The organism is Thalassospira australica (assembly GCF_000763295.1).
Classification (GTDB): domain Bacteria; phylum Pseudomonadota; class Alphaproteobacteria; order Rhodospirillales; family Thalassospiraceae; genus Thalassospira; species Thalassospira australica.
This window is the reverse complement of the sequence record NZ_JRJE01000032.1, coordinates 173015-230008: the sequence shown is the minus strand read 5'-3', so window position 1 is coordinate 230008 and position 56994 is coordinate 173015. Positions and strand designations below refer to the sequence as shown.

Sequence of the window (56994 nt, the reverse complement as noted above, 5' to 3'; positions counted from 1 at the left end):
CAAGGCAAGCGTGCGACGCATTTTGTCCCCCAAAATCTATCCGGTCATGGTCCGGCACATGGTTCTACCGGTCATATACAAGGAAATCAGTCGCAGTGAACCTGTTTTCTGATCTGCTCTGATCTAGTTGTCCCCGGTACGAACATCCATCTTTTCTATATTCGCTTTTGCCGCATCAGCAACAGGGGTTCCGTTTGAAAGTTCTATGACATTTAACCAGTCGCGGCGTGCCAGATCATCATCCCCGGCAATTCGATGCAGCTTTCCGCGTTCAAACAGGGCCTGCACATTCTGCGGTTCCCGATCAAGAACATACTCGATATCAGTCATTGCCAATTCGTAACTTTCAAGCAGCCGCCAGGCAGAGGCCCGGTAAATCAGGGCTTCTGGATGACCGGGGGCAAGATCAAGTGCCGCATTCAGGTCATCAATCGCTTCCCAATATTCCCCGGCAAGTCCAAGCGCCATTGCCCGATCAATCCAAAGCTGCGGGTTGTTGGGCACAAGTTCCAGTGCGCGGCTTTGATCGCGCCAGGCGAATTCGAGGTTATTGGCCATCAACCACGCCTGGCCTGCCTGGGCCAGCATACCGGCAACCACACCGGGGCCTGCTGCGCTGTCCTTGGCCAAGGCATCAAGGCGGGTGGCGGCTTCTTCGTATTTGCCAAGCGATATCAGGGCGACGGCAACACAATGGCGGGCCGGTTCCCCACCACCAAGGTCACGCCACGCAATCGCACTTTCAAACCCGTCTTCGGGTTTAAGCTGGGCCAGCTTGATGCAGTCGCGATATTGCTGGCTTTCCTCGCTGGTCATGCCGCCGTTGCTTTCGGTCTGGGCGATGGCGTTCGATGTACCCGCACTCCAGATGCCAACAAACCCCGCAACGCACAGCATGGTGGTGGTGCGCTTAAGGCACGGGGGGACTGGAAGTCGTGACATGAAAAGCTCCGTCGTTTTGGCAAAACCGTTGGCAAGCAGCATAGAAGATGATGAACATGATCGCACCATGCCAGAATGCGCTTGTCCGAATACAAAACGCATGAAAACGGCAAGATAATGATTGTCCTTGCCTGTCGGCGCCATGTGCCGGGCAAAAGTTTTTGTCTGCACCGGGCAAGATCGCTTACTGTGCCCACGAAAAAGTAACGCAGTCAAATGCAGGTGTCTTGATGACCAACAAGCTGTTTTGTTTCGGGATGGGGTTTTCCGCCCGCCTTGTCGCCCGCCAATTGCGCGCGGAAGGTTGGAAAATTGCTGGAACCACGCGAAGCGCTGACAAGGCCAAACAGCTCACAGCCGACGGCATAGAACCGTTCATCTTTGGTGATGATCAACCGATTGCCGATATCAAGGCCGCCTTTGATGGTGTGACCCATGTGATTGCATCCGCTCCGCCCGGTGGGCAGGGGGACCCGGTGATCCATCATCATGGTGGTGATCTGGCCGCACTTCCGGCGGGAACGTGGGTTGGTTATCTGTCGACCACGGGTGTCTATGGGGATCGCAACGGTGGGGAAGTGACCGAAGACGATGACCTTCTGCCAAGTGGCAAGCGTGGTCGGCGTCGTGTGGCGGCTGAAAAGGCATGGTTTGAACTGGGCCGCCGGCATGATCTTTGTGTGCAAAGTTTTCGATTGGCGGGCATTTATGGTCCGGGGCGCAATGCGCTTGAAACCGTCCGTTCCGGACGGGCACGCCGGATCGTCAAGCCCGGACAGGTGTTTTCGCGCATCCATGTCGAAGACATCGCCCAGACGGTTCTGGCCTCGATCAAACAGCCCAATTGCGGGGCCGCCTACAATGTCTGTGATGATGATGCCGCCCCGCCGCAGGACGTGATTGCCCACGCCTGTGGTCTGCTTGGCATTGATCCGCCGCCCGAACAGGATTTTGCGACTTCTGTGCTCAGCCCGATGGCGGCAAGCTTTTATGAAGATAATAAACGGGTTTCAAATGCGCGGATAAAACAGGAACTGGGTGTAAAGCTGCGTTATCCGGATTATCGGGCCGGTTTGATGGCGCTTTATGATGAAATATTGGCCAAAGTGGAGGCCAAGGACGAAAATGTTTCATAAAACCGCGTTGTTGACGCGGGTTTCGCGTCGTATATAAGCCAAGAGCCTGCGGAGACTCATATCGTCTTCTGTTTGGACACTATATGATTGTCCGCAGGATACTATTTGGATCGGGTCGGTTCCTGCAACGGACCCTGAAGGCACCAAACGCCGATAACTGTCGCGGAGTTTATCCGCGTTCCCGTGACCGGCAAGGAGAGAGCAAGCATGGATCGTCGTATCGTTACCGTCTTTGGCGGCACCGGATTTGTTGGACGTCACATCGTCAAGCGTCTGCTTGAACGTGATTTTATCGTCCGCGTCCCGACCCGAAGCTTTGAACGGGTCAAAAAGCTCAAGCCGATGGGTTATCTCGGTCAGGTGGTTCCGGTTCATTGCGATGTGCGCGACGAAGACAGCATCAAGGATGCGCTTGAGGGGTCTGAAGCAGTCATTAACCTTCTGGGTATTCTTTATGAACGCGGCAGCAAAAATTTCCTGAACATCCACGTCAAGGCGGCCAAACGCATTGCCGAGGAAGCCAAGGCATGTGGTGTCAAAACGCTTTTGCATATGTCGGCCCTTGGTGTGGATAAAAACACGTCTGCCAATTATGCGACCTCAAAACTTGCTGGTGAAAAAGCCGTGCGCGAGGTGTTCCCGGATGCGGTGATCTTCCGTCCGTCGGTGATCTTTGGGCAGAATGACAACTTCCTGAACAAATTTGCCACCATGGCGCGTTTCTCGCCGGTTCTGCCGGTTGTGGGTGCACCGGGCCTGCCGAAAGTTGATCTCGGCGAAGGCAAGGTTGATCTGCACGGCGAAGGCGGCCCGAAATTCCAGCCGGTTTATGTTGGCGATGTCGCCGATGCGTTTGTCACGGCCCTGACCGAAGGCAAATCTGCGGGCAAGACCTATGAGCTTGGTGGGCCGGAAACCTATTCCTTCATGGCGCTGCTTCAGGACATGCTGCGCATCACCCGCCAGCGCGCCATTTTAATGCCCGTCCCGCTTTGGCTGGCATCGATCAAGGCATTCTTCCTGCAGTTCCTGCCGGTACCGCCGCTGACGCCCGATCAGGTGCGTTTGCTGAAAACCGATAACGTTGTGTCCGAAGGGGCCGACGGTTTTGCCGAGCTTGGCATTACGCCCAACAGCCTTGAGGCAATTGCCCCATCCTATTTGAAACGTTTCTGCCCGCCGCGCAAATCCGGCGAGTTCCGCCGGTTTGTCTAGGACAAGCCAGGGCCCAAATACACAAAACCCCGCCGAACCATCGGCGGGGTTTTGTCTTTTGGCAGATATCAAGTTTTCGGGGTTACCGATCCCCCAGACCCAGTGCGCGTCCGCGTGCATTTTCAAGATGCTGGCGCAGGCATGTGGCAGCCTGTTCCGGGTCACGTTTTTCAAAGGCAGCAATGATCGCAAGATGATCGTTCATCACATTCTGCAACAGGCTTTCTGACAGCCGAAAGCGTTCCTGGCGTATCAGGCGGATCTTGACGGAATTGACCTTATAGATCTTTGAAATGATTTCATTATCAAGTGAATCTATGATCGTGTCATGCAGCGACCAGTCCACAGTCTGGGCATGTTCAAGCAGTTCCGGTGTGATGCCATTTTCGCTGGCCGAGTGCAGGACGTCTTCATGTGCCTTGCGAAGCTTGGTCAGCGTCTGATCACTGGCCTGTATGGTGAACAACCGCGCGGCTTCGAGTTCCAGAAAAAAACGAAGCTGAAAGGCATTGCGCACAAGTTCAAGATCAATATGGGCGACCTGCATTCCACGCTGCGGTACAGTGGTTATCAGGCCGTCAGCTTCAAGGCGCGGGATCAATTCGCGAATGGCACCAAGCGGCATATCGGTAATTTCGACAAGTTCACGCTGCGAGATAAACTGGCCGGGCCGGATATCACGGGCCAAAAGATGTTCGGTGAAGCTGTTATAGGCTTCGCTTCGCCGACTTTGTCTTAGTGGGTGCCGCTTGTTTTCGCTCATCAATCATTCCTGGCTGCGAACAGGGTATCGTAAGAATTTGTGATCCACTCATACTGTTCCTGCGTCAGTTCGACAAGCGGCGCGCGCACGCGCGACCATTGCGCACAGCCGGTTCTGTGCGCAACAAGCGCCTTTACCGCGGGCGTTACAGGGAGTTCGATAAGAGCGTTTACAAGTGGCGCCAACCGCGAATCCGGTGTTTTGCCATCCAGAAGCGGGACCAAAAGGTCCGGGGCAAAATTTGCCACGCCGCTGATCGCGCCGGATGCGCCCAATGCGATTGCCGCCCCCAAAAGCCGTTCATCCCCGATCAGGATGTGCCTGTCGGAAAACCGGTCGAGCAAGGTTTTCGCATTTTCCCAGTCGCCCGACGAATCCTTGACCCCGGCAATCATGTCAGGGTGGCTTTCAATCAGGGCGGCGATCATGTCCGGGCCGACCGGGGCGGCTGAGACCTGCGGAATATGGTACAGAATGACCTGAAGTCGGGTGTCACTGATCGCATCAAGAAACTGCCGGAACCAGATGATCTGCCCGGCATCGCTGGACCCTTTGAAATAATAGGGTGGTGTTACCAGAACATATCTTGCCCCAAGCGAGCTGGCTGTTTTTGCAGCCTGAATTGCATCTGAAAGTGCGGATTCGATAATGCCGACAATGATCTGGGTCGGGGCAATACCGGATGCCAGCAAAGCCTTGTGTGCCGCGATTTTTTCATCACCAGACAGATGTGGCCCCTCGCCGGTTGTTCCGCCAAGGGTGAAAGATACACACCCCTGGGAAAGCAATGATTTGGCATGTTTGCACAGCAGGTCGATATCGATCGCGCCGTCAGGGGTAAAGGGCGTTGTAATCGCAGCGGAGATGCCGAATTTGTCTGATCTGGTGGCGGGCATGACACATTCCTGTTTCGCGCCAGATAACCTGACGCAGTGTTTATTGGTGTTGAAACAGTTGTCTATCACTAACATGTTAGTTATACAATAGGTGTCGTGTCAGTGCAGATGTTGTTGATTCTCATCTGTGGAAAGACCTAAAAACAATAACGACACACTAGAAAAACAAATACTTAATGTCCTTTAGGGAGGATAAAATGACCAAAACACCCATGGCACGCAGTCTGGTAAGGCTTGCATCGGCAGCAATCTGCACCTTTGCAATTGGTGCAACATCGGCCTTTGCCGCAGACGCGGTAAAGCTGCGCATTTCAACACCAGCCGTTGAATCCGACTGGCACGCCAAAATGCTGACCGTCTTCAAAGAAGAACTTGCAAAGACGGCACCGGGCGAATTCGATATTGAAATTCACCTGAATGCCAGCCTGTTCAAACAGGGAACAGAACCCGCTGCAATGCAGCGTGGCAATCTTGATATGGCGATGATTTCGGCACAGGACATTGCCAAACAGATACCGGAATGGTCGGTATTTACCGCTGGTTACCTGATCCGTGATCCGGAACATCAGAAAAAAGTTTTCAACAGCGACATCGGCAAGAAATTCTATCAGATGGTCGCCGATGACATGAATATCGAAATCCTTGATGTCGGTTATCTTGGTACCCGCGAGCTTAACCTTGCCAATGACAAGAAAATCACCACCCCGGATGACCTGAACGGCGTGAAGCTGCGCATGCCGGGGTCCGATGCGTGGTTGTTCCTTGGCAATGCGCTGGGTGCCGATGCAACACCACTGGCATTTGGTGAAGTCTACACCGGGCTTCAGACCGGAACGATTGACGGTCAGGACAACCCGCTGCCGACGGTTAAGGCTGTCAAATTCTATGAAGTCACCAAGCAGATCGTTCTGACCGACCATCTGGTCGATGCGATTTTCCTGTCGATGGCAAAAAGCACCTATGACGATCTGAGTGCAGATCAGCAAAAAAAGGTCAAGGACGCTGCGGCGGTTGCGACCGCCTACAACAACAAAATGCGCATTGAAGATGAAGAGTCGCTGATTGATTTCTTCAAGAAAGAAGGCCTTTCGATTTACACCCCTGACGTTGCTGCATTCCGCACCAAAGTTCAGAATGCCTATCTGGAAAGCGAATTTGCCAAGGATTGGCCAGAAGGCATCGTCGAGCAAATCAACGCGGTGAAGTGATAACTCGTGCGTGATTTGACCAGACCCTTCAAAAAAGGTGCCGAAAGCATCGCGGTGGCATTGTTCATCGCGATGTTTGGCACATTTCTTTTACAGATTTTTGCGCGCTATGTTCTCAATAGCCCGCTTGGCTGGACGGTTGAGCTGTGCATCATCCTGTATATCTGGCTGGTGTTCTGGACGTCCGCTTTCTTGCTGCGTGAACATGACCATGTGTCGTTCAATATGCTGTTTCTGGCAGCCCCGCCACGCGGGCGACGGGTCATGGCAATTATTGGTCTTGCATGTATTGCGGGCGCCTTCATCGCCGGGTTCCCGGTGATTGTGGATTACGTCATGTTCATGCGGATCGAAAAGGCACCTGTCACGCGCATTACCCTTGATTATGTCTATGCCATTTTTCCGGTCTTTATTGTCGCGCTGATTATCCGCAGTGTCGTTTCCCTGTGGCGTTTGATGCGGGCTAAAACCTGTGATCGGGAAATCGCGGCAATTTCTGGTGAACTGTCACATTCGGACCAACCCAGTTCTGATCGGTTAATGACACAGGAGCCCAAGGCATGAGCATGGCTTTTTTGATCAGTCTTGGAGGATTTTTGCTGCTTGGTGCGATTGGAATGCCAATTGCAATCGCGGCCTTTGCGGCCTCGATCGGCTATATGTTCATTTCCGGACAGGATGTTGGTCTGGTTGCCGAACAGGCATTGAATGGCCTGTTTAACAGTTATGTTTTGCTGGCCGTGCCTTTGTTTATCCTTGCGGCCAATTTCATGAACGCCGGGACGATCAGTGACCGGTTGTTGACATTCTGTATTGCGATTGTCGGTCGTTTTCGCGGCGGGCTTGCCCATGTCAATGTGCTTGCCAGTGTGATCTTTTCAGGGATGTCGGGATCGGCAATTGCCGATGCGGCCGGAATCGGGCGCGTCATTATTGATCTGATGACGCGCAATAACCGTTATCCGGGTGGATATGCCGCTGCCCTGACTGCGGCATCAAGCGTTATCGGCCCGATTATTCCGCCTTCGATTCCGATGATCCTTTATGCGCTGATATCGGGATCATCAATCGGCTATCTGTTCCTTGCCGGTATCGTGCCGGGGCTGTTCTTGGCCGTGGTTTTGATGGTCGTCAATGTCGTGGTCGCCCACAAGCGTAATTTCAAACGTGATGACGTCGTGCCGTTACGTGAAATTCCGGCTGTGACCATGCGTGCATTCCCGGCATTGATGCTTCCGGTGATCCTGCTTTACGGGATTTATGGTGGCATCACCACCCCGACAGAGGCTGCGGCGATTGCAGCGGTCTATGCCCTTATTCTTGCGGCATTGTTTTATCGGTCGGTGAGCTGGAAAGATTTCTATCATCTGGTGCTTGATGGGGCCAGGTCGACCTCGGTCGTTGGTCTGATCATCGCATCGGCACTTGTGCTGAACTATTTGGTTGCAAGTGAAAACCTGCCTGCCCTTGTTGCGGATGAACTGGCGGCGATCAATATGTCGCCCTTGATCTTCATGCTGGTGATCAATGTGATCATTCTGCTGCTGGGCTGTTTGTTTGACGCGACGACACTTCTGTTGATCGTGGTGCCGCTTTTCCTGCCAACAGCAGAACATCTTGGCATTGATCTGGTCTATTTCGGGGTCGTTATCACGATCAATATCATGATCGGTCTGATCACACCGCCCTATGGCATTTTGCTGTTTGTTCTGAACGGTGTTACCGGCATTCCCTTGCGCGATATCATTCGTGAAATCTGGGTGTTTGTGGGGGTATTGATCGGGGCGCTGATTGTGCTGGTTCTGGTCCCCGAAATGGTTTTGTGGTTGCCACGTTTGTTTGGATATACCGGTTAGATCACCGTTGGCACGGTAACATCAGCGACAATAAAAAAGACCTCCGCCGGGCGCACAACCGGCGGAGGTCTTTGTCTTTCTTGCAAACAGCTTTAGCTTGCCCGCACGCGGGTAACAAAACCGTTTGCCTCATCCTGAAGGCGCTGGGACTTGTTCAAAAGGTCCTCGGCTACGGTGCGGGCCGAACCTGACATTTCGCGCACGGCCTCGGCTGCACGTGATACATCGGCCATATTGTCCGAAACATGGCGTACGCCGTTGGCGGCCTCTTCCGATCCGCTGGCAATTTCACCTGTTGCCGCCCCCTGTTGGCTCATCGCGGCAGCAATCGAACTTGAAATGCTGTCAATTTCGGCAATGGTCCGGGCGATGGTTGAGATCATTTCAACCGCCTGATTGCTGACAGTGCGCATTTCGGCGATCTGCTGGCTGATATCCTCAGTCGCGCGCTGGGTCTGGGAGGCAAGGTTTTTCACCTCGTTGGCGACAACGGCAAAGCCCTTGCCGGCGTCACCGGCACGCGCACTTTCAATCGTGGCATTCAGCGCCAAAAGATTGGTCTGATCGGCGATTGTCGTAATCAGTTCGATCACTTCACCGATCCTGTCTGCAGATTCAGACATCTGACGGACGGTTTCATCGGATTTGTGTGCTTCTGCCACGGCGGTTTTTGAAATTTCCTCGGCCTTGGCGACCTGGCGTTCAATTTCGCGGATGGAGGCGGACAATTCCTCGGTCGCAGAAGAAACCGAACTGACGTTATGCGACGCATTCTGGGATGCTTCATTCACTTCGGCCGCACGGGTAACGTTTTCGCCTGCGTTGCGTTCCATGTTGTCTGCGGTATCGCGCATTTCATTGACCGCAGTCAGAAGTTCCGCCACCAACGAATTGACCGAACTTTCAAAACCATCTGCCATGTCATGCAAGGCAGCACGGCGTTGTTCTTCGGCGCGGTCCTCGGTTTCCTTGTTTTGCCGGCGCAGGCGTTCGGCTTCACGGGCATTTTCGCGGAAGGTTTCAACAGATTTTGCCATATCGGCAATTTCGTCTGATCCGTTGTCTTTGATCGGGGCATCCAGATCGCCCTTGGTCAGGCGCGTCATCGCCCCGTTCAGGCCGATCAGTCGACGCAAAAGATTGCGACTGACATAAAGCCACAGGATCAATGCCGGAACCACGATGGCGGTAATCGCCACCGCAATCATGATGATTTCCGCGGTCACGATGGTTTGGGCAACACCGTCATTGGCGACATCGATTTTTGCCCGCATATCGCCCAAAAGCCGTTCTGCCGTCTGGGCGATTTGGGCTGTGATCGCAGCATTGCCATCAAGGATCGTATTGAGCTTTTCGATGGTGGCAAACTCTGCCTGACGCAGCGCAAACAGATTGTCGGGCTTTGATGGATCAAGGGCTGCCTGAATTTCGCTGAATGTCGCAAGTGCCGCTTTCTTGGCCTCTGCATCGGGCATCAGATCAATGCCTTTTTGCAGTTGGGTCAGGATCGGGTTGATGGCGAATTTGACTTTATCAAGCGCGTCGGTGTTGCGCGCTGCAACTGCCTGCTCGGCAAGGCCGGGGATCTGGAACGCAATCGCGCGAAGGTCGCTCATATTCTGGGCATCAAGCGCATCAACGTCCAAAAGTTTATCCAGCGTATCAAAGGCGGCCGGTGTCTGATCTTCGCGCCCGACCAATGAATAAAGGGCCGATGCACTGTTGGTCAGCGCCATGTTGGCATCCGTATTCTGGCTGCGCGCGGCTGCTTCGATGCTGTTGGCACCTGCGACAATTTTTTCAAGCAATGCATTGGTGGCAACCGCATTTGCAAACAGCGCGGTCTGGGTGTCTTTCAGCGCGCGGATATTGCCAACCAGTGTTTTGGTCTGACTTGAAAATTCGCTAAGGATCGCGCCATCCACGCCCAAGGTGCCAAGGATCGAAATATCTTCGTTAAGGGCACGTTCGATATCATCAAGTTCGGCAATAACGGTTTCGATTTCCGCACCATCCTGGGCCACGGCAACGTTGCGCGCGATATTGCTGACAAGGTTACTGCGCGCATACAAGGCCTGCCCGGTGACAAGGGCAGGGATGGCCTCGTTGGTTACGACGGATTGTTGTGTCTGTGTCATTCGAAAGGCAAACACAGCCAGTCCGGCTGCAATAACAGCAAGCAACGCGATTGGCACAATTGCCATCATCAAACGTCCTCGCAAACCCAGGTTGCCAGTCATTTATCAAATCCCCCAAAGGCACATGTATTGTCCGGCGGCTTTTGCCTTTGCTTCGGACCTGCAGACGGTTCCCCGGATCTGGGAACATGTTCGTGCAATCTGTCATTGCTGCAAACCGCGTCCCCCAGCTCAGCGAAAACTATTCAAAACCATCCGGACGCTTGCAAGATTAATCGTCTTATGTGGAACAGTTTCGTGAATTGTTTGAGAATTCGTCGCGATTATTTGGCAAAATTCTACTGTTTAGGGGGAAGTGACCCTTTGCGTTCAATTTGCGGTGTTGCGCATAGGATCACGCCGCACTGAGGCCCGGGAATCCACTTAAGTTCAGACCCTAGTCTTGCTGGATGAAGCTTCGGACATTCTCAATGATTTCAGCCCGCGATGGTGCCTGGGTAACCGGTTCACCGCCCGGGCGTTCGATCATGATCACCGGAATGCCAAGGTTCCTTGCGGCTTCAATCTTGGCAAAGGTGGCACCGCCGCCGCTATTTTTACTGACGATGACGTCGATCTCATGGCGTTCAAGAAGCTCGGCCTCGCCTTCAACACTGAACGGGCCGCGCGCAAACAGCCATTCCCCATGTTCCAGATCAAACGGATCACGCGGTGCATCGACCGTGCGCACCAAAAGCCAGGTTTTTTCCAGCCCTTCAAAGGCATGCAGGTTCTTGGCCCCACTTGCGATCAGGGCGCGTGTGCCAACCTCGGGCAGGATTTTTGCCGCGTCCTCGATAGAAGGTACAGATATCCAGTTGTCCTTGTCGGTCTGTTCCCAAGCCGGGCGATGGTACTGGATGCAGGGCATGGCAACCGCATGGCAGGCTTGGGCGATATTGCCGGAAATCTCGGTGGCATAGGGGTGGGTCGCATCAATTGCCAGATCAATCTGGTCGCGGTTGAAATGGGCAATGATGCCTTCCGGTCCGCCAAAACCGCCGATCCTTACAGGAACACCGTCCGGAAGGCTTGGCGCGCTGGTGCGCCCGGCCAGCGACAGTTGCAGGCGAATGTCGCGCCCGAATTCATGCATCAGGTCTTCGGCTATTCGATTTGCATCTCCGGTCCCGCCAAAAATAAGAATGTGTTTCGGGCGTTCAGCGGGCTGGAGTGACATGGGCAAAGTACCTTTTTGTTGCTTTGTGGGCCCTTTCGGACCTGTTTTATCGTGGCGCATTATCGTGCCATTCTGTCGGGCAGGCTTCGGAACCTAACCCTGGTTTGGTGCGGCGGTTCTGAACTGGTCAAAATCACCGATACCGTGGCGGGCGATGATGGTGCCATTGCGATCGGTAACAACGATTTCAACAGCACAGGCCCCGTCAAGTGTTGCACGGGCAGATTCAAAAGCCTGACGGGCAATGGTCTGTTCAATCATAACGTTTGCCGCCTGACAAAGTTCCAGAACCTGTTTGGCGGTATTGGCGTTGCGGACCTCAGTTTGCAGCGTTTCATCCCCGCCACAGGTTTCAACTGTTTGCGCCAACCGGTTGAAATCAACCTGTGATCGACTGCTGTGCAGGTCAAGGTGCCCCTGCGCCAGTTTGACCAATTTGGCAAAACCACCCGATATGCTGACAAAATCCACCGGATTCTTGCGCAGGTATTTCAACATCCCGCCCACAAAGTCGCCCATGTCCAGAACGGCTTCTTCGGGCAGATCATAAAACGCCCGAATGGCGGATTCCGATGTTTTGCCCGTCGCACCGGCGACATGTTGGCGGCCGGTTGCGCGTGCAACATCCACCCCGCGATGGATGGAATGGATCCATGCCGAACAACTAAACGGAATGACAATCCCCGTGGTGCCCAGAACCGACAGGCCGCCGACAATGCCAAGCCGCCCGTTCCATGTTTTGGCGGCAATTTCCTGCCCGCCGGGGATGGAAATCTCGATCTCGGCATCGGGTTTGGCGCCAAATTGGTCGCACAATTCGGTAATCTGTCCGACCATCATTTCGCGCGGCTTGGGATTGATCGCAGCTTCCCCCGGCGGCAATGGCAGGCCCGGTTTTGTGATGGTGCCAACACCCGCACCAGCATGAAACGTGATGCCATCGCCCGGTTTACCGATCCGCACGGTCGATATGATTTCTGCGCCATGGGTGACATCGGGGTCGTCACCGGCATCCTTGATCACGCTGGCACGTGCCCAGCCATCCCCGATTTCTGCTTTCACCAGTTTAAAGGACGGGGTCTCGCCCCGTGGCAATGTGATGGTAACGGGATTTGGAAAATCGCCGGACAAAACAGCCTGCCACGCAGCACGGGTTGCGGCGGTGGCACAGGCCCCCGTCGTCCATCCCTTGCGCAGCGGTCCATCCGGTTTTCTGGTCATCAGATGATTTTTTCCTGTCAATCCTGCCGGTGATCCCGATATTGATGGCGGCACGGTCGAAAAGTGCCTCGGGATTTCAATTAAACATTATAATTTATGTTGTTTGAAAATTTATACGAAAAACTTTCGGAAATATGTTGGACGTATCGTTTGATTGCTGTTTAACATATCCTCTTGGTGCGGTCCCGCACAGATGGCTGCATTTCATTTAAGTAGAAGAACGCGCGATGACTGATCTTGGTGTTGATTTTCCGGTGTTTGAACCGGGTTGGGTATGGCTTGTCGGTGCAGGTCCGGGCGATCCCGGGCTTTTGACACTTCATGCTGTCAACGCCATGCAACAGGCTGATGTCGTTGTCTATGACGCCTTGGTCGATGACCGGATTCTCAATCTGTTGCGCCCGGATGCCGAACGTATTTATGCCGGGAAGCGTGGCGGTCGGCCATCTTCGAAACAAACCGATATTTCCCTGCAGTTGGTCGAACTGGCCCAAAAGGGCTTGCGCGTTTTGCGCCTTAAGGGCGGCGATCCGTTTGTCTTTGGCCGTGGCGGTGAAGAGGGCATGACCCTTGTTGACCATAATATACCCTTCCGCGTTGTGCCGGGCATCACGGCCGGGATTGCCGGTGCTGCTTATGCCGGTATTCCGACCACGCATCGCGATTGCAATTCCTCGGTAACCTTTGTCACCGGGCATGGGTCAAGCGGTCAGGTCCCTGATAATATCAATTGGGCTGCCCTTGCCAAAGGCGCGCCGGTCCTGGTGATGTATATGGCGATGAAACATCTGCGCCGTATTTCATCAGAACTGATGAAAAATGGCCGGGCCGGTGACGAACCGCTTGCGGTCATCAGTCAGGCGACAACCCCTGATCAGGACATTTTGATCACCACCCTTGAAAAGGCCGCTGACGATGTTGAGCGCGCGGGTGTTGAACCCCCTGCGGTTTGTATCCTTGGCAAGGTCGTCGGGCTGCGTGACCGTCTGAACTGGCTTTCGCCACAGGATGATGTGACGGCGGTGCGCCATGTACCATTCGAACAGGTGCTTGAGCTGATCACGACACCGGCTGATCCCCATAAGGACTAAATTCTGATCTTTGATCCTGTCGAATCTTACGACAACAGATTGATATATATCGTTGTCGACGCGCCCGGTGATTGTACAATCAACGCGAAGTATTTTGACCCGGATAGATCATGGACGAACAGCAGGTACTGATACGCATCCTTGAAAGCGGTTGGGCGCAGTGCGTTGAAGTTGTGCGCAATGATGGCGGGGTGCTTGTCACGGCATTGCTTGCCGGACTGGTGGGCAGTGTGACCCATTGTGTGGGGATGTGCGGACCGTTCGTGATCAGTCAGGTCACCAGCCGGATGGAACAAATACCGCTCGAAAAAATGAGCGAGTTTCGCCGTCTCACCGGAGCGGCACTTTTGCCCTATCAGTTTGGACGGTTATCGACCTATTGCCTGCTGGGGGTTTTGGCAGGCTATTTTGCAGACAGTATTTCCGCCCTTACGCGGATCTGGTGGATCGGACCTGTGTTGTTGATTGCAGCCGGTCTGTTTTTCCTTGTTTTTGGCATTCTGGGCCTGGTGCCCCATCTTGGCGGTTTGTTGCCCTCGACAGGGGAATCGCGCTGGTGGAACAAGCTGGTGGGCAATCATGCGCGCCCTTTGTTTGCGGCACCCTATGGCTGGCGCGGTTATCTGCTTGGCGTGATGTTGGGCTTTATTCCCTGCGGTCTGATTTATGGCGCGCTTGTTCTGGCAGCAGCCACCGGGGCGGCTTTAAATGGCGGGGTGGTGATGGCTGTTTTCGGTTTGGGCACCGTGCCGATGTTATTTGTAACGGGCTTTGTCGGGCAATATGCCGCCCAGCGATTTCGCACAGTGATGGTGCCGGTTGGACGCGGGCTTATGATTATTAATGGCCTGATCCTTTTTATGCTGGCGGTAGCATCGTTTGGATAATGCGTCCCAACCCCCATGAATTGGGTTGTAAAATACGGCCTGTTTCATGGCATTAGCTTGAATGTGTGAGCTTTCCCACAGGGACCGGTCTTGCATGAATGATTTTGGCATTTATAGTGCCCGATCAATTGGTAACCCACGAAGATCGGTTGTCCGTAACCGGCGATGAAACGAGGATGGACGCGTGAGCAAAAAGACGCTTCTGGCAATTCTGGCGATTGCCTTGGTTCTTGGGATCGGATTGACCTATCGTCTGATGATGATGGGAACCGAAACCCAGTCGTCGGGTGGCGCATCCATCGGCGGGCCGTTCGAGCTGGTCAATCAGGACGGTGAAACGGTTACCCAGGAAGATTTTGCGGGCAAATATATGCTGACCTATTTCGGCTATACCTTCTGCCCGGACGTTTGCCCGACCGAGCTTCAGGTCATGGGCACGGCACTTGATCTGATGCCAGAAGACGTCGCGAACGAAATTACCCCGGTATTTTTCACGGTTGATCCCGAACGCGATACTGTCGAGGCCATTGCGCAATATGTGCCCTATTTCCATGAACGCATGGTGGGTCTGACCGGAACGGTTGAACAGACAACTGCGGCTGCCAAGGCCTTTCGGGTTTACTACGCCAAATCCATTCCCGAAGGCGAGCCGGAAGATACCGACGCCTATCTGATGGATCATTCGTCATTTGTCTATCTGATGGACCGTGACGGTCAGTTTGTCCGCCATTTCAATTACGGTACCAGCCCCGAAGACATGGCAAAGGGCGTCACCGAAGCGGTGAAAAACAACGGCTGATTAATCAGCCGTCCAGTGCCATGCTTGTGGCAGACCTACCGGCTTCGGAGATTATGCCGCATGCAAGACACCATTCCGGGCATCGTGATGGCAGCCCCGGCATCAAACAGTGGTAAAACCGTTGTCACGCTGGCGTTGCTGCGTGCATTGATACGCAAGGGCCACATGGTTGCCGCAGCAAAAACCGGCCCGGATTATATCGACCCGGCCTTTCAGGCTGCGGCGTGTCAGGCGATCTGCATCAATCTTGATCCGTGGGCGATGAATGCAGCCGAGATCAAATCTCTGGCAAACCGCCATGGTGACGGCAAATCCTTTTTGATGTGCGAAGGCGTGATGGGCCTGTTTGACGGGGCCGCCAACGGGGATGGTTCAACGGCTGATCTTGCGGCCCTGACCGGTTGGCCGGTGGTTCTGGTGGTGGATGTTAAGGGGCAGTCGGCATCTGCTGCGGCCGTAATATCGGGGTTTGCCAAGTTTCGCGATGACATCAATGTTGCCGGTGTGATCTTGAACCGTGTTGGCAGTGCGCGTCACAAACAGATGATTGTGGATGCCTGTGCAAAACATTTGCCGGACTTGCCCATACTCGGTGCGGTGCGACGCAGTGAAGACCTGATTTTGCCCGAACGCCATCTTGGCTTGGTGCAGGCGGGCGAGCATCCTGAACTCGATGCATTTCTGGACCGGGCCGCCGATATCATTGCCGATGACGTCGATCTTGACGCCCTTGTTGCGATTGCAGATGCGCAACAAGTACAGGGCGATGTCGGGGGTAAAACCGATAAAAACCCCGCTGGTATTGCGCCGCTTGGCCAACATATTTCCGTCGCGCGTGATGCGGCTTTTGCCTTTAGTTATCCGCATATTCTGGATGGCTGGCGGGCCAATGGCGCAGAAATTTCATTTTTCTCGCCGCTGGCAAACGAAGCACCGAACCCCGATTGCGATGCGATTTATCTGCCCGGCGGTTATCCTGAACTTCATGCTGAAACCTTGGCAAAAGCCGATGTGTTCAAGGCCGCGATGCGCGACGCGGCAAATCGCAACGTGATGATTTACGGCGAGTGCGGTGGCTATATGACCCTGGGCCGGTTTCTTGTCGATGCCAATGGCGTGCGTCATGAAATGCTTGGTCTTTTGCCGCTTGAAACCAGTTTCGCCAGTCGCAAGCTTCATCTTGGGTATCGAGAGGCCCAGTTTGGCAGCCCGACACCATTTGGACCTGCGGGCATGACGCTGCGTGGTCATGAATTCCACTATGCGACGACCCTTACCGAAGATGGCATGCCGTTTTGCCGCATGAAGACGGCGACGGGCCTGGATCTTGGCCCGGCGGGGCTGGTTGATCAGAATGTGTTTGGCTCGTTTTTCCATATGATCGCGCAAGGTTGATCAAACCACTACAGCGTTGAGTTCGACTGATGCATTAGCACGCGTTAAGCTGTATTATGTTTTTTCGACGGCCCGATTGAGAGAGACAATGACCGATAAAGACACCGTCGCGCTGCCAGTTGAGCCGTTTTGGGAAACCAAGACGCTTGCTGAAATGACGCAGGACGAATGGGAATCATTGTGTGACGGTTGCGGTAAGTGCTGCCTGCACAAGCTTCAGGATGAAGAAGACGATTTCGTCTATTACACATCCGTGGCGTGCCGCCTGCTTGATTGTAACTCTTGTCAGTGCAAGGATTATCCCAACCGCACAGATCACGTTCCGGACTGTGTGCAGCTTTCAAAAGACAATGTCAAAAGCCTGTCGTGGATGCCTTCGACATGCGCCTATCGCCTGTTGGCCGAAGGAAAAGGCCTGCCTGATTGGCATCCGCTTAAAACCGGCATCCCCGGATCAACGATTATGGCTGGCATGTCGATCCGCGGTATGGCAATTCCCGAAGATGAAGCGCACCCTGATCTCACGCGCTATATCGTGAAGTGGCCAGCCTGAGAAGACTGGATGCCGACCAGCCGCGCCATCCGCACTATGGCCTCTTCAGGCAGGCGGCGTTCCTGGCGATTTACTGCCCAAACATTACTATCCTAAAGTAGTGGTTTTTGGCGAATTTTCCCAAACTCCAGATCAAACTTGCGTGAGTACCGGATAAATGGTGGGCAGGATTGCGACGGCAAGCTTCTTTCTCTAGAACGCTTAAATCACTGTAATAATACCATAATATTACGATTTTCAGTTGTTTGGTTTTGAGTGTGAAATCCACTCAGGGTTTCCGCTGTGATGACCCAATTTCATTTTCATTGACCTATTCATGGGTATATGTTCTTACTTTTGGTCTGTCGCTCCGGGGTTGGGGAACAGATCAAGTTTGCGCAAGGATGCGTATAAGAATCTCAGAATAGAGCAGGTTTTCAGACTTTTTGGTCGGATTGTAAACGTGGACGGCACCGCACGGACATCATGATATGTCTTTGCACCGTTGTTTTTGTTGAATCTTCCGGGCCTTGTCTGATTGAAGTGCGCGATGATTGCAGACGTAAGGCGATCTCGCGGTGTTTTGATTGGGGCAGATGATATGACGGGTCAGAATATCTCTCTGCCATTGAAACGGGCGATGAACCACCTCGCCCGGTGAACGCGGAAAGTTAGTGATATGGGTATCGGGTTATTTAAGGGTGATGCAGAGGCGCGCAGTGAACAACAGGTCACAGCAGCACTCGGTCGTTCGATGGCGCGCATTGAATTTGACGTCAATGGCAACATTCTGCGTGCCAACGAGAATTTCGAACATGTCATGGGCTATAAGGCTGATGAAATCGTGGGAAAACATCATTCGATGTTCGTGCCCGAGGAAATCGCTGCGACAGCTGAATACAAAGGCTTCTGGAAGAAGCTTGGCAGTGGCGAATTTCTGTCTGGTGCATTCCCGCGCAGGCGGCGTGATGGTAGTTTGCTTTGGCTGGAAGCAACCTATAACCCGATTGTAGATGCCAAAGGCAATGTCACCAAGATTGTCAAATTCGCCAGCGACATTACATCGCGCCGCAATGAACGTGCGCTTTTGCAAAGTGTGTTTGATGCAATCAGTGCGTCCCAGGGCGTCATCGAATTTGACCTCGACGGGACGATCCTGACGGCCAATGAAAATTTCCTCTCGGTGGTTGGCTATAGCCTTGATGAAATCAAGGGCAAGCATCACAGCATGTTTATGCCAGCTGATCAGCGCAATTCGTCGGAATACCGGGCGTTCTGGCAAAACCTTAATCAGGGTAAATTCCAGGCGGGCCAGTTCGCACGTGTGGGCAATCACGGCAAGGAAGTCTGGATTGAAGCGACCTACAACCCGGTGCTTGATGCGGTTGGCAACCCGATCAAGATCATCAAGTTTGCAACCGACATTACCGAACAGACGAAACTTCTTCTCGATCTCAAGAAGATGATTGATGGCAATTTTGCCGAAATCACCGGCAACATCGAAGAACTGAATACACGCACCTCCCAAGGTGTCGATGCTTCCGCCAACACGATGGAATTGACCCGCAACGTGGCGACCAGTGCAGAGCAGATGGCGGCATCAATTGCGGAAATCTCGCAAAGTATGGCGCAGTCTCAGAGCGAAACCGAACGTGCCTATGAACAGACCAATACCGCCAATGAAATGACCCAGCGCATGACCGGTGTGGTTGATGAAATGGGCAATATTGTTGATGTCATTCGCAATATTGCCGGGCAGATCAACTTGCTGGCACTAAATGCCACGATCGAAAGTGCGCGTGCGGGTGAAGCGGGCAAAGGCTTTGCTGTTGTTGCCAACGAAGTCAAAAACCTTGCCAATCAGGCGGCGCGTGCCACCGAAGACATCACCCAGGAAATCACCGGCATTCAGGACATCTCTGCAGATGTGGCCAATGCCCTTGAAACCATTCGGGTGTCGGTTGAGACCGTACGGAATGATGTCACCAGCATTTCATCGGCGGTCACAGAGCAAACCGCAGTAACCGAAAATGTCAGTGCCAGCATGCGGGAAATGGCCCATTCGGTCGAAGATATGTCGTCCAACCTCGAGGCAATCCGGGCTACGAATGATACGGTTGCATCCTCGGTGCAGCGCACCCGCGAAGCCGCAGAGGTACTTGCGCGCTAGGTGTGATCGACCCTGTCAGGAAATTTAGGCTCAGGACCTATTAATTTGGTTTGAATGGTTCACCGGGTTTGTGCGGATACGCGAAGCAAAACCGCAGGAAGATATGTATCTTTCAAGGTTTTGCGACAAAGTAGCTCGTGCAAACCCGGTGAATCCAAAGGACAGACGTTATATTTGCAAACTCCGGCGTCAAATCCCTTGGCCGGGATACCAGCCCGCCCGGCGGTCCTTTCCTTGGATTTCACAAATATAACGTCTGCCATTCCAATCAAATTAATAGGTCCTGAGCCTAAATTGGCGGAGCCATAGGGCTCCGCCCTTTTTGTATTTATGACAGTTTAAAGATGATCTGCGCGCTGCTTGCAGAACCCCTTGCCTTGGCAGTGTTCAATTCACAAGAATGTCGCTCCGGTGCTAGAGTCTATTCCGATTAGGTTGCATCGCTTTTGTTCGTGTTTGGCGAATTGTTTGGCAAGGCACAGCGCGCAAGAGCGATGCGGGGCAGAAGAATGCCCTCGGCAAAACGGTGCAACCTAATCGGAATAGACTCTAGGGTCAGGACCTTGGCCTGATATATGGATCGTTTGCTGGGGAAATACGGGGCGGAAAGCAATGGATAGTAACCATCTGCGCATTGATGTTTTGGGGGTGGGCGAGGCGTTCGACCCGAAATATGAGAACTCGTCAGTGGTTGTGTCGGCAGGGGGCTACCGCCTGTTGATTGATTGTGGTGCGACCATCGCCGGCCATCTGATGGGGAAGTTTCCAGATCCGGACGCGATTGATGCGATCTATTTTACCCACATGCATCCCGATCATGTGTTTGGTTTGGTGCCCGTCATGCTGAATTGGCGTGATGATGGCCGTTCAAAACCGCTGCATATCCTATGTAGTCCACAACTGCGCACCCATCTTGAAAAACTGATGGAGCTTGGCTTCACCGGATTGGGTACGGCGTGGCCCTTTGCCGTTATCTGGCATTCGATTGCCGACACGACCGAAATTGGTCCGTTCGAATGCCGGTTTGCACGATCTGATCACAGTGTTCAGAATCACGCGATCCTGCTGCGTTATGCTGGCAAGGGGTTTGCCTATTCCGGTGATGGTAACGTTACAGCGGATACTGCCGCCCTGTTTACCGGTGCTGATCTTGTGTTTCAGGAAACCTATCTGATCAAGCATGATCCGCAACATGCTGCCCATTGTGATCTTGAAACAGTGATGAAACTGGCGTCCGATATGCCCGGCGCCCGATTCTGGCTTTATCACGTCAAGCGCGACGTGCGCGTGGATATGGCAAGGATTGTTGAGAAAAACGATCAGGTGCGCATGGCCGTGCCAGGCGAAGTCATCGAAATTCGTTAGGGTCTGAACCCAATTGGTACAACCCCTGTGGGGGCTTGCACAGAACCACCCGGAACAAACACAAACAAAAATGCCCGGCAAAAACCGGGCACTTTGATCATGTCTTTGAGCGCGTTGTGCTCAGTGAACTGCGCGTGGTTCCATATCGTGCTGGCGGATCGCGGCATTGGCAATCGCATGGTTTTCAAACGATGCGATATGGGTTCCGTCGGCGGTGAATACGCCGTAAACCAGTTCATCACTGTCTTCTTCGGTGCTGGGAACCTGACGTACATAGGCAACGTCATGAATGCCAAGCAGGGCGAAGTCGCCATTTGACAGCAGGCCAGTATCCTGACTGGTACGCTGGCCTGAGCCGGTGTCGTGGCTATCTGTTCGGTTTGTCATTTAAACCACTCCTGAAGTTAGTCTTTGCCGTCATTTTTGGCGGCGGAACTGTCCTCATCCTCGACATTCATATCGATGGTCCGAGAAGGGACAGCTTTTTTCTTGTTTGATCCAATCGCAATCTCGCGGACAACCGGTTCGGGCAATGGCCTGTTGAGGTCCACATGCAGCAAACCATTATCAAGATGTGCACCGACGACTTCAATGCCTTCTGCAAGCACAAATGACCGCTGGAACTGGCGCGATGCGATGCCACGATGGATATAGACCCGTTCACTGTCATCCTCGGTATGTTTGCCGCGGATGATCAGTTGGTTGTCTTCGGTGGTTACGGACAAATCGTCCTCGGCAAAACCGGCAACTGCCACAGTGATGCGCAGCTTGTTTTCACCGATTTGTTCGATGTTATAGGGCGGATAGCCCTCCGCCTTGGTCTTTGAAACCTGATCAAGAACCCGTTCGATCTGGTCAAAGCCCAAAAGCAATGGGCTGTTGAACATGGAAATTCGCGACATATGCAGCACCTCCTCCGTCAGAGCGAGTGTGGTTGTGATCGGATCCCACGCAGCATGCGTTTTGGGCATCCGGGTGTTCGACCCGAGGCATTCGGCACCGAACGTTTCATCTAATCAAATAAATGTGGTTTTCCGCCCAATAGTCAAGACTTCCCTGTCGGGAACCACGCGCATTCTTGACCTGCAAAAATAAGATATCTGGCGTGGTAACCCATTCAGGCCCCATTGGCACGGAATTATTACGTGCTATTTTGCGGCTTGTGGCAGTTCGGGCATGGCATCAAGCGCATAATAGGCAACCGATTGGTCTTTACCGCGGAGTGCAACTTCATGCAGTACAGCATTTCCCGGCAGGGGAATCGGGCCAAAATCAAACAATGTCTTTGAAATCACCAATGGTACGCCATGGCCTTTGGTCTGGGCTTCAAGGCGCGCTGTGGTGTTGATGGTATCGCCGATTGCACTGATGTTTTCGCGGCCCGGTGGTCCCATTTCCCCGACAATCGCCTTGCCCATGTGAATGCCAATCCCGATGCGCAACGGGTGGGGAAGTTCAGATTGCAAATGGTCGTTCAGCCCTTCAATCCGGCGCAACATCTCAGCCGCCCCGTTAAAGGACTGCAGGATGGTCTTTTCGGTATCTTCACTTTCGTGACCATAAAGCGCCATCAGACCATCGCCGGTGAATTGCGCATAATAGCCGCCGGTTGCACGCAGCGCCTCGGTCATCTCGGCAAAAAACTGATTAAGGATGAACAAAACGTCATAAGGCATTTTGCTTTCGCCAAGCTTGGTCGAATCGCGCAAATCAATAAAGATGCAGACAACCTGTCTTTCACTGCCAGACAAACCACCGGGGCGGCGACCATCGCGCGCGCTGGCGTTGGGCGGTAACAAGGGCACAACCGCCAGATCATTTTGGGGTCTGATCTGACAGGCCAGGCGCATGCCCTTGGGGGCCTGAATGCTTTTAAGGGCCGCGTCTTCAATCTGGCCGGGGCTGGCAAGTTGATCGGTGCCCGATCCGCAATGGATGCGGCATGTGGTGCAGCGCCCGTGTCCGCCACAGACCGAGGCCATCGGAATGCCCGCGTCACGCAATGCCTCAAGGGCGGTGGCCCCGGGCGGGACGCGCACAAACCGCCCGTTTGGCAGGCTTAACATCGGGCCACGTTTGACCCGGTCAATGGTTTGACGGATTTGGCGGATACCAAATGGTGCCAACGCCAATGCAATACTTAAAATCGTGAAGGGCAGAATGGCATTCTGGTAAAAATCAATCGCAGCCTGATTGATGTTGTTGGCTTCAAGAACACCAAACACATATTTGCGCCCGCCTTCTTCGGCCCGGCGGACGACTTCTGCTGCTGCGGCAGCATAGCCTGCAAGTGCCAGGGTCGGGACCAGAATGGCAAAGGTGCCAAACGTGTTGCGCCATTTCGGATAGAACGGTTTGACCCTGAGCCAGAAATGAATGCCGATGCAACCATGCGCCCAGACGACCACAACTGTGACCGCCTGCAAAAAGCCCTGAAACGGCACAAACACCGCAAGGTCAAGCAATACCCGTTCATATTCTGCCGTAACATCAAAGCCCAGATCGATGATCCGGGTTGCAATGATGTGGCGAAACATCAGGAACGGGATGCACAGACCCAAAATCATCTGGGCCCATTCCGATTTGCGCAGACGTAATGTGCGGCGGCTGGTCAGGCGTGCGGCAGCCAATACAAAGTGCGTGACCAGTGATAGCAGCAGCAAAATCTCCAGCGGCGGGAATCGCCAGACCTCGGTGGTATATTTGGCAAATTCTTCCATCAATTCCGGCGACACAATCCCCGCTGCATGGTTCAGCAGATGGATCAGCACATAGGAAAACAGGATCAGGCCGGAATAAAGCCGCAGGTTCTGGATCATCTGTACAGGTGCTCGTCTTGTTTATCGTCCCTGGTTTATTGTCCCGGGCCCGTCATCGACATTCTGTGGTCGATTGTCCCGGGTATGACCTGTTTGATCAGGGGGGCAATACTCTTGGTTGATAAACTGTTTTGTCCGTTCAGGCACGAAAAAAGCCATCAGGCTGCCCTGATGGCTTTCAACATTTTGTGTTGGCGTGGCTGACGATCAGGCGGCGGTTTCTACGCGCTTTCGCGTCAGGAACTTCACAATTGATTTGGCGAAATCAGCGCTTGATATCGGATTTCCCAGCGAGTTCACCGCGGTTTTGTGCGCATCATCGGGAATAAGGTCATTGCGTGCCTGCAAAAGGGCCTCTTGATAGGGGCGCATGAATTCAGGGTGCGGCTGGATCGATGCGGCATTGTCACCGTATTGCAGACCGGCATAGGGGCAGAACTCCGAACTGGCCCAGATCGTGGCACCTTCGGGCAATTCCACCACCTGGTCCTGATGGAACGCATTGATGCGAATGGTCTCAGCCGTGCCGGAAAGCCAGTCACTTTTGCCGACCGCAACGCCATATTCATGTACGCCAACACCCCAGCCCTTATCGGATTTCACGACCTTGCCGCCAAGCGCTGCTGCCAAAATCTGGTGACCAAAACAAACGCCAAACACCGGCATCTGGGCCGAAACCGCATCGCGCAGGAAATCCTGAAGGCGGATCATCCAGGGGGCGTTTTCGTAAACACCATGTTTGGAGCCGGTAATCAGCCAACCGTCGGCATCATTGATGTCGGTCGGGAAGTCGTTTTCAACAACCGTCCAGGTTTCAAATTCCAGGCTGGGGTCAACATCGCCAAGCAGTTTCTCAAACATCTTGGGGTAGCTTGTGAAAGTATCGCGAAGTTCTTCCGGGACGAGCCCGGTCTCAAGAATACCGATCTTCATGCAGAAACCTTTTTGGACTTCAATGTGGCGCTCTGTTGGTCAGGTATGGGATTTTAACGCCAAAGACAAGCCCGGTGCTGCGAGAATTCAGCTAATTTTTGACCGGAAATGCGAAACCGCCCGCATGGATACACGGGCGGTTGCAATCTCTGCGATCAGGTTTTCGTTTAACCGTTCCAGCGCATCGCCCGCGCGCCGCCCATGCCGACCACCATCGCGACGACAAATAAGATCGTGTCTGTCTGACCAAAGGCAAGTGCGCTTATGGCTGGTCCCGGGCAATATCCCACCAATCCCCAGCCCGTGCCGAACAAAAGCCCGCCAAGTACCAGCTTGGGTGTGATGGATTTATTGGTGGGAAGTCCCATGTCGCCGCCACATACCGCTTCGCTCCGGGTTTTGGCAAACATGAAAATCGGGGTGGCAACGGCCAACCCGCCCCCCATGACAAATGCAAGGCTCGGGTCCCAGCCACCCTCGGCAATCGCCCAGATATCCAGGAATCCCAGAACCTTTTGCGGGTCGATCATGCCCGAAATATAAAGGCCAAAGCCAAAAATCGTGCCGCAAATCAGGGAAACGAACGTCCGCATTACAGGCCTCCCATCAGATGGCGGGTGACAAGAACGGTGACAAAGCCTGCCGCCATAAACGAAAGCGTCGCGACCAGCGAGCGCAGTGAAAAGCGCGACAGACCACAAATGCCATGGCCGCTTGTACATCCGCTGCCAACTGTCGTGCCAACACCAACCAGAAGTCCGGCGACAATGATGACCGGAAGCGAATTTGTAACAACGCTTTGCGCTTCAAGCGGCGTGCCCGTCATCAGGATCAATGGGCCAAAGACCAAGCCGACAATAAAGGCCAGCCGTTCAAACAGGGTTTTATCCCCCTTTGATGGGGCCAGAATGCCGCCAAGAATGCCGCTGATGCCTGCAATGCGCCCATTAAGTAAAAGATACAGCCCGGATGCAAGGCCAATAAGCCCACCGCCGATCAGGGCAGATACAGGGGTAAAGTTTTCCATCATTACGTCCATGTTTAGAGAATTAAAATTAATATATACGAATGTATTAATTTTATCAATATCAATCGGAAAATGTTTGTTGATGTGGCCGCGCCAAAGTCCATCTGGAAACTATGTTGGGAACCATTTCGGATTTAGTCGGCAGCCAAACTGCACTTCGGCCAAGGCCATTTTCCCTACAAGGACCGCATTCGGGGGTTCACAATCTTGGTGGGTTGGGAATTGCCCATGGGCGATCCCCAGCAGAAACATGGCTGCCAGATATGTCGGGCAAACAGGTAGAAACCAATTTCTGGTGTTGGCTGGAACCGGGGGCGGACAAGGTTGGGACATCACCGGTGTATCATCACGGGGCTTATGTCATGCCCGCCACCGCCCGCTTTTTGTATGGCTTTATCGCGGGGATTCGCCGAACACTGGATGGCAAATCGCAAAAATCGCACTGAGATCCGGCGCGATTTTGCTACTGGATTGAATTTGGCCAATTTTATCTATCTTGCCAAAACCCGCGAATAATCCGATATAGCACTATCTTTGGCTGTGGCTCTGGCATGGTTGTCAGACCCCTTTTCAGGTTTCAAAACATAGATGAGCAAAGACCGTCTGTCGGCAAGCCGGCGACTGGATATGGCGTTGGCATTGGTCTCGCAGGCTGATTACACCGCTGCCAGTGATGTTGCGCGTGCCGCCATTGCAGCTGATCCGGATTGGGATGAAGCCCATTTCACGCTTGGCGATATCTATGAACGTGCTGGCGAAACGGAAAGCGCCATCGATGCCTTCCGGCAATATCTGATCCTTGATCCCCTTGATCGCATGGGGGCGAATGTTCGTCTGACCCTTTTGGGTGCTGCGGCAATGCGGGATCGTTTGCCACCTGATTATGTGCGCGCACTTTTTGATGATTATGCGCCGCGCTTTGAAAACAGCCTGCGGGATCGTTTGGCTTATCGCGGCCCCGAATTGCTGTTTGAAGCCGTCCGCCCGCATTTGCCCAATATGCTGCGCCCGCTTTCGGTCCTTGATCTTGGTTGCGGCACCGGGTTGGTCGGTGAGGTGTTTGGCGGTTATGTGGATGCCATTGACGGCATTGATCTGTCACCGCGCATGATCAATCGCGCCCGGCCAAAGGGCATTTATCGCACATTGATTGCCGGTGACATCACTGAAATACCTGCTGAAATCGGGCAGGATTACAGTCTTGTCATTGCTGCGGATGTTTTGAACTATCTTGGTGATCTTGCCCCGGCCTTGCGCGCAGCACGTGCGCGCATGCGCCCCGGTGCCCTGATGGCCTTTAGCCTTGAGCACGGCGAGGCCTTCCCGTTTGATCTTGGTCCGGGGCAACGTTTCCGCCATCATCAGCGCGCGGTGAGTGAATGGCTGCCGGAATGCGGGTTCTCGGTCGTTTCGGATGCGCCCGGTGTCCTGCGTCAGGAAAAGGGAAAACCGGTCAAAGGCCGCATCATGGTGATCCGCGCAACCCCTGCGCTTGCGCTGTTGCCGGTTGATATCATCGTCCCGGATGATCGGGGGGAAACCCCCACACGAAGCATGCATTGATATCAGGCGGCCTAAAATGCCTCAACCCGGGGTGTAAAGCCCGCCGCACAGGGCAACGGGTTTGTAATTCACACCTGCGATCATGATCAATTCGTGATCGGTATTCCGCGAATGACGGCCACTTCGTGATACAGGGCAACTTCCGGGTCCATATCAATCAGGTTTTGTGCTTCGGTCGCGGAAAGCGGCTTTTTGCCATCCGGGTCTGAATAGAATTTGCAGACAAGCTGCTTTTCAAGGTTGGTCCCGCTAAGCGCCTTTTCGAGCGTCACGAAAAACGAAATATCCGTGCCCGCATGCTGCAGCACGATTTTCGATGCGATCTTTTCGGGTTTATAGCCATTGGCTTCAAAACATTCGCAGATGATTTCTGTGCCGATGCGGCACCCGAAATTCATTACCAGTTGCGCATGCGGGGCCTGTTGGCGAACGCGGCGCATCAGCGCTTCATTTAACCCCAGTCCGACCGAGTTATAGGGATATTCGTCAAACAGGCTCCAGGGGTAATAATGCGCGATATGGTCTTCGGCCTCGTCTTCGGCCCCTTTGGCAAGTTTGACCGATTGGGCTTCGCGAAAAGCTGTCAGGCGTTCGTCGCTGGGCTCGCCCACTTGCGGGATGCAGGCGATCACCACATCGGTTTTGTCGATTTTTGCCCGTGCAGCGTCGGTATCAATCAGACTGACACTGCCGTGTACGGGTTCGAAATAGGCGGCATGTTGCGGGGACAGGCTGCGAAGGTTGCTTTCGGCAAGAACAACCAGCCGCGGATCAAGATCACTGCCATACACTCTGGCGGCACCGCAATTTCGTAAAATGAATGCGACATTGATGCCGGTGCCAACCCCGACCTCGTAAACGGTTTTGCCCCTGAGGTCAGCGCGCGCAAGCCCTTCCTGAAAGGTCTGGGTCCAGGGGTCCTCGGGATCAAAGGCGAAATCTGGTGTCTCGGGGGTGTTGGCGTATCGCCTGTGCGTCTCGCTGCTTTCTTTGGCGGGGTCTTCTAACATAATGCTTCCTGTTATTACGCACATCAGCCGGTCGCGGGACGCGGCAGGATCACGTCACATCCACCAAACGACCCCGGGACGCTTTGGGCGCGCTGGCGTGACGTTCTTTATTGTGGCCCTTAAGGCGGCGGGCGTTATGATCGACGGCAATGACCTGTCGTCCTGTGCCAATGCGCAGCATTTTTATTTTGCTTTGGTCGCTAACGGGTGAAGGCGACGAAATACCAAGCAACACTCGGGATGGGAAACGGCTGGCATCTTGGTGCTCGTGCAGGCGCGTGGTCGTCCTGCTTAATTGATTGACGCAAATTGCCGAATGTTGTGCGACAGTTGGACGTCTCCGGCCAGTGGACCAAGCGAGGCAGCCAGACGATCACAATTGCAGTCAGAACCGACCAGAACATTCAACGGTGCGCCGCAGTCATCCCGTCCAACCAGCGCCTGCATGATCCGCAGAAGGGTCGGGGCCGGGGACAGACCGTTACAGTCAATTGTGTTCGATACTTGCATGTCGTCTTCTCCTTGTCTGGCGAGCAGGATCTTTGACACACCGTCGGGAACGGTAAAGATATGCCAAAGCATGACGTGTTCCCCCAAGCCCGCAAGCAGGCAAGCCAACAGAAACACTTTCGACCATTGCGTGATCCCAGCATAAGGCCACCGCGACACTGTCGCTTGGGCGGGGCAGAAAGTCCTGTGACAAACCGGCTCTGCCAACTGGGTGGGTCAGAAGGGCTGATCTTGGCAATCAACCCGTTTTGGTCGTGATGTTTTCACCGCACCCGGACTGTCACACAACAGCACAGGATATTGCGTTTCAACAGGTTGGGCGCTGACATCATCCGATGTGACCGTCACCAAACCCCGACCAAAACCAACCGGAAATTCATCCGGTGTGACCATATTGAACTTGATGGTAGCAGTCACCGGGAGGGTGTCAAGGACGGATTTGATTATATTTTGCGCAACTGTCACAAAAGATTAAAAATTAATCACGGACATCCTGCGTCGCCGTTCGTAAATTCCGACGGCGTTCTAAAGGCTTTGAATTGCGCAATAAATCCTGTGTCCGCCCTGTCGGCAACGACAGGCTATTCAGGGTCCGGGCCCTAGTCGCGGAACCCCGGGTCCAGCCGGTCAGCAAGACGCATTTGTGCATCCCATTCCAGTTCGATGTCACCATCGTCATAGGCCATCTGGCTGAACTGTTCAGACACCCGTTTAATCACGGCATCATCAATCGCCCGAAGCGGGCGGCCCATGGCAAGGGTCGATTCCTGAATTTCACAGGCCCGGTTAAGATAGAACATGTTGGAAAACATCTGTCCGGCCGTCGCGCCAACCGTCAATAGTCCATGATTGCGCAGGATCAGGGCGATATTGTTGCCAAGTGCTGCAACGATTCTCTCGCGTTCCGCAAGATCAAGCGCAATGCCCTCATAGTCGTGATAGCCAATCTGCCCGTAATACTGCAGTGCAATCTGGTTAAGCGGCATCAGGCCTTCTTCAAGGCAGGAAACCGCAAATCCGGATCGTGTATGGGTATGCATCACCCAGGCTGCATCGTGGTGCCCCATATGCACAGCACTGTGAATGGTAAAGCCCGCCGGGTTCACGCGATAGGGCGTTTCTTCGACCTTGTTGCCATCAACATCAATCTTGACCAGTGAAGACGCCGTGATTTCTTCCCACATCAGCCCATAGGGATTGATCAGGAAATGCCCCGGTTCTCCGGGCACCTGGGCGGAAATATGGGTATAGATCGTATCGGTCATCTTGTAATGGGCTGCCAACCGGTAGCAGGCGGCAAGCTCAATGCGGCACTGCTTTTCGGCATCGCTCATGCCGCCCGTTTTGGCGGTTGCCTTGGCGTCATTCTGTGTTGCGATATGCATCCCGGTCTCCATTGCTCAGATCAAACGGCTTTACTCTTTGATATACACTTGTTTAACTGAGGAAGGAACCAAAGCGCAAACTTTCTTGTCCTTTCGGGCGAAAATCGCCTTTGAACAGGGCGGTGACGCGTGCAGGCACACGACTTTGCAGGGGATTTTGATATATGACGACCGCAGGACCGATTTACGGTGTGCTCCTAAGCGAAACGATGGATCTCAAGTCCTATTACGCCCTTGATTTCGGTGAAAAGGCGCCGGATGTCTGCCTGCTTAATCCTGATGAAGTCACCGATCTCGATGCCATCCGGTTTGCAGTTTGCTGGTTGCCCGGACCTGCCGCCTTTGCCCCCTATCCCAATCTTGAAATGGCGATGTCTGTTGGGGCTGGTGTTGATGATTTGCTCGGACATCCCGGTTTGCACGAAGGTGTTGCGATCTGCCGGGTGCGCGATCCCCATCAGGCACATCTGATGGCGGGCTATGCTGTGCATGAAGTCGTTCATTTTGAACGCGGCTTTGCCCAAATGCAGCAAAATCAGGCACAGGCACAATGGGCGCCACCGCCGATCCGCCCGCCCAGCGCGCTTAAGGTCGCGGTATTTGGCCATGGGTCGATGGGGGCTGTGATTGTCCGGGCGCTGGTTGAAACCGGCTTTTGCGTTTCTGTCGCCTGCCGCCGCCCCCCAAAGGATCAAATCAGCGGGGTCCGTTACTTTTCCGGGGACGACTCGGTGATCAAGGCCGCTACCGACATGAATGTTGTGATCAACACCCTGCCGTTAACCGCCCAAACCGAAGATGTTCTGAACGCCGATCTTTTTGCCAGGTTGGCCAAGGGGGCCTGGCTTATCCAGATCGGGCGCGGCGAACATCTGGCAGAGGCCGACTTTGTCGCAGCCCTTGAAAGCGGGCAGCTCAGCGGGGCGACACTTGATGTCTTTCGCGAAGAACCCTTGCCATCGGATCATCCATTCTGGCGCGATCCGCGCCTGCGCATCACCCCGCATGTCGCCAGTGATACGACACCCGCCGTCGTTGCCGAACAGGCCCTGCAATCGGCCCGTGAGTTGCTGGCGGGCACGCCGCTCAGTCTGGCTGTAAACCCGGCACAAGGATACTGATGTGCACTCACCGATCAGGCTTTGCTATACGCAGGGCTTGATCAAGCTGATAAATTATTCAATTGTATAACAATGTGCTTTGAGCACCTTCGCCAGTCAGTCGGGAACCGGGGATGAGCAGAAAAACATTCCAGCGCCTATCACTTGATGATCGCCGCCGCAGTTTGATGGAGGCGACGCTTAGCTGTGTGGCGCGTCACGGACTGCATGGGGCATCAGTGCGCCGCATCACCGAGGAGGCCGGGGTCACCGTCGGGTTGGTGCGCCATTATTTTGGCAGCAAGGATGAAATGATCCGCAATGCCTATGCCTATCTTGTCGGGCAGCTCACCGCCCAGGCCAGTGAAAGCGCAAACCGCGGCGAAGGATCGCCGGAAACACAGCTCTCGCGCTTTCTGCGCGCCAATATGACAATGCCCAACATGGCCGAAGAAACCGTATCGCTGTGGGCGACCTTCATCGGGCGTGTGCGCCATGATCCGGGCTTTGCCGAAATTCATCGTGACGGTTACCGCGAATTTCTGTCTGTGCTTGAAACCCTGATCGAGCCGGTTCTGATCCGTCATGGCTGCCCGCACAGTGTCGCGATCTGCAAAAACCATGCGATTGCGCTCAATGGTCTGGTCGATGGCCTGTGGATGGAAGGTGCCCTGAATTCCGGGCTTTATGCCCGCGATATCCTGCCCGATCTGGTCATTACATCGGCAGAACGTCTTTTGGGGCTGCCGGCTGGTGTGCTTGCTGATCCGCAAGGCACCTTGCAGCAACCCCTGCAACGCTCCAAACAACTCGAACAACCCGAACAAAAAAGCAAAGCATCATGAGATATGCCAGGATTACCGACCGTCTTGCCGAACTTGGCGGGGCAAAATGGGCTGTTCACAACGCCGCACGGGACCGCGAAGCCCAGGGGGCATCGATCATCGAGCTGACGATTGGCGAGCCCGACATTCCCGTCGATCCGGCATTGATTGACGCCTGCGAAGCTTCCATGCGCCGTGGCCGCACCCATTATTCCAATGGCCGGGGCGAGGTCGGCCTGCTTGATGCGCTTGTGGATAAATACAAACCCGTCTGGCCCGATATCACCCCGGAAAACATCCTGTGTTTCCCCGGCACGCAAACTGCGCTTTATACCGTCATCACCGCTTTGGTTGATGCGGGCGAGGGCGTTCTGGTTGGGGATCCCTATTACGCCACCTATGCCGGTGTGATCCGCGCATCCGGTGCGGTGCTGCAGGCCGTGCCCCTTGGGATCGAACACGGCTTTATCATGCAGCCGGGTGACCTGCGCGCATCCGTCACCAAGGACAGCCGGGTTCTGTTGCTCAACACCCCGCACAACCCATCAGGCGCGCTACTTGATCGCAAAACGCTTGCGGAATTTGGCAAAATCGCCACCGAACATGATTTGTGGATTGTCTGTGACGAGGTTTACGAGGATCTGGTGTTCGAGGGCAGTTTTGCATCCCCGCTTGAAATCGAAGAACTGCGTGACCGGACCATTGTTGTCTCGTCAATCTCCAAAACCTTTGCCGCCACCGGCTTTCGCAGTGGCTGGGCGGTCGGGCCAGAAGAGCTTTGCACCAAGGTGTTGCCGATTTCCGAAACCATCCTGTTTGGCAATCAGCCCTTCATTGCCGATGCGACCGAGGTTGCACTGCGCGGCAATTTGGATACGGCAAAACGCATGTGCAAAAGCTACGCCGCGCGTGTCGATCTGATCGAGACCGAGCTTGCCGGGTGCACGGCCCTTAAAACCGGCAAGGTATCAGGCGGCATGTTTGCCATGATCGATGTCGGGGCGACCGGGATGAACGGCGAAGATTTCGCCTGGGGGCTTTTGGACGAACAAGACGTCGCGGTCATGCCCGGCGCATCCTTCGGTGAAAACGCCAAAAACCTGATCCGCGTGGCATTGACCGTCCCCGACGAAGACCTTCGCGAAGCCATCAAACGCATCCGTGCCTTTGCCGAGGCAAAGGCATAGACGCTTTTGGGGCCTATTTGGGCATATCACCCCGGATGATATAGGCCAGTGCCGCAACCACCTGTTCGGGTTCGCGCGCCACACCATTGGCCGCACCGTCGACTTCCTTCAGCGCATGGTCATGCTCGGTCGGGTGCAACGTAATATACGGGATGCCAAGGGCGGCGGCCTGACCGGCATCAAAGGCAGCATTCCACTGCTTGTATTTCTCGCCAAAGCGAATCACGGCAAGATCGGACTGTGACAGCAAGGTCTGGGTGCGCATGGCGTTAAGCTGCGCGCCCTTGCGGTCATGCCAGAATTTGTTTTCTTCAGCACCAAAAACAGCAACGCCGCAATCATCAGAATCTTCATGCACGGTGATTGGGGCGACCAGTTCGACCGGAAGGCCTGCTTCTTTCACACCCGTTTCAATACGCTCGCGCCAGTCACTGTGAATTTCGCCCGACAAATAGACGGTCCAAACCTTGCTCATGGTCTTCTCCCAGTTGGATTTACTGGGCGGCAGTCTTCGGGGATGGGCAAGGGGATGTCAAGCAAGACCCCAAAACGACAAAACCCGTCGCCAAAGGCAACGGGTTTTGAATGGTGGAGCCGATCAGGATCGAACTGACGACCTCTACAATGCCATTGTAGCGCTCTCCCAACTGAGCTACGGCCCCACTTTGTCCGCGTCGCAGAAGAATTTTAAAGCCTCTGCGGCGCGGCGCATATTTAGAAGGTTCGCCAAATGTTGGCAAGACCCTTTTTCAAAATTTCTTAGCGATCGTCGTCGTCTGCTTCGACGTGTTCAAAGACTTCGCCAAGATCATCGTCGTCTTCGCCAAGATCAGAGGCGTCCTCGAGAATATCGTCGTCGATATCGCCATCGACATCATCTTCAAGATCATTGACGTCATCGACGTCTTCGTCTTCTTCTGGTGCCGGTTTTGCAACCGCGGATTTCTTGACCTTTGTCGCGCCATCTGGTGTGGCGCATTTCGGGCAGATAACCGGGGTTCGGTTCAGGTCATAATACTTGGTATCACAAGCGAGGCAGTGACGTTTCTTACCGCGTGCTGACATTACGGCAAATCCTCTTAATTACCGTTATCATCGAAGGGACTGTATGTCGCGAAGCGCAGCAAGGCTGCACACAGCGTCTTGTCTGAAAGGCCCAATTGCCATCTTGCGGGCACCTTGTCAAAAGGAAATTGATCGTTTTTTTCGCTGGCAGCCCAGTTCCATAAATCTGCCGCACATTGCGCCAAATTCCCATACCAAAAATCGGGCCCGAAATCGGGTTCGATGCTGGTGCGTGCCAACCGCTTGTGCTAGAGCATTGATCCCCTGATTGAACGGTGGCCGAGCGCCTGAAACAAGGCTGCACCGCACCACGTTTTCAATCAGGCTTTTGTTGGGTCCTGACCCAAGATGGCAAAACAGTTACTGACAGGTATGACCGAATGAGTTCTTCGCTGACCAAACGCCCGCTGTCCTCGGCCAAGGCCGGGCCGCTTACGGGCGATATCCGGGTTCCGGGTGACAAATCAATTTCCCATCGCTCCCTGATGTTTGGTGGTCTGGCAATCGGCACGACCAAGGTCACCGGCCTGCTCGAAGGCGAAGATGTTCTGGCAACCGCGGATGCCATGCGCAAACTCGGCGCCACCGTTACCCGTGATGAAGACGGCACCTGGCATGTCACCGGCGTTGGTGTCGGGGCGCTTCGCGAACCCGATAGCGTGATTGATATGGGCAATGCCGGGACCGGCATTCGTCTGATGGCGGGCATCGTTGCCACCCATCCGATCACGACGTTTTTCACAGGCGACGCATCGCTGTGCAAACGCCCGATGGGCCGTGTGGCCGATCCGTTGTCCGAATTTGGCGCCCAGTTCATCACGCGCGATCGCGGCCGCCCGCCGATGGCGGTGATTGGTACGGATGAAGCAAAGCCCGTGACCTATACCCTGCCGATGGCCTCTGCCCAGGTGAAATCGGCCGTCATGCTTGCGGGCCTGAATACCACCGGCACCACCACGGTGATTGAACCCAAACCGTCGCGCGACCACACCGAACGGATGCTGCGTCACTTTGGTGTTGATGTGGATGTTGCGGTTAATGACGATGGTGGGCGCACCGTCAGCCTGACCGGTCCGGTCGAAATGAAGGCGGCGGACATTGTGGTTCCGACCGATCCCAGTTCGGCGGCATTCCCCATGGTGGCGGCCCTGATCAATCCGGGGTCAAACGTGACCATTCGCGATGTTTGTCTGAACCCGCTGCGCACCGGTTTGATCACCACCCTGATTGAGATGGGCGGTGACATCACGATTACCAACGAACGCGAAGAAGCCGGTGAAACCATCGGCGATCTGGTCGTAACCGGCAAGAACCGCCTTAAGGGCATTGTCGTTCCGGCCGAACGCGCACCATCGATGATTGATGAATATCCGGTACTTGCCGTGGCTGCGGCCTATGCCGAGGGTGAAACACGCATGTGCGATCTTGAAGAATTGCGCGTGAAGGAATCGGATCGTCTGGCGGCGGTGGCTGCTGGTCTTGAAGCCAATGGCGTGATCCATCGCATCGAAGGCGATGATCTGATTGTGACCGGTGGTGTGGTGCCCGGGGGTGGCATGGTGGAAACCCATCTGGATCACCGTATTGCCATGTCGTTCCTGGTTTTGGGATTGGGGGCGGAAAAGCCGGTTGCGGTGGATGATGCCAACCCGATTGCCACCAGTTTCCCGAACTTTGAAACACTGATGGGGGATATGGGCGCAAAATTGGCCCTGCATTCCTGATCCGTCACCCCAATATATAAAGCACGACCAAGCCAGATATATAAACAGGGAGAGCTGCATATGATCATCGCCATTGATGGGCCGGCTGCGTCCGGCAAGGGGACTTTGGCGCGTCGAGTCGCGGACGCAATGGACTATGCCTATCTTGATACCGGCCTGTTGTATCGTGCCACCGGTGCGAAAGTTCTGGCCGAAAATGCAGATCCCGCAAATGAAGCTGCTGCTGTTGCGGCGGCGGAAAATCTTGGTGCTGATGATCTTGTCGGCGAGGCACTTCGCAGCGAAGACGTCGGTACGGCGGCCTCAAAAGTTGCAGCGATTCCAAAGGTTCGCGAGGTGTTGCTTGATTTTCAGCGCAGCCTTGCCACCACCCCGCCAGGCGGTAAGCGTGGGGCGGTTCTTGATGGTCGTGACATCGGAACGGTGGTCTGTCCGGACGCCCCGATCAAGTTTTACCTGACCGCAAGTGTCGAAGAACGTGCAAACCGTCGGTTCAAACAGTTGCAGGAAAAAAATCCCGCTGCTATATACGAGCGCGTTCTTAAAGAGCTTGAAGAACGGGATGCCCGAGACAGTGCACGCGATGTCGCACCGCTCAAGATGGCAGAAGACGCAATCCACATTGATACGGACCGTCTGAATGCCAACGCAGTGTTCGATGCCGTCATGGCACATATCCACACCCATATGGGCGCGGATGACTGATCAAAGGGCGTTTTAACCGTCAGGCGTTGAACGATCCCGAGGTACCGGTCTTTGACCTGTCCCTAAGGTGAACGACATGTGCGTTCACCTTTTCGCGTATGGAAGGGTCGCCTTTACATGCGTTCGGGCTTGAACAGTGAATGACACATCGCCGCGATTTTGCGGCAAAGACCACCGGACACAACCGGTTGGCCAGAATATAGTGACGATACTCGAAAGGAAGTCTGGTTTATGACCACCGCTGAAGAAGCACAATTCTCGACTGGCGAAGATTTTGCCGCCCTGTTGGCCGAAACCCTTGGTTCTGAAGACGAAGGTTTTGTTGGCCGCGTAATGACCGGTTCGGTCGTTAAAAAAACCGACGATGATGCCATCGTCGATGTCGGCCTCAAATCCGAAGGTCGCGTTCCGCTTAAAGAATTTGGTACCGGCGAAGTAAACATTGGCGATACCGTTGATGTTTATGTCGACCGTTATGAAAACAAGGATGGCCTGATCGTACTGTCGCGCGAAAAAGCGCGCCGCGAAGAAGCATGGGTTGAGCTGGAAAAACAGTTCTCCGATGGCAAACGCGTAGACGGCACCATCTTTGGTCGTGTTAAAGGCGGCTTCACCGTTGACCTGTCGGGCGCAGTTGCGTTCCTTCCGGGCAGCCAGGTTGATATCCGTCCGGTACGTGACGTGACCCCGCTGATGAACAACCCGCAGCCGTTCCAGATCCTGAAAATGGATCGTTCGCGCGGTAACATCGTGGTTTCCCGTCGTGCGGTTCTCGAAGAAACCCGTGCAGAACAGCGTGCTGAACTGATCCAGAACCTTCAGGAAGGTCAGGTTCTTGACGGCGTTGTCAAAAACATCACCGATTACGGCGCATTCGTCGATCTTGGTGGCGTTGATGGCCTGCTGCACGTTACCGACATTGCCTGGAAACGTATCAACCATCCGTCCGAAGCCCTTCAGATCGGCCAGACTGTTAAAGTTCAGGTCATCCGCTTCAACAGCGAAACCCAGCGTATCTCGCTTGGCATGAAGCAGCTTGAAGCTGATCCGTGGGAAGGTGTCGAAGCCAAATACCCGGTCGGTTCGAAATTCGAAGGTCGTGTCACCAACATCACCGATTACGGCGCATTCGTCGAACTCGAAGCTGGTGTCGAAGGCCTGGTCCACGTTTCGGAAATGTCCTGGACCAAGAAAAACATCCACCCGGGCAAAATCGTTTCGACCTCGCAGGAAGTCGAAGTCATGGTGCTCGACGTCGATGCACAGAAACGCCGTATCTCGCTTGGTCTCAAGCAGTGCACCTCGAACCCGTGGGACGCATTCCTTGCATCTCACCCGGTCGAGTCCGAGATCGAAGGCGAAGTCAAGAACATCACCGAATTCGGTCTGTTCATTGGCCTTCTGGGCGGTATCGACGGCATGGCTCACCTCTCGGACCTGTCATGGGACCGCGCTGGTGAAGAAGTCATCAAGGAATACAAAAAAGGTGACATCGTCAAAGCCAAGGTTCTTGACGTTGACGTTGAAAAAGAACGCATCTCGCTCGGCATCAAACAGCTTTCCGGCGATCCGTTCAAAGAAGCTGTCACCGGCATCAAACGTGGCGAAGCTGTCACCTGTGAAGTTACCGAAGTTAACGACGGTGGCATCGAGGTTTCCGTTGGCGACACCGAACTGAAAGGCTTCATCCGTAAAGCTGAGCTGGCGCGCGAGCGTTCTGAACAGCGTCCGGAACGCTTTGCAGTTGGTGAAAAAGTCGACGCACGTGTTACCGCGATCGATTCCAAAACCCGTAAAGTTTCCCTCTCGGTCAAAGCTCTTGAAGTTGCTGACGAGAAGAAAGCAATGGCGGATTACGGTTCGGCAGACAGCGGTGCATCGCTCGGCGATATCCTCGGCGAAGCACTTCGCAAAAAACAGGGCGGCGAATAAGCCTCCTTGTCCAAAGTTTGATCTGCGCTTTCGCAGGTCACAGAAACGGGTCGCGCATTGCGCGGCCCGTTTTCTTTTGCCCAATTACCTTCGCGGTGGTTAGCCACGCGGCAGGATAAGTGGTTCAGCTTGTAGGGAAATGACATGCAACAGGATCGCGGGGGTTTAATATTATCCGTGTAATTGACCTGATTGTTCCATTCGATGCACCAATATCGGTGTTTTTCGCGAAAATTTTGATTTTAAACGGTTTTTGTTCTTGCCTTCGGGGCTGAGAAAAACCATTTGAAGAGACAGGTTTAAGGGGTAGCATTCCCCTAAGTGTTTGATTGATCTTTATAACCGGGGCACCCTGATGGCGCTTGATGCCGATATTCTGCTTGATCGACGCCGTTTGAAGAAATCCATCTTCCGCTGGCGCGTGGTGGCAGTGGTTGCTGTACTGGCCGTGATTGTCATCGGATTGTCGGGGACAGCCGTCAAAGACAGTGTCATGGGCACCCTTGGCCCGAAGATTGTTGAAATCACCATCGAAGGCGTGATTGCCGAAGACCCCTATCTTCTCGATGCGCTCAGTGCGATTGAAGAAGACAGCGACGTGGTCGGTGTGATTGTTCATATCAACAGCCCCGGTGGCACCATGGTCGGTGGTGAAACCCTCTATGAGGCGCTGCGCCGCATCGGTGAAACCCGCCCGATTGTTGCGGAAATGGGCACGGTTGCTGCATCGGGCGGCTATATGACCGCGATTGCGGCGGATCATATCGTTGCGCGCCGAGGGACCATTACCGGCTCTATCGGGGTGATTTTCCAGTCGATGAATTTCACCGGAACGCTTGAAAAGCTTGGTGTTGAACCGATGACGGTCAAAAGCGGCCCGCTCAAAGCAGCACCCAATCCGTTCGAACCTGTTGATGCTGCTGCAAAATCGGCCATGCAGGGCCTGATTTCGGACATGTTTGAAGTGTTTGTTGGCATGGTTGCAGATCGCCGTGACTTGCCGGTGGATACGGTTCGCAGCCTTGCAGATGGCCGCGTCTATACCGGACAGCAGGCCGTTGCCAACGGGTTGATTGATGAAATTGGAGGCCGTCGTGAAGCCTTGAGCTGGCTTGAAGAAGAAGCCGGTATCACGCCGGAAGCGGAGGTTGTACCGCTTGAAATCGAGTACCCGGAAGACGATCTGATGACGGCCCTTCTTGAGGGAAACCTTGGAAAAGTGCTGTCATCTGAGGGGCTTAAACTTGACGGTTTGCTGGCGGTCTGGCAACCTGAGTGAGAGTTACCCAAGAGTATATCTGAATCCGCGGTTGAGTAAGACTGTCAGCACGAACAGGATGGGGCCTGGAAATGACAAAATCTGAACTGATTGCCCGCCTTGCCGAGATGAACCCGCATCTTTATCAGCGAGACGTCGAACGGATTGTCGCAACGATCTTTGACGAAATTACCGATGCGCTTGCGCGCGGTGATCGGGTCGAACTTCGCGGTTTTGGGGCATTTTCCGTCAAGCACCGCGATGCCCGGGTCGGACGCAACCCGCGCACCGGGGATGCCGTCCCCGTCGGCGAGAAAAAGGTTCCCTATTTCAAGACTGGCAAACAGCTCCGCGAGCGTTTGAATTAATTCCCGTCTGGTAAATTACTGATTGATGCCAGGGGTTTGGCGTTGCCATGATCCCCGGTTTTGGTCAGGTGTGCTCGCAGTTTGGCGGTGACGCGTTGGGGGCCTGACCTAAAGTGTCACGGACGGCTTGGCTTTTGCCCGCTTCTTGCCCCATACTGCACAGACAGATGATCAAATGTGACCTGCTGTCCGATCCTGACGCCGTCCGCTTTGCCGGTGCGGCGCTGACGGTCTGGCACAAGGAGCTAAGAATGCGCTTCCTTTACTGGATTATTTCCATTCCGCTTGCCGTATTGATTGCGGTTTTTGCTGTCTCCAACCGGGCACCGGTGACGCTTTCACTCTGGCCATTGCCGTTTGAAGTCGATCTGCCCCTGTTCCTGCCCATCATGGTCGCCCTGCTGATCGGCTTGGGCATCGGCTTTGCCTTCGAATGGTTGCTTCAGGGAAAGCACCGTCGGGCAGCGCGGCGTATGGACAACGAGCTTAAGCGCATCAAAACAGATGACACAACGCCGACAACCCCAAATGCCGATCAAAAGGCCATTGGCCATAGTTAGAGTCTATTCCAAGGGCTCCGTTTCGGGGCCCTTTTGCTGTCTGGCCTCGTGGCGGCAAAGAACGGGACAATGCCGTCTGCATACGATTGGCCCGATTTGACATTGGCCTTTCTTGTTAAATCGGCTAATCCATGTCCGGTCCGCAGCCGCCGGAAATTTCCAGCATTCTGACAGATGTGGGCCTGACCTATCACCAGCCGACTGCCAGCTTGATGGAGGACCGCATGACCCAGACCCTTTCCGCCAAAGACCGCATTTTCTGTGCGATTGATACCACCGATCTTGATCATGCGATTGATTTGGCATCGACCCTTTCGGGCGTCATCGGCGGGGCCAAGCTTGGCAAGGAATTCTTCGCCGCCCACGGGCCTCAGGGGGTGCGCGCTGTCGCCAAGGCCGGCATGCCGATCTTTCTTGATGTCAAATATCACGACATTCCCAATACGGTCGCAGGTGCCGTTCGCGCCGTGACACCGATGGGTCTTAAGATCGTCAATGTTCATGCCGCAGGCGGGTTGGATATGATGAAACGTGCCGGTGATGCGGCCCGTGAAGCGGCTGATAAAGCCGGTGTTGATGTCCCATGGGTGATTGCGGTCACCATCCTGACCAGCCTGGATCAGGGCGACCTTGATGATGTCGGCCTCAAAGGTCCGATCGAAGACCGCGTGGTCAAACTGGCCGAGCTAACCCAAAAGGCGGGTCTTGATGGTGTTGTTTGCTCTGCCCGGGAAATTACCCCGGTGCGCAAGGCCCTTGGCCCGGATTTCAAGCTGATCACGCCGGGTATCCGCCCGGTCTGGGCAACCAGCGACGATCAAAAACGCATTGTGAGCCCCGCCGATGCCGTGGCGATGGGCAGTGATGTACTTGTGATCGGCCGCCCGATCACCAAGGCAGATGACCCGGTTGCAGCAGCCAGGAAAATCGTCGCCGAACTTTCCTGATATCTATCCGCGATTTCTATCCCGTCCCAAATCACACTTAGGCCAAAACTCTGCATGCAGCCATGCGGATTTTGCGATGGTTTCGCACGGCAAATCCAATCAGAATTGAATCGTTTCAATCTTTCGGGCATGATGACCCATCTCGCACTTGCACAAAACGTATTTGCATAACTCAGGACGTAGTTGCCACCATAACCGTCACGGGCAACGGCCTATCTGGATATTTCGGACATGACGCAAACTGCCACCCGCCCCGGTTTCTTCGGGAACCTGCCGATATTGGCCTTGGCCCTTGCTTCCTTTGGCATTGGCACGACCGAATTTGTCATCATGGGGCTTTTGCCCGATGTGGCGCTTGATCTGGGTGTGAGCATTCCCGATGCCGGGTTGCTGGTCACCGGGTATGCGCTGGGTGTGACTTTTGGTGCGCCGTTTCTGGCCGTTGCAACCGCGCGTATGGATCGCAGGCGGGCTTTGTTGCTGCTGATGTCGATCTTCATTCTGGGCAACTTCCTGTGTGCGGTCGCACCTGACTACTGGCTTTTGATGGCCGCCCGTGTTGTCACCGCCTTCTGCCATGGGGCCTTCTTTGGGTTGGGGGCCGTGGTGGCCTCAAACCTTGTCGCGCCCCATAAACGGGTGCAGGCGATTGCCTTGATGTTTTCGGGCCTGACATTGGCCAATGTGTTGGGTGTGCCGTTCGGCACGGCCCTTGGTCAGGAACTTGGCTGGCGTTCGACATTCTGGGCTGTGGTGGCGATTGGTGTTTTTGCGGCTGTCTTTTTGTATATCGCCTTGCCGCGCAAGATCGCGGCCTCAACCGGCAGTCTCTGGCTCGAAGCCAAATCGCTTGGAAAAGCGCAGGTCCTGTTTGCCATGCTGATCAGTGTTCTGGCTTCCGCCAGCATGTTCAGTGTCTTTACCTATATCACGCCGATGCTGACCGATATTACCGGCATCACCCCGCGTCAGGTGACCTATGTGCTGTTGCTGTTCGGGGTTGGATTGACCATCGGCAACTATATTGGCGGGCGCCTGGGTGACTGGCGCTTGATGCCAGCCATCATCTTTGCCTTTGTCATGCTGATTGCGATTCTTGCGGTCTTTACCGAAACCCTCTCATCGGTCATTCCGGCTGTGGTGACGGTGATGCTGTGGGGGGTGGTTGCCTTTGCTCTGGTATCCCCGCTTCAGATGCGCGTGGTCAACGAAGCCTCCGATGCGCCCAATCTGGCCTCAACCCTAAATCAGGGGGCGTTTAACCTTGGCAATGCCGGGGGCGCATGGTTTGGCGGCATGGCGATTACCCATGGCGTGTCCTATCAGCATATTCCCTGGCTTGGAGCAGCAATTGCTGTTTTCGCCCTGCTGTTTGCGATCTGGAGCCACTTGCTCGATCGCCGCGACGAAGTCTTTGTTGAAAACGGGGCCAGCGCCTGATTGAAAACAAAACCCGCCAGCCTTTCGGTTGACGGGTTTTTCTTTGATTGGGCAGGGCCGATTGCAAATCAGCTCACCCAGTGGCGTATCTGGTCCCAGCTCTGGCTGATGGTCGACCCATATTGATCAATGATCAGTTTGATCGAAATGGCAATTGATGTGACGACCAGAAGCGGCCTTACCAGACGCGCCCCGACCTTCATCACCATGTGGGATCCGATCTGTGCGCCAATAAGCGCCCCGGCAGCCATCACAAACCCGATCATCCACACGACCTCGCCCCCGGCAATAAACATCACAAGCGATGCAAAGTTCGATGTGAAGTTCAAAACCTTGGTATGGGCGGTGGCCTTGGTCATGTTGAACCCAAGCAGGGCGACAAAGGCGATGGAAAAGAACGATCCCGTTCCCGGCCCAAAGAACCCGTCGTAAAACCCGATGCCAAAGCCTGCGGTAAAGGCGAATGTGGCCTTGCCAATCATCTGATGGGCATCAATATCGCCCACACGCGGTGAAAACAGGAAATACAGCGCAATCAGGATCAAAAGCCCCGGCAGGATCGTCATCAGAATGCCCGGATCAAGCATCTGAACCAGTACCGTGCCAAGTGCTGATCCGGCAAAAGTCAAAACAATCGCCAGCACCATGTCACGCGGATCAACGTGCCCCTTGCGAATGAAACTAAGCGATGCGCTAAAACTGCCAAAACTGCCTTGCAGCTTGTTGGTCGCAAGTGCCTGTGCCGGTGTGACTCCCGCCCACAGCAGGGCTGGAATGGTGATCAATCCACCACCGCCTGCAATTGCATCAACAAACCCGGCAAAGGTCGCAACGACAAACAGGATCGCTAAAAGATCAAAACCAAATTCCATGGGGCGGCTTTCATTCAAAGGGCGTGGCCGCAGGTTTCGGGGCGCTGCGGTCTGTCAGAACAGCGCACATCATATGGTTTTGTCTGCGCACGTCCAGTCAGATCAATTTAAGCCGTTGAAATGCACGCAGGCTGCTCTACAAGGTGAAACATCATTCTTTGTATGAGTTCCAGATATGCCCGAATTGCCAGAGGTCGAAACAGTCACCCGTGGTCTGATACCTGTCATGGAAGGACGTATTGTCGACCATGTGGTGCAGCGTCGCGAAAACCTGCGTTTCCCGTTTCCCGACGGATTCGTTGATCGCATGGCCGGGCGCAAAATCAATCAGCTGACGCGTCGCGCCAAATATATTCTGGGATATCTGGATGACGGGCAGGTGTTGCTTGTTCATCTGGGCATGTCCGGGCGCATGACCATCCATAATGACCCGACTGTTGCCGTGCCCGACCCGGCCAAACACGATCATGTCGATTTCGTTATGGAAGGCGGTGCGGTTGTGCGGTTTAACGATCCGCGCCGGTTTGGGGTGATTACCCTGATTGCCGCCGACGAAGTTGCCACCCATAAAATGTTGGCAGGCATCGGACCGGAACCCTTGGGCAATGCATTCAATGCCGCCGTTCTGGCAGACGGCATCGCCAAACGGGCAAGTCCGATCAAGACCGTGCTGCTTGACCAGAAGCTGGTGGCCGGTCTTGGCAATATCTATGTCTGCGAAGCCCTGTTTCGGTCCGGCATCGCACCGGATCGTCAGGCAAAGGACCTGAAGGCGGGCGAAATTGACCGGCTTTATCGTGAAATCCGTCTGGTGCTGGAAGATGCCATTGCCGCAGGCGGCTCAAGCCTTAAGGACTATCGCCAAAGCGATGGCGAGCTTGGCTATTTCCAACATAACTTCCGTGTCTATGGCCGGGAGGGCGAAGCCTGTATCGCCGATGGCTGTGATGCAACAATTGGGCGCATCGTTCAGGGCGGACGGTCAACCTTCTTCTGCCCAAGCTGCCAGAAATAGGGGCCGACTCGGTCTGTACTTCGGAAAGGCATGCGGTCGGGCGCAGTGCAAGTGTCGGATGTGCCGCATTGGACAAGGCCGCAGAGCGCTGCGCGACAACATTTTTTCCACGTCAGACTACCCTGTTTGTGACCGGTTTGGTTGCGGCGTGGCACTAAAATCGGTAAAACAGTATCAAAATATGGTTTCAGACGATTCGGCCCGACATCGTCACCAGCGACTCTGGCGCAATGCGTTTCGGGTTCTTCGGGCGGGAACAGTGAATAAAAGGATTACAAGCATGTCTTACGAAAACATCATCGCCGAGAAAAAGGGCAATGTCGGACTGATCACGCTTAACCGCCCCAAGGCGCTGAATGCGCTATGTGAGGCCCTGATCACCGATATTGGTGGTGCCCTGGATGATTTCGAATCCGATGACAACATCCGTGCGATCGTCATTACCGGATCGGAACGGGCCTTTGCCGCCGGTGCCGATATCAAGGAAATGGCCGATTACGACTATATGGATGTCTATAAAAACGACTTCATCACCAAGGGCTGGACCCGTGTGGCAAGCTGCCGCAAGCCGACCATTGCCGCAGTTGGCGGATTCGCATTGGGCGGTGGTTGTGAAATGGCCATGATGTGCGACATCATGATCGCCGCTGATACCGCCAAGTTCGGTCAGCCTGAAATCACCATCGGCACCATCCCCGGTGCTGGCGGCACGCAACGCCTGACCCGTGCAGTGGGCAAGGCCAAGGCCATGGAAATGTGCCTGACCGGTCGCATGATGGATGCCGAAGAAGCCGAACGTGCTGGTCTGGTGGCGCGAATCGTTCCCGCCGACTCGCTGCTTGATGAAGCCCTGCAACTGGCCGAAAAGATCGCGTCCTTCTCGGGCCCTGTGTCGATGAAGGTCAAGGAATCGGTCAACAAGGCCTATGAGATGACACTGACCGAAGGTCTGATGTTTGAGCGTCGCGAGTTCCATTCGACCTTTGCGCTTGAAGACCGCGCAGAAGGCATGAAAGCCTTCTCCGAGAAGCGTAAGGCTGATTTCAAGCACCGCTGATTGCGGGGTCGATGGTCTTGTGTGACCTCTGATTCTGCCAACGCATGGCCGGGTTGCGGTGACAAAGAGTCCTGACCCGCTGAAAATGGCGGTATCGGGGGTTGACGAGGGTTTCGCTCGGCGCTATAAGCCGCGCTCCGAATTACGTAACATTTGTTTGAAGAGACAGGTTCGCAATGGCTCACCATAAATCGGCCAAGAAGCGCATTCGCCGCAACGCCGCCCGTGCAGAAGTTAACGGTGCACGTATCGGCCGTATTCGTACCTACGTTAAGAAGGTCGAAGCTGCGCTGAACGTTGGCGACAAAGATGCTGCTCTGGCTGCGATGAAAATCGCCGAGCCGGAAATGGCGCGTGGCGCACAGCTTGGCGTTCTGCACAAGAACACCGCTGCTCGCAAGGTTTCGCGTCTGACTGCACGCATCAACGCGCTTTAATTTATCCCTTATGGGATGGCGAGTCGAAGGCCGCACCTCTGGTGCGGCCTTTTCGCTGCTCGGATTTCGCAGAATCACCTTTTGTTCTTTGGTTGCGCGGGTGCAAAAAACCGCAGAAAACAAGGACCGTTTTGGTGGCGAAATCCTTTTAACGTTCTGTTAAAGATCGCCTTGCCTGATGTGGATCACATCATTACAGTGTTTGGACTTCTAAGGGCGCGCAAAGCGGCCAATGACGAAGAACCAAAAAACAAAAGGCGCGAGTACACTTCCCCAAGCTTGTGGAAGGCCAGCGTGTTGGTCGCCGTGGTGATCAACGCGACACAGTATTATTTTGCCTTTTGCGATCTTGTTGGTAGTGAAATTGGGATGAGCGGGGAAAGGTTCTTACAGTGCAGCACGCCGTGAGGGACACACAATCGGCACTTGGACAGTCCGGCGGGGGGATTGCGGGTGACCAGCAGGCAGCACTCGACGATCATGTGGTTGCAACCTGGCAAGTCGTCCGCGAAAAGCTGCGCGCCGAATTTGGCGCAACGGCCTATCGCTATTGGCTGGAGCCGGTTGCCCTGATCGCAGTTGAAGCAGGTGTCGCGCGCTTGGGCGCGCCGACCCGTGCCATGCGCGATTGGGTAACCCAGCATTATCTCGACCGTATCCAGACTTTCTGGCACGCCGAAGACGCCGATGTGCATTTTGTTGAAATCAACATCGTGTCCGGTTCCGGTGCGCAATCTGGCACATCTTCTGCCCGGAACGGTCAAAACAGCCATAACGGCCAAAATGGATCTGGTGGTGCGGCTGCGTCTTCTGCGCCGTCCACCCATGCAAAACCCAATTCCGGATCTGCTCAGGGCATCACCGTTACAGGTGCGCCAAGCCAGTCAAAGGCAACCGGCCGCACCGCAATTGCCAGCATGTCTGACGATGGCATTTCTGCTGCCCTTGATCCGCGCTACACCTTTGATAATTTCGTTTTGGGCAAGCCAAACGAATTTGCCTATGCCGCGGCACGCCGTCTGGCCGAAGCCGAATCGGTGCCGTTCAATCCGCTGTTTCTGTATGGCGGTGTCGGGCTTGGTAAAACCCACCTGATGCATTCTATCGCCTGGCACATTCGTCGTACCCAGCCCCACCGCACGGTGATTTACCTGTCGGCCGAGAAATTCATGTATCGCTTTATCCGGGCGCTGCGTGACAAGAACACGGTCGATTTCAAGGACCAGTTCCGTTCGGTCGATGTGCTGATGGTCGATGACGTTCAGTTCATCTCGGGCAAGGATTCGACCCAGGAAGAATTCTTCCACACCTTTAACGCGCTGGTCGATCAGGGCCGTCAGATCATTGTCTCGGCGGACAAGTCACCATCCGATCTTGAAGACATCGAAGAACGCCTGCGTTCGCGTCTGGGATCGGGGCTTGTGGCTGATATCCATGCCACCACCTATGAGCTGCGCCTGGGCATCCTTGAATCCAAGGCCGAACGTCAAGGTGTGGAACTGCCCCAGCGTGTCATGGAATTCCTTGCCCATAAGATCACCGCAAACGTCCGTGAACTCGAAGGGGCGCTTAATCGCGTGATTGCCCATGCCCAGTTGGTGGGGCGTGAAATCGGTCTTGAGATGGTTCAGGACGTCCTCCATGACGTTCTGCGTGCGTCTGAACGCCGGGTGTCGATCGAGGAAATCCAGAAACGCGTTGCCGAGCATTTCAACATCAAGGTCTCTGACATGCATTCGGCGCGGCGTGCCCGTGCGGTGGCCCGCCCGCGTCAGGTGGCGATGTATCTGTCCAAACAGCTGACCACCCATTCCTTGCCGGAAATCGGCCGCAAGTTTGGCGGGCGCGATCACACCACGGTCATGCATGCCGTGCGCAAGATCGAAGAACTGCATGGCACCGATCCGTCGCTGTGTGAGGACATTGATCTTTTGCGCCGTATGCTCGAAAGCTGATCGACCTATTTTCTGACCCTAAGGCATTTTAATTGGGGTCGAATCCGCCTGTTTTGCAGGCGGATTTTGCGTTTGGATTTGGTCGATTTTTCGCGTGGAATATATCATCGAAACTGCGAGTCGCGCAGTATGCGGCGCTTTGCGCGCAAGGGGCGTATTTCTGTCCGCCGACTCGTTTTATTTGCTTGGGTTTAAGCCGTAAAAATCCTTCGATTTCCCTGTATGCATGTTATAATGCCTTTTCTTCATCCGAAAGGGTGGGGGTCAGGTGAGAAAACTGATTAAAAATCAATTTGTTAAACGAATACTGACAGACGGATAGGACGGGCATGAAGCTGACCATCGAACGCGCGGCGCTGTTGAAATCGCTGACCCATGTTCAAAGTGTTGTGGAACGGCGTAACACCATTCCGATTCTGTCCAATATTTTGCTTCGGGCAGAGAACGATCGCCTTTCCCTGACGGCGACCGATATGGACCTTGAAGTCGTCGAAACAACGACGGCGGAAGTTTCCGAATCCGGTGCAACCACCACCCCGGCCCATACGCTTTATGAAATTGTACGCAAATTGCCTGATGGCTCTCAGGTGCAGATCGCGCTTGAACCCGGTGCGGGCCGTCTGACCCTGTCTGCGGGGCGTTCGAAATTCAATCTGGCAGTTCTGCCGGTCGATGATTTCCCGGTGATGTCGGGTGGCGATCTTCCGGTCAGTTTCGGTCTTGCTGCTGCAGAACTGCGCGGCCTGATTGATCGCGCTGAATTCGCGATCTCGACCGAGGAAACCCGTTATTACCTCAACGGCATCTACTTCCATGCCACCGACGCCGAAGGCACCAAAATCCTGCGCGCTGTTGCCACCGACGGTCACCGTCTGGCCCGTGTCGAGGCACCGCTGCCCGATGGTGCGGAAAACATGCCCGGTGTCATCGTGCCGCGCAAAACCATTGGCGAGCTGCGCAAACTGATTGATGAAACCGGCGAGGCGGTCGATATCGCACTGTCTGACACCAAAATCCGCTTTGGTTTTGGCGATGCGATCCTGACCTCCAAACTGATCGACGGCACCTTCCCGGATTACGAACGCGTTATCCCGTCGGGCAATGACAAGACGCTTGATATCGAATGCAAGGGCTTTGCCGATGCGGTCGATCGTGTTTCGGCGATCTCGATTGAAAAATCCCGTGCGGTCAAGGTTGTGCTGTCGGGCACGACGCTGACCCTGTCGGCATCCAGCCCCGAACATGGCACCGCGTCCGAAGAACTCGAAATCAATTATGACGCCGAAGACATCGAAATCGGTTTCAACTCGCGCTATCTGCTCGACATTGCCAAACAGGTCAAGGGCGATACCCTTAACCTGCTGATGTCTGACGGATCGTCACCGACCATCCTGCGCGATACCGACGACCTTTCTGCATTGTACGTTTTGATGCCGATGCGTGTTTAACGGTAAGCGCGATACACTGTGGCTGTTCTTGCCAATAACCTCACACCCGAAGACGGTGCGTCCATGACACATCGTCTTGCCGTTTCCCGTATCCAGCTCAGCGAGTTCCGCTGCTACGAGAGTTTGAAACTGTCGTTAAGCGCGGCGCCGGTCGTGCTGACGGGACCAAACGGGGCAGGCAAGACCAACCTGCTCGAAGCGGTGTCGCTTTTGGCACCGGGTGGTGGATTGCGGCGCGCCAAACTGGGCGAGATTGCCCGCAATGTGCCGTCAAATGTGCCGCCCACAGAAACCGGTGCACCGCGTGCCTGGGCCGTGTCGGCCAATGTCGAAACACCCGATGGGGCGTTTCAACTGGGATCGGGGCTTGATCCGGCCGCCCTTGAACAGGGCCGCGAACGCCGTGCCGTTCGAATTGACGGACAGGCACAGCGCGGGCAGGCGGCACTGGGCCGGGTTTGTGCTGCGGTCTGGCTTACCCCGCAGATGGACCGTCTGTTTCTTGATGGCCCATCAGCGCGCAGGCGCTTTCTGGATCGTCTGGTCTTTGGCCTTGATCCCGATCACAGCAGCCGGGTTGCGGCCTATGAGCATTCCTTGCGTTCGCGGACCAAGCTGCTCAAGGAAGGCAAGGGCGATGATAAATGGCTGGCCTCGATCGAAGATTCGATGGTCCGTCACGGCATTGCGGTTGCGGTCGCACGTGCCGAATTGCTTGCCCGGTTAAGCCGGGCCGGAACCATGGCCATCGGGCCGTTTCCCGCAGCCCGTCTGGCGCTGTCGGGGGATCTTGAAGACTGGCTTGAAACCCTGCCAGCGGTCGAGGTCGAAGATAAAATGCGGGCTGCATTGCGCGATGGACGAGGACGTGATGCGACCTATGGCGGGGCAGTGGTCGGCCCGCAACGCAGCGATTTGCTGGTTTGGCACGATGCAAAGGGCCAGTCGGCAGATCAATGTTCCACCGGGGAACAAAAGGCGTTGTTGCTGTCGATCATTATGGCCAATACCCGCCTGCAGACAAAGGCACGCGGGGCTGGCCCGCTGCTGTTACTTGACGAGGTGGTTGCGCATCTGGATGCAGAGCGCCGCAATCACCTGTTTGACGAAATCGTGGCGCTTGGCGTCCAGGCCTGGATGACAGGCACGGACCGGGCGCTGTTTGAAGGTTTGGACGGTCGTGCGCAATTCTTCCGCGTGGAAGATGCCACATTGTCTCTTGAAACCACTCCGTGAATGCCGAGGTTGTGACCCTATGACCAACGAAACCGAAACGCCGAACACTGGTGAAACGTCGCCGGAATATGGCGCAGAATCGATCAAGGTTCTCAAAGGCCTTGAGGCGGTGCGTAAACGCCCGGGCATGTATATCGGCGATACCGATGACGGAACCGGTTTGCACCATATGATCTACGAAGTCGTCGATAACGCGATCGACGAAGCGCTCGCCGGGCATTGCGACACCGTCTGGGTGCAGCTTAACGGCGATGGCTCGGCGACGATCCGCGACAACGGGCGCGGCATTCCGACCGACATGCACAAGGAAGAAGGCGTTTCCGCCGCCGAGGTCATCATGACCCAGCTTCACGCCGGCGGTAAGTTCGACCAGAACTCCTATAAGGTTTCCGGTGGTCTGCACGGTGTGGGTGTGTCGGTGGTCAACGCGCTTTCGACGCTTTTGAAGCTCCGCGTCTGGCGCAATGGCAAAGAACACTACATGGAGTTTTCCGGTGGTGATGCGATCAAGCCGCTCGAAATCGTCGGCGATGCGCCTCTGACCGAAGACGGAACTCCGTTGTCGGGTACGGAAGTCACCTTCTATCCGGATGCCGAAATCTTCACCATGACAGAGTTCGACCTTCCGACCCTCGAACACCGTTTGCGGGAACTGGCCTTCCTGAACTCGGGCGTGATCCTGACGCTCCGTGATGAACGCAGCGGCGAGCCGGTTGAGCAGAAACTCCATTACGAGGGCGGCATTCGGGCCTTTGTCGAATATCTTGACCGCAACAAGACCCGCCAGATCGAAGAACCGATCAGCATCGAAGGCGAAAAAGACGGCATCACCGTTGAAGTGGCGCTTCAGTGGAACGACAGCTATCACGAAACCACGCTCTGCTTTACCAACAACATCCCGCAGCGCGATGGCGGGACGCATATGGCCGGTTTCCGTGCGGCGCTCACCCGTCAGATCAACTCCTATGCCCAGGAAAGCGGCATTGCCAAAAAGGAAAAGGTCGCGCTGTCGGGTGATGACGCCCGCGAAGGGTTGTCTTGCGTGATTTCGGTCAAGGTCCCCGATCCGAAATTCTCATCCCAGACCAAGGACAAGCTGGTTTCATCCGAAGTCCGTCCGGTGGTTGAGAATATCCTCAATGACAGGCTCGCCCAATGGCTTGAAGAACATCCGCAAGATGCGCGCAAGATCGTTTCCAAGGTGGTCGAGGCCGCCTCTGCCCGTGAAGCGGCCCGCAAGGCGCGTGAACTGACGCGCCGTAAAGGCGCGCTTGATATCTCGTCCCTTCCGGGCAAGCTTGCCGATTGTCAGGAACGCGATGCGTCCAAAGCCGAACTCTTCATCGTGGAGGGTGATTCCGCAGGGGGCTCGGCCAAACAGGGCCGTGAACGTGGGTTCCAGGCAATTTTGCCGCTGCGTGGTAAAATCCTTAACGTCGAACGCGCACGGTTCGATAAAATGCTGTCCAGTCAGGAAATCGGCACGCTGATTACCGCGATGGGCACCGGGATTGGCCGCGATGACTTTGACATCGAAAAAGCCCGCTACCACAAAATCATCATCATGACTGATGCTGACGTCGATGGTGCGCATATCCGGACCCTGCTTCTGACCTTCTTCTATCGTCAGATGCCTGAACTGATCGAACGCGGTTATCTCTATATTGCACAGCCGCCGCTTTATCGCGCCAAGCGTGGCAACTCGGTCCAGTATCTCAAGGACGACCGCGAGATGGAGCAATATCTGACCGCACAGGGGACCGAGGACGCCGTGCTTACCCTTGCTGGCGGGCAGCAGCTTGCAGGGCCGGATCTGGTGCGGGTGGTGGAACTGGCGCGCAAGGCCAAAGGCTTCCTTGAGCCGCTTTCAATCAAGCTGCCGATCTCGGTACTGGAACAAGCCACCCTTGCCGGTGCGCTCAACCCGGCCCTGCTTGATGATGACGGCAAACGTCTTGAAGCTGCCCAAACGTTGGCCAAGCATCTTGATACCCTCGAAGAGGACTATGATCGCGGCTGGCACGGCGAAGCGCCAATGGATGAAATCGTGCTCTGGCGCATGTTGCGCGGTGTCGAACAGCGCCATATCATTGACGGCAATGTGCTCCGCTCGGCCGAAGCACGCGCTATTGCTGGCATTCTTGGCGAATTGCGCGAACTCTTTGAAGCGGGCGCGCAATTCGTTGCCAAGGACAAAAGCTGGAAAATCAACGGCCCGGTCGACCTGGTCAATGCGGTCATGGAATTTGGCCGCCGCGGCATTTCGGTTCAGCGGTACAAAGGTCTGGGCGAAATGAACCCCGATCAGCTTTGGGAAACCACGCTCGACCCGAACGTCCGGTCCCTCCTGCAGGTTAAGGTCAACCATGCAGACGAGGCCGAAGAAGTCTTCTCGACGCTTATGGGCGACATCGTCGAACCCCGCCGCGATTTTATTCAGTCCAACGCGCTTAAGGTGGCAAACCTCGACGTGTAAGAATTTTCGTTGTGTGAATTGACGCATAAAGTTGGAACCAAGGCCCCGAAGCTTCAGGGCCTTGGTTTTTTTATTGTGTACTGACGCATAAAACGTGAAAGCCGTTACACGGCGACCAAAGCGCCGTGGTTTTGAATGACCTTGGCCGAAAGGGCCTGACCTTTTGCGATGGCGTCCTCGATCGTACTGCCGGCAAAATGGGCTGCCAGAAAGGCAGCGTTAAAGGAATCACCGGCACCGGTAGCATCAACGACTTTTGAAACGCTCGGGGTATCAACGTTTGCTGCCTGACCATCTTTCAGGAACGTGCAGGGCTTGTTGCCATTCTTGACGACAACCTCCGTAACGCCCAGATCGCGATAGCGCAGGACGGTATCAGCCGGTGTGGCATCGCCAAACAGGCGCGCTTCGTCATCAAAGCTTGGCAATACAATCTTTGATTGCTTGGCAATATCTGAAAGCACCTGTTTGCAAACATCGCGATTTTCCCAAAGGGCGGGGCGAATGTTGGGGTCAAAAACGATGCTGGTTGTGGATGGCAGTTGACCGAGGCATTCCGTCAGGGCCGAACGGCGGTCTGGGGGCAGGATCGCCAACGTGATTCCAGACAGATAGACGACATCAGCGTCAGAAAATCCTGCCGCCAAACGGGCAAAATCATTTGCCATCTGTCGCGCCGCCGAATTTTCACGCCAATAGGTAAAAACGCGATCGCCGTCTTCCTGATCAATCAGATACAGGCCCGGCCGTTTGCCCGGCAGGCGTTGAATGGCGCTGACATCAATGCCTGCATCGGTAATGAATTTTACAATCCGCTCGGAATAACGGTCATCGCCAAGGGCCGTTAGATAGCTGACATGCCAGTCATCTGCCGCTGTCGCATTGCGGAAGTGCCATGCGGTGTTTAACGTATCTCCGGCAATACCCATTTTCCACTGGTCATCTGCACCGCCAGCCATTTCGATCATGCATTCCCCGCAGGAAACAAACCGCTTTGCCGTCATGATGTCAGCTCTTGTGCGATGGCGAGATCAGCACCGTCCGAAATCAATAGTGACAGGCGTGCGATCACCGCTTCACGCCAAATGGCACTTTCCTGCAGGCCATTGGGCATCAAGCCCTGCAAATGTGCCAGCCGGTCATAAATCGCTGCCGCTTCCTGAACATCGCCAAGTGCAGCGACAATATCTTCTGCGCGTGGATCGTTAAGGGTTGTCGCGGCCTCGCCCGCATCTGCCCCGTTGATCCGTGTGCGCATGACGGCAAGCCATGCCGCGAAACAAAGCGCAAAAGTGCCAAGCTGTTCAGGTGCATTTAGCATCTGCAATGCGGGGGCAAAAATGCGCTGTGGCAACTTTTCAGTGCCGTCCATGGCGATCTGGCGGGTTTCATGGGCAATTTCCGGGTTGCGGAAACGCTCCACCAGTTCGGCTCCATAATCTGCAAAATCAATGCTCGGCAGGGGGGGCATGGACGCCGCAGCATTTTCCATATGCCGGGCAATCAGTTTGGCGAACATGTCATTTGCCATCGCATCACGAACATAGCGGTATCCGCCCAATTGCCCGACATAGGCAATCAGAGAATGACTACCATTAAGCATCCGAAGCTTCATCAATTCATAGGGTTCGACATCCTTTACAAGGATGGCACCGGCCTTCTCCCATGCTGGGCGACCATCGGGGAAATCATCCTCAATCACCCATTGTGAAAACGGTTCGGTTTCGATTGCTGCCGGATCGTCATGGCCTGCCAGGCGTTTGGCATCGGCAAATGTTTGCGCCGTTGCGGCGGGCGTAATCCGGTCCACCATAGTCGACGGGAAGGACACATTTTCGGCAATCCATTGACCAAGACCCGGATCGATCTGCTGGGCAAAATCAATCACACCGGCGCGCAACAGATGTCCGTTAGCCGGAAGATTGTCGCACGAAACAATGGTGAAGGGACGAAGTCCCGCATCCTTACGACGTTTGAGCCCGGCAACCAGAATGCCGACCAACCCCGATGGTGCGTCGATATTTTCAAGATCGTGCTTGATAGCAGCATGATCGCGCTGCACCTTTCCCGATCGATCAATGCCATAGGCCTTCTCGGTCACCGTAATGGTCACAATCCGGATCGCCGGATCGGCAAGGGCGGCGATCACCGGCTTCACATCGCGCGCGGCAGCAATGGCGTGCGTCATGCTGGTAATTTTGTGCGCTTTCGGCCCATCGGGATGGCGTTCGATTACACTAAAGGCACAGCCTTGCGCATTGAGTGCATCGACAATATCAGTGCTGCGCAGACTAACACCAATAATGTGCCAGTCGCCCACCTCTGCCGCCATGGCATCATGGGTATAGACAGCCTGATGGGCGCGGTGGAAGGCACCGATACCGATATGCACGATACCAGCACCTGCCATCGGCAGTTCGGTTCCGGTATCCGGTGCGTCGGAATATGTCATTTCTTACTCCGCAAGCTGGTCAAGTCGTGCTGAAAGGGCGGTCATTACGCCGCGCAGCTCGGCAAGGCCCTTCAGGCGGCCAATTGCCGGATAACCAGGCTGTCCCTGGCGGTTCAGATCATCAAGAATGTCCTGACCATGATCGGGACGCATCGGAATCTGCCAGTCGTCCCGACCGGCTTCCTTGCGACGTTCTTCTTCGCGCAGGATCTGCTCGATCAGGGCCACCATGTCGGTATCACCGTCAAGATGTTCGGCCTCATGGAAGCTGCAAGGTAAACCTTCGCTTTCTCGTTTGGTGTTGCGCAGATGAATGAAATGCACCCGCTCGCCCCAGCGTTTCATCATGCCCGGCAAATCGTTACCCGGATGAACGCCAAGTGATCCGGAACACAAGGTAATGCCGTTTTCGGGAATATCGACGGCTTGCATGACAAAGGCATAATCGGCCTCCGTCGACATGATGCGCGGCAGCCCCAAAAGCGCAAATGGCGGATCATCCGGGTGGCAGCACATGCGAATGCCAACTTCGCGTGCGACCGGGACGACTTCTTCAAGAAAGGCAACCAGATTGGCGCGAAGCGTATCGGCGTCAATTTCGGCATAGGTGGCAAGAAGCCCGCGCAAATCGTCAAGTGACAGATTCTCGACCGAGCCTGGCAGACCAAACGCAACAGTGCGTTCAAGTTCCGCACGGCGGTCTTCGGACATTTCATTGAATCGGGCTTTGGCAGCCGCAACAATGGCAGCAGGATAATCGTCTTTGGCACCGGCGCGGCACAGGATGAACAGATCAAACGCGACAAAGTCGGTCAGATCAAACCGCATGCAGGTGGCACCGTTTGACAGGCGCCAG

55 protein-coding genes and 1 tRNA gene (2 of these 56 only partly in view) are annotated in these 56994 nt (G+C 54.8%); 32 read left to right on the top strand and 24 right to left on the bottom strand.

All coding sequences use genetic code 11. The annotated features are described in order from the left end of the window. Positions 1-21, bottom strand: the start of a protein-coding gene (locus tag JF44_RS0117170; protein WP_033070200.1) for a substrate-binding domain-containing protein. The gene continues 1008 nt to the left of window position 1, outside the view; the window shows 21 of its 1029 coding nt (coding positions 1-21); the start codon lies at positions 19-21; the stop codon falls past the left edge of the window. Between the two features lie 102 nt (positions 22-123). Then, on the bottom strand, positions 124-942 hold the full coding sequence (locus JF44_RS0117165; protein ID WP_033070623.1) for a tetratricopeptide repeat protein: 819 nt from the start codon (positions 940-942) through the stop codon (positions 124-126). A gap of 230 nt (positions 943-1172) precedes the next feature. Here JF44_RS0117165 and JF44_RS0117160 point away from each other — a divergent pair, with 230 nt between their 5' ends. Continuing rightward, positions 1173-2078, top strand: a complete 906-nt coding sequence (locus JF44_RS0117160; protein ID WP_033070622.1) for an SDR family oxidoreductase — start codon at positions 1173-1175, stop codon at positions 2076-2078. 207 nt (positions 2079-2285) lie between these two features. After that, positions 2286-3293 (top strand): complex I NDUFA9 subunit family protein, encoded by a 1008-nt coding sequence (locus tag JF44_RS0117155; protein ID WP_033070199.1) that lies wholly within the window; start codon positions 2286-2288, stop codon positions 3291-3293. An 82-nt stretch (positions 3294-3375) separates the two neighbouring features. Here JF44_RS0117155 and JF44_RS0117150 read toward each other — a convergent pair whose 3' ends face one another. Together JF44_RS0117150 and JF44_RS0117145 are read right to left on the bottom strand one after the other, a co-directional pair. Further along, a complete protein-coding gene (locus JF44_RS0117150; RefSeq protein WP_033070198.1) occupies positions 3376-4056 on the bottom strand; it encodes a GntR family transcriptional regulator in 681 nt (226 codons plus the stop codon). Further along, on the bottom strand, positions 4056-4952 hold the full coding sequence (locus JF44_RS0117145) for a dihydrodipicolinate synthase family protein (protein WP_033070197.1): 897 nt from the start codon (positions 4950-4952) through the stop codon (positions 4056-4058). The genes JF44_RS0117150 and JF44_RS0117145 overlap by 1 nt, the downstream gene beginning before the upstream one ends. A 197-nt stretch (positions 4953-5149) precedes the next feature. Between JF44_RS0117145 and JF44_RS0117140 the strand changes: the two genes are divergently transcribed. The 3 genes from JF44_RS0117140 to JF44_RS0117130 are packed head-to-tail and all read left to right on the top strand — an operon-like array spanning position 5150 to position 8016. Beyond that, complete coding sequence (locus JF44_RS0117140) at positions 5150-6160, top strand: sialic acid TRAP transporter substrate-binding protein SiaP (RefSeq protein ID WP_033070196.1); 1011 nt, start codon at positions 5150-5152, stop codon at positions 6158-6160. 6 nt (positions 6161-6166) lie between these two features. Next, on the top strand, positions 6167-6724 hold the full coding sequence (locus JF44_RS0117135; RefSeq protein ID WP_052066011.1) for a TRAP transporter small permease: 558 nt from the start codon (positions 6167-6169) through the stop codon (positions 6722-6724). Then, a complete protein-coding gene (locus JF44_RS0117130; RefSeq protein WP_033070195.1) occupies positions 6721-8016 on the top strand; it encodes a TRAP transporter large permease in 1296 nt (431 codons plus the stop codon). The genes JF44_RS0117135 and JF44_RS0117130 overlap by 4 nt, the downstream gene beginning before the upstream one ends. Positions 8017-8108: 92 nt before the next feature. Here the strand turns inward: JF44_RS0117130 and JF44_RS20035 are convergent, their stop codons facing one another. The 3 genes from JF44_RS20035 to JF44_RS0117115 all read right to left on the bottom strand — a co-directional run bounded on the left by JF44_RS20035 (position 8109) and on the right by JF44_RS0117115 (position 12594). Further along, positions 8109-10256 carry a methyl-accepting chemotaxis protein gene (locus JF44_RS20035; RefSeq protein ID WP_052066010.1) on the bottom strand — a complete coding sequence of 716 codons (2148 nt, stop codon included), beginning with the start codon at positions 10254-10256 and terminating at the stop codon, positions 8109-8111. 334 nt (positions 10257-10590) lie between these two features. Then, positions 10591-11373 carry a cobalt-precorrin-6A reductase gene (locus tag JF44_RS0117120; RefSeq protein ID WP_033070194.1) on the bottom strand — a complete coding sequence of 261 codons (783 nt, stop codon included), beginning with the start codon at positions 11371-11373 and terminating at the stop codon, positions 10591-10593. A 93-nt stretch (positions 11374-11466) separates the two neighbouring features. Beyond that, positions 11467-12594, bottom strand: a complete 1128-nt coding sequence (locus JF44_RS0117115) for a cobalt-precorrin-5B (C(1))-methyltransferase (protein ID WP_033070193.1) — start codon at positions 12592-12594, stop codon at positions 11467-11469. A gap of 227 nt (positions 12595-12821) precedes the next feature. Between JF44_RS0117115 and cobA the strand changes: the two genes are divergently transcribed. The 7 genes from cobA to JF44_RS0117080 all read left to right on the top strand — a co-directional run bounded on the left by cobA (position 12822) and on the right by JF44_RS0117080 (position 20833). Further along, positions 12822-13685, top strand: coding sequence for a uroporphyrinogen-III C-methyltransferase (gene cobA / locus JF44_RS0117110; RefSeq protein ID WP_033070192.1), 864 nt, complete (start codon positions 12822-12824; stop codon positions 13683-13685). 110 nt (positions 13686-13795) lie between these two features. Next, the gene (locus tag JF44_RS0117105) at positions 13796-14572 is read left to right on the top strand and encodes a sulfite exporter TauE/SafE family protein (RefSeq protein ID WP_033070191.1); all 777 of its coding nucleotides are present in this window, start codon (positions 13796-13798) and stop codon (positions 14570-14572) included. Between the two features lie 184 nt (positions 14573-14756). After that, the gene (locus JF44_RS0117100; RefSeq protein ID WP_033070190.1) at positions 14757-15371 is read left to right on the top strand and encodes an SCO family protein; all 615 of its coding nucleotides are present in this window, start codon (positions 14757-14759) and stop codon (positions 15369-15371) included. A gap of 60 nt (positions 15372-15431) precedes the next feature. Next, positions 15432-16766, top strand: coding sequence for a cobyrinic acid a,c-diamide synthase CobB (locus JF44_RS0117095; protein ID WP_033070189.1), 1335 nt, complete (start codon positions 15432-15434; stop codon positions 16764-16766). An 88-nt stretch (positions 16767-16854) separates the two neighbouring features. Then, positions 16855-17319 carry a YcgN family cysteine cluster protein gene (locus tag JF44_RS0117090; RefSeq protein WP_033070188.1) on the top strand — a complete coding sequence of 155 codons (465 nt, stop codon included), beginning with the start codon at positions 16855-16857 and terminating at the stop codon, positions 17317-17319. 658 nt (positions 17320-17977) lie between these two features. Next, complete coding sequence (locus JF44_RS0117085; protein ID WP_033070187.1) at positions 17978-19468, top strand: methyl-accepting chemotaxis protein; 1491 nt, start codon at positions 17978-17980, stop codon at positions 19466-19468. Positions 19469-20080: 612 nt separating this feature from the next. Further along, positions 20081-20833 (top strand): MBL fold metallo-hydrolase, encoded by a 753-nt coding sequence (locus JF44_RS0117080; RefSeq protein WP_033070186.1) that lies wholly within the window; start codon positions 20081-20083, stop codon positions 20831-20833. Between the two features lie 120 nt (positions 20834-20953). Here JF44_RS0117080 and JF44_RS0117075 read toward each other — a convergent pair whose 3' ends face one another. From JF44_RS0117075 to JF44_RS0117050, 6 genes are all read right to left on the bottom strand, one after another. Then, entirely contained in the window at positions 20954-21220 is a 267-nt protein-coding gene (locus tag JF44_RS0117075; protein WP_033070185.1) for a DUF1150 family protein, read from the bottom strand. Positions 21221-21237: 17 nt separating this feature from the next. Beyond that, the gene (locus JF44_RS0117070; RefSeq protein WP_033070619.1) at positions 21238-21735 is read right to left on the bottom strand and encodes an Hsp20 family protein; all 498 of its coding nucleotides are present in this window, start codon (positions 21733-21735) and stop codon (positions 21238-21240) included. Between the two features lie 246 nt (positions 21736-21981). Further along, positions 21982-23652, bottom strand: a complete 1671-nt coding sequence (locus JF44_RS0117065; protein ID WP_033070184.1) for an adenylate/guanylate cyclase domain-containing protein — start codon at positions 23650-23652, stop codon at positions 21982-21984. A gap of 207 nt (positions 23653-23859) precedes the next feature. Further along, complete coding sequence (locus tag JF44_RS0117060) at positions 23860-24585, bottom strand: glutamine amidotransferase-related protein (RefSeq protein ID WP_033070183.1); 726 nt, start codon at positions 24583-24585, stop codon at positions 23860-23862. Between the two features lie 167 nt (positions 24586-24752). Further along, positions 24753-25178 (bottom strand): DUF6691 family protein, encoded by a 426-nt coding sequence (locus JF44_RS0117055; protein ID WP_033070182.1) that lies wholly within the window; start codon positions 25176-25178, stop codon positions 24753-24755. Next, a complete protein-coding gene (locus JF44_RS0117050; protein ID WP_202901531.1) occupies positions 25178-25612 on the bottom strand; it encodes a YeeE/YedE family protein in 435 nt (144 codons plus the stop codon). The genes JF44_RS0117055 and JF44_RS0117050 overlap by 1 nt, the downstream gene beginning before the upstream one ends. Before the next feature lie 263 nt (positions 25613-25875). Here JF44_RS0117050 and JF44_RS0117045 point away from each other — a divergent pair, with 263 nt between their 5' ends. Together JF44_RS0117045 and JF44_RS0117040 are read left to right on the top strand one after the other, a co-directional pair. Beyond that, on the top strand, positions 25876-26058 hold the full coding sequence (locus JF44_RS0117045) for a hypothetical protein (protein ID WP_033070180.1): 183 nt from the start codon (positions 25876-25878) through the stop codon (positions 26056-26058). 142 nt (positions 26059-26200) lie between these two features. After that, positions 26201-27175, top strand: coding sequence for a methyltransferase domain-containing protein (locus JF44_RS0117040; RefSeq protein WP_033070179.1), 975 nt, complete (start codon positions 26201-26203; stop codon positions 27173-27175). 86 nt (positions 27176-27261) lie between these two features. Here the strand turns inward: JF44_RS0117040 and JF44_RS0117035 are convergent, their stop codons facing one another. The 3 genes from JF44_RS0117035 to JF44_RS0117015 form a co-directional block, all read right to left on the bottom strand. After that, entirely contained in the window at positions 27262-28185 is a 924-nt protein-coding gene (locus JF44_RS0117035; protein ID WP_033070178.1) for a methyltransferase domain-containing protein, read from the bottom strand. Between the two features lie 291 nt (positions 28186-28476). Further along, positions 28477-28767, bottom strand: a complete 291-nt coding sequence (locus JF44_RS0117025; protein ID WP_156111715.1) for a hypothetical protein — start codon at positions 28765-28767, stop codon at positions 28477-28479. A 527-nt stretch (positions 28768-29294) separates the two neighbouring features. Then, complete coding sequence (locus tag JF44_RS0117015) at positions 29295-30080, bottom strand: class II aldolase/adducin family protein (protein ID WP_081944517.1); 786 nt, start codon at positions 30078-30080, stop codon at positions 29295-29297. Positions 30081-30244: 164 nt separating this feature from the next. Here JF44_RS0117015 and JF44_RS0117010 point away from each other — a divergent pair, with 164 nt between their 5' ends. The 3 genes from JF44_RS0117010 to JF44_RS0117000 all read left to right on the top strand — a co-directional run bounded on the left by JF44_RS0117010 (position 30245) and on the right by JF44_RS0117000 (position 33191). After that, on the top strand, positions 30245-31201 hold the full coding sequence (locus tag JF44_RS0117010) for an NAD(P)-dependent oxidoreductase (protein WP_033070174.1): 957 nt from the start codon (positions 30245-30247) through the stop codon (positions 31199-31201). Positions 31202-31314: 113 nt separating this feature from the next. After that, the gene (locus JF44_RS0117005; protein ID WP_033070173.1) at positions 31315-32025 is read left to right on the top strand and encodes a TetR/AcrR family transcriptional regulator; all 711 of its coding nucleotides are present in this window, start codon (positions 31315-31317) and stop codon (positions 32023-32025) included. Continuing rightward, complete coding sequence (locus JF44_RS0117000; RefSeq protein ID WP_033070172.1) at positions 32022-33191, top strand: pyridoxal phosphate-dependent aminotransferase; 1170 nt, start codon at positions 32022-32024, stop codon at positions 33189-33191. The genes JF44_RS0117005 and JF44_RS0117000 overlap by 4 nt, the downstream gene beginning before the upstream one ends. A 13-nt stretch (positions 33192-33204) precedes the next feature. Here JF44_RS0117000 and JF44_RS0116995 read toward each other — a convergent pair whose 3' ends face one another. The 4 genes from JF44_RS0116995 to JF44_RS0116980 all read right to left on the bottom strand — a co-directional run bounded on the left by JF44_RS0116995 (position 33205) and on the right by JF44_RS0116980 (position 34495). Beyond that, a complete protein-coding gene (locus JF44_RS0116995) occupies positions 33205-33666 on the bottom strand; it encodes a YtoQ family protein (protein ID WP_033070171.1) in 462 nt (153 codons plus the stop codon). A gap of 111 nt (positions 33667-33777) precedes the next feature. After that, positions 33778-33853, bottom strand: a tRNA-Ala gene (locus JF44_RS0116990). A 97-nt stretch (positions 33854-33950) separates the two neighbouring features. Next, positions 33951-34256 (bottom strand): FYDLN acid domain-containing protein, encoded by a 306-nt coding sequence (locus tag JF44_RS0116985; RefSeq protein WP_033070170.1) that lies wholly within the window; start codon positions 34254-34256, stop codon positions 33951-33953. Between the two features lie 14 nt (positions 34257-34270). Further along, the gene (locus JF44_RS0116980) at positions 34271-34495 is read right to left on the bottom strand and encodes a hypothetical protein (protein ID WP_033070169.1); all 225 of its coding nucleotides are present in this window, start codon (positions 34493-34495) and stop codon (positions 34271-34273) included. Between the two features lie 141 nt (positions 34496-34636). Here JF44_RS0116980 and aroA point away from each other — a divergent pair, with 141 nt between their 5' ends. From aroA to JF44_RS0116940, 8 genes are all read left to right on the top strand, one after another. Beyond that, positions 34637-35980: a 3-phosphoshikimate 1-carboxyvinyltransferase gene (gene aroA, locus JF44_RS0116975; protein WP_033070168.1), complete on the top strand. Its 1344-nt coding sequence runs from the start codon at positions 34637-34639 to the stop codon at positions 35978-35980. A 60-nt stretch (positions 35981-36040) separates the two neighbouring features. Then, a complete protein-coding gene (cmk, locus tag JF44_RS0116970; protein ID WP_033070167.1) occupies positions 36041-36685 on the top strand; it encodes a (d)CMP kinase in 645 nt (214 codons plus the stop codon). Between the two features lie 231 nt (positions 36686-36916). Next, positions 36917-38617: a 30S ribosomal protein S1 gene (gene rpsA / locus JF44_RS0116965; protein ID WP_033070166.1), complete on the top strand. Its 1701-nt coding sequence runs from the start codon at positions 36917-36919 to the stop codon at positions 38615-38617. Between the two features lie 355 nt (positions 38618-38972). After that, positions 38973-39896 carry a signal peptide peptidase SppA gene (gene sppA / locus JF44_RS0116960; protein WP_033070617.1) on the top strand — a complete coding sequence of 308 codons (924 nt, stop codon included), beginning with the start codon at positions 38973-38975 and terminating at the stop codon, positions 39894-39896. A gap of 71 nt (positions 39897-39967) precedes the next feature. Beyond that, positions 39968-40243, top strand: coding sequence for an integration host factor subunit beta (gene ihfB / locus JF44_RS0116955; protein ID WP_028791807.1), 276 nt, complete (start codon positions 39968-39970; stop codon positions 40241-40243). A gap of 167 nt (positions 40244-40410) precedes the next feature. Beyond that, positions 40411-40803 carry a LapA family protein gene (locus tag JF44_RS0116950; protein ID WP_238318483.1) on the top strand — a complete coding sequence of 131 codons (393 nt, stop codon included), beginning with the start codon at positions 40411-40413 and terminating at the stop codon, positions 40801-40803. 224 nt (positions 40804-41027) lie between these two features. After that, positions 41028-41750, top strand: a complete 723-nt coding sequence (gene pyrF, locus JF44_RS0116945; RefSeq protein WP_033070615.1) for an orotidine-5'-phosphate decarboxylase — start codon at positions 41028-41030, stop codon at positions 41748-41750. A 231-nt stretch (positions 41751-41981) separates the two neighbouring features. Further along, positions 41982-43190 carry an MFS transporter gene (locus JF44_RS0116940; RefSeq protein WP_052066009.1) on the top strand — a complete coding sequence of 403 codons (1209 nt, stop codon included), beginning with the start codon at positions 41982-41984 and terminating at the stop codon, positions 43188-43190. A 68-nt stretch (positions 43191-43258) separates the two neighbouring features. Here the strand turns inward: JF44_RS0116940 and JF44_RS0116935 are convergent, their stop codons facing one another. Then, a complete protein-coding gene (locus JF44_RS0116935; protein ID WP_033070165.1) occupies positions 43259-44062 on the bottom strand; it encodes a TSUP family transporter in 804 nt (267 codons plus the stop codon). 175 nt (positions 44063-44237) lie between these two features. Here JF44_RS0116935 and mutM point away from each other — a divergent pair, with 175 nt between their 5' ends. The 7 genes from mutM to gyrB all read left to right on the top strand — a co-directional run bounded on the left by mutM (position 44238) and on the right by gyrB (position 53686). Then, a complete protein-coding gene (gene mutM / locus JF44_RS0116930) occupies positions 44238-45077 on the top strand; it encodes a bifunctional DNA-formamidopyrimidine glycosylase/DNA-(apurinic or apyrimidinic site) lyase (RefSeq protein WP_033070164.1) in 840 nt (279 codons plus the stop codon). Between the two features lie 280 nt (positions 45078-45357). Beyond that, positions 45358-46134: an enoyl-CoA hydratase gene (locus JF44_RS0116925; RefSeq protein WP_033070163.1), complete on the top strand. Its 777-nt coding sequence runs from the start codon at positions 45358-45360 to the stop codon at positions 46132-46134. Positions 46135-46310: 176 nt separating this feature from the next. Further along, positions 46311-46571, top strand: coding sequence for a 30S ribosomal protein S20 (gene rpsT / locus JF44_RS0116920; protein ID WP_033070162.1), 261 nt, complete (start codon positions 46311-46313; stop codon positions 46569-46571). A gap of 392 nt (positions 46572-46963) precedes the next feature. Then, positions 46964-48526: a chromosomal replication initiator protein DnaA gene (gene dnaA / locus JF44_RS0116910; RefSeq protein ID WP_033070160.1), complete on the top strand. Its 1563-nt coding sequence runs from the start codon at positions 46964-46966 to the stop codon at positions 48524-48526. Positions 48527-48855: 329 nt separating this feature from the next. Beyond that, positions 48856-49974, top strand: coding sequence for a DNA polymerase III subunit beta (gene dnaN, locus JF44_RS0116905; protein WP_033070159.1), 1119 nt, complete (start codon positions 48856-48858; stop codon positions 49972-49974). 63 nt (positions 49975-50037) lie between these two features. Then, on the top strand, positions 50038-51210 hold the full coding sequence (gene recF, locus JF44_RS0116900) for a DNA replication/repair protein RecF (protein WP_033070613.1): 1173 nt from the start codon (positions 50038-50040) through the stop codon (positions 51208-51210). Positions 51211-51229: 19 nt separating this feature from the next. Then, positions 51230-53686 carry a DNA topoisomerase (ATP-hydrolyzing) subunit B gene (gyrB, locus tag JF44_RS0116895; protein ID WP_052066008.1) on the top strand — a complete coding sequence of 819 codons (2457 nt, stop codon included), beginning with the start codon at positions 51230-51232 and terminating at the stop codon, positions 53684-53686. Between the two features lie 104 nt (positions 53687-53790). On the opposite strand, the gene JF44_RS0116890 is transcribed toward gyrB, so the two are convergent. The 3 genes in view from JF44_RS0116890 to uxuA are tightly spaced (at most 3 nt apart) and all read right to left on the bottom strand, a layout consistent with a single transcriptional unit that may run on beyond the window. Continuing rightward, positions 53791-54690, bottom strand: coding sequence for a sugar kinase (locus JF44_RS0116890; protein WP_033070158.1), 900 nt, complete (start codon positions 54688-54690; stop codon positions 53791-53793). Further along, positions 54687-56138: a mannitol dehydrogenase family protein gene (locus tag JF44_RS0116885; protein WP_033070157.1), complete on the bottom strand. Its 1452-nt coding sequence runs from the start codon at positions 56136-56138 to the stop codon at positions 54687-54689. Before JF44_RS0116885 ends, JF44_RS0116890 begins: the two co-directional genes overlap by 4 nt. A 3-nt stretch (positions 56139-56141) precedes the next feature. Beyond that, positions 56142-56994, bottom strand: partial view of a mannonate dehydratase gene (uxuA, locus tag JF44_RS0116880; RefSeq protein ID WP_033070156.1) — the 3' portion only. The gene runs 365 nt beyond the window's last position; the window shows 853 of its 1218 coding nt (coding positions 366-1218); its start codon lies beyond the right edge, outside the window; it ends in the stop codon at positions 56142-56144.

Bases quoted from the DNA above. Each gene is read 5' to 3' on its own strand.
- JF44_RS0117165 (WP_033070623.1), bottom strand. From the start codon at position 942: ATGTCACGACTTCCAGTCCCCCCGTGCCTTAAGCGCACCACCACCATG.
- JF44_RS0117160 (WP_033070622.1), top strand. From the start codon at position 1,173: ATGACCAACAAGCTGTTTTGTTTCGGGATGGGGTTTTCCGCCCGCCTT.
- JF44_RS0117155 (WP_033070199.1), top strand. From the start codon at position 2,286: ATGGATCGTCGTATCGTTACCGTCTTTGGCGGCACCGGATTTGTTGGA.
- JF44_RS0117150 (WP_033070198.1), bottom strand. From the start codon at position 4,056: ATGAGCGAAAACAAGCGGCACCCACTAAGACAAAGTCGGCGAAGCGAA.
- JF44_RS0117145 (WP_033070197.1), bottom strand. From the start codon at position 4,952: ATGCCCGCCACCAGATCAGACAAATTCGGCATCTCCGCTGCGATTACA.
- JF44_RS0117140 (WP_033070196.1), top strand. From the start codon at position 5,150: ATGACCAAAACACCCATGGCACGCAGTCTGGTAAGGCTTGCATCGGCA.
- JF44_RS0117130 (WP_033070195.1), top strand. From the start codon at position 6,721: ATGAGCATGGCTTTTTTGATCAGTCTTGGAGGATTTTTGCTGCTTGGT.
- JF44_RS20035 (WP_052066010.1), bottom strand. From the start codon at position 10,256: ATGACTGGCAACCTGGGTTTGCGAGGACGTTTGATGATGGCAATTGTG.
- JF44_RS0117120 (WP_033070194.1), bottom strand. From the start codon at position 11,373: ATGTCACTCCAGCCCGCTGAACGCCCGAAACACATTCTTATTTTTGGC.
- JF44_RS0117115 (WP_033070193.1), bottom strand. From the start codon at position 12,594: ATGACCAGAAAACCGGATGGACCGCTGCGCAAGGGATGGACGACGGGG.
- cobA (WP_033070192.1), top strand. From the start codon at position 12,822: ATGACTGATCTTGGTGTTGATTTTCCGGTGTTTGAACCGGGTTGGGTA.
- JF44_RS0117105 (WP_033070191.1), top strand. From the start codon at position 13,796: ATGGACGAACAGCAGGTACTGATACGCATCCTTGAAAGCGGTTGGGCG.
- JF44_RS0117095 (WP_033070189.1), top strand. From the start codon at position 15,432: ATGCAAGACACCATTCCGGGCATCGTGATGGCAGCCCCGGCATCAAAC.
- JF44_RS0117090 (WP_033070188.1), top strand. From the start codon at position 16,855: ATGACCGATAAAGACACCGTCGCGCTGCCAGTTGAGCCGTTTTGGGAA.
- JF44_RS0117085 (WP_033070187.1), top strand. From the start codon at position 17,978: ATGGGTATCGGGTTATTTAAGGGTGATGCAGAGGCGCGCAGTGAACAA.
- JF44_RS0117080 (WP_033070186.1), top strand. From the start codon at position 20,081: ATGGATAGTAACCATCTGCGCATTGATGTTTTGGGGGTGGGCGAGGCG.
- JF44_RS0117075 (WP_033070185.1), bottom strand. From the start codon at position 21,220: ATGACAAACCGAACAGATAGCCACGACACCGGCTCAGGCCAGCGTACC.
- JF44_RS0117070 (WP_033070619.1), bottom strand. From the start codon at position 21,735: ATGTCGCGAATTTCCATGTTCAACAGCCCATTGCTTTTGGGCTTTGAC.
- JF44_RS0117065 (WP_033070184.1), bottom strand. From the start codon at position 23,652: ATGATCCAGAACCTGCGGCTTTATTCCGGCCTGATCCTGTTTTCCTAT.
- JF44_RS0117060 (WP_033070183.1), bottom strand. From the start codon at position 24,585: ATGAAGATCGGTATTCTTGAGACCGGGCTCGTCCCGGAAGAACTTCGC.
- JF44_RS0117055 (WP_033070182.1), bottom strand. From the start codon at position 25,178: ATGCGGACGTTCGTTTCCCTGATTTGCGGCACGATTTTTGGCTTTGGC.
- JF44_RS0117050 (WP_202901531.1), bottom strand. From the start codon at position 25,612: ATGGAAAACTTTACCCCTGTATCTGCCCTGATCGGCGGTGGGCTTATT.
- JF44_RS0117045 (WP_033070180.1), top strand. From the start codon at position 25,876: ATGTCGGGCAAACAGGTAGAAACCAATTTCTGGTGTTGGCTGGAACCG.
- JF44_RS0117040 (WP_033070179.1), top strand. From the start codon at position 26,201: ATGAGCAAAGACCGTCTGTCGGCAAGCCGGCGACTGGATATGGCGTTG.
- JF44_RS0117035 (WP_033070178.1), bottom strand. From the start codon at position 28,185: ATGTTAGAAGACCCCGCCAAAGAAAGCAGCGAGACGCACAGGCGATAC.
- JF44_RS0117025 (WP_156111715.1), bottom strand. From the start codon at position 28,767: ATGCTTTGGCATATCTTTACCGTTCCCGACGGTGTGTCAAAGATCCTG.
- JF44_RS0117015 (WP_081944517.1), bottom strand. From the start codon at position 30,080: ATGCATATCGCAACACAGAATGACGCCAAGGCAACCGCCAAAACGGGC.
- JF44_RS0117010 (WP_033070174.1), top strand. From the start codon at position 30,245: ATGACGACCGCAGGACCGATTTACGGTGTGCTCCTAAGCGAAACGATG.
- JF44_RS0117005 (WP_033070173.1), top strand. From the start codon at position 31,315: ATGAGCAGAAAAACATTCCAGCGCCTATCACTTGATGATCGCCGCCGC.
- JF44_RS0117000 (WP_033070172.1), top strand. From the start codon at position 32,022: ATGAGATATGCCAGGATTACCGACCGTCTTGCCGAACTTGGCGGGGCA.
- JF44_RS0116995 (WP_033070171.1), bottom strand. From the start codon at position 33,666: ATGAGCAAGGTTTGGACCGTCTATTTGTCGGGCGAAATTCACAGTGAC.
- JF44_RS0116985 (WP_033070170.1), bottom strand. From the start codon at position 34,256: ATGTCAGCACGCGGTAAGAAACGTCACTGCCTCGCTTGTGATACCAAG.
- aroA (WP_033070168.1), top strand. From the start codon at position 34,637: ATGAGTTCTTCGCTGACCAAACGCCCGCTGTCCTCGGCCAAGGCCGGG.
- cmk (WP_033070167.1), top strand. From the start codon at position 36,041: ATGATCATCGCCATTGATGGGCCGGCTGCGTCCGGCAAGGGGACTTTG.
- rpsA (WP_033070166.1), top strand. From the start codon at position 36,917: ATGACCACCGCTGAAGAAGCACAATTCTCGACTGGCGAAGATTTTGCC.
- sppA (WP_033070617.1), top strand. From the start codon at position 38,973: ATGGCGCTTGATGCCGATATTCTGCTTGATCGACGCCGTTTGAAGAAA.
- ihfB (WP_028791807.1), top strand. From the start codon at position 39,968: ATGACAAAATCTGAACTGATTGCCCGCCTTGCCGAGATGAACCCGCAT.
- JF44_RS0116950 (WP_238318483.1), top strand. From the start codon at position 40,411: ATGATCAAATGTGACCTGCTGTCCGATCCTGACGCCGTCCGCTTTGCC.
- pyrF (WP_033070615.1), top strand. From the start codon at position 41,028: ATGACCCAGACCCTTTCCGCCAAAGACCGCATTTTCTGTGCGATTGAT.
- JF44_RS0116940 (WP_052066009.1), top strand. From the start codon at position 41,982: ATGACGCAAACTGCCACCCGCCCCGGTTTCTTCGGGAACCTGCCGATA.
- JF44_RS0116935 (WP_033070165.1), bottom strand. From the start codon at position 44,062: ATGGAATTTGGTTTTGATCTTTTAGCGATCCTGTTTGTCGTTGCGACC.
- mutM (WP_033070164.1), top strand. From the start codon at position 44,238: ATGCCCGAATTGCCAGAGGTCGAAACAGTCACCCGTGGTCTGATACCT.
- JF44_RS0116925 (WP_033070163.1), top strand. From the start codon at position 45,358: ATGTCTTACGAAAACATCATCGCCGAGAAAAAGGGCAATGTCGGACTG.
- rpsT (WP_033070162.1), top strand. From the start codon at position 46,311: ATGGCTCACCATAAATCGGCCAAGAAGCGCATTCGCCGCAACGCCGCC.
- dnaN (WP_033070159.1), top strand. From the start codon at position 48,856: ATGAAGCTGACCATCGAACGCGCGGCGCTGTTGAAATCGCTGACCCAT.
- recF (WP_033070613.1), top strand. From the start codon at position 50,038: ATGACACATCGTCTTGCCGTTTCCCGTATCCAGCTCAGCGAGTTCCGC.
- gyrB (WP_052066008.1), top strand. From the start codon at position 51,230: ATGACCAACGAAACCGAAACGCCGAACACTGGTGAAACGTCGCCGGAA.
- JF44_RS0116890 (WP_033070158.1), bottom strand. From the start codon at position 54,690: ATGACGGCAAAGCGGTTTGTTTCCTGCGGGGAATGCATGATCGAAATG.
- JF44_RS0116885 (WP_033070157.1), bottom strand. From the start codon at position 56,138: ATGACATATTCCGACGCACCGGATACCGGAACCGAACTGCCGATGGCA.